The sequence below is a fragment of the Agarivorans sp. Alg241-V36 genome (genome assembly GCF_900537085.1).
Classification (GTDB): Bacteria; Pseudomonadota; Gammaproteobacteria; order Enterobacterales; family Celerinatantimonadaceae; genus Agarivorans.
The window spans coordinates 115,344-173,014 of sequence record NZ_UNRE01000007.1 but is presented as its reverse complement, the minus strand read 5'-3'; the positions used below and the strand labels follow the sequence as shown (position 1 = coordinate 173,014).

General features: G+C 45.2%; 56 protein-coding genes (2 of these 56 cut by a window edge). 44 read left to right on the top strand and 12 right to left on the bottom strand.

The annotated features are described in order from the left end of the window. Positions 1-377 carry the 5' end (the start) of a ketol-acid reductoisomerase gene (gene ilvC, locus G6R11_RS16765; RefSeq protein ID WP_163134221.1) on the bottom strand. The gene continues 1,105 nt to the left of window position 1, outside the view, so the window shows 377 of its 1,482 coding nt (coding positions 1-377); the start codon lies at positions 375-377; its stop codon lies beyond the left edge, outside the window. 211 nt (positions 378-588) lie between these two features. Here ilvC and ilvY point away from each other — a divergent pair, with 211 nt between their 5' ends. From ilvY to G6R11_RS16715, 10 genes are all read left to right on the top strand, one after another. Next, positions 589-1,470 (top strand): HTH-type transcriptional activator IlvY, encoded by an 882-nt coding sequence (gene ilvY, locus G6R11_RS16760; protein ID WP_163134220.1) that lies wholly within the window; start codon positions 589-591, stop codon positions 1,468-1,470. Between the two features lie 9 nt (positions 1,471-1,479). After that, complete coding sequence (gene ybaK / locus G6R11_RS16755) at positions 1,480-1,953, top strand: Cys-tRNA(Pro) deacylase (RefSeq protein WP_163134219.1); 474 nt, start codon at positions 1,480-1,482, stop codon at positions 1,951-1,953. A 28-nt stretch (positions 1,954-1,981) separates the two neighbouring features. Beyond that, a complete protein-coding gene (locus tag G6R11_RS16750; RefSeq protein WP_163134218.1) occupies positions 1,982-2,719 on the top strand; it encodes an ABC transporter substrate-binding protein in 738 nt (245 codons plus the stop codon). Between the two features lie 73 nt (positions 2,720-2,792). Next, on the top strand, positions 2,793-3,047 hold the full coding sequence (locus tag G6R11_RS16745; RefSeq protein WP_163134217.1) for an accessory factor UbiK family protein: 255 nt from the start codon (positions 2,793-2,795) through the stop codon (positions 3,045-3,047). A gap of 462 nt (positions 3,048-3,509) precedes the next feature. Then, on the top strand, positions 3,510-4,241 hold the full coding sequence (locus tag G6R11_RS16740) for a hypothetical protein (RefSeq protein ID WP_163134216.1): 732 nt from the start codon (positions 3,510-3,512) through the stop codon (positions 4,239-4,241). A 77-nt stretch (positions 4,242-4,318) separates the two neighbouring features. Continuing rightward, entirely contained in the window at positions 4,319-4,870 is a 552-nt protein-coding gene (locus G6R11_RS16735; RefSeq protein WP_163134215.1) for a carbohydrate binding domain-containing protein, read from the top strand. Between the two features lie 44 nt (positions 4,871-4,914). Next, on the top strand, positions 4,915-5,424 hold the full coding sequence (locus G6R11_RS16730; protein WP_163134214.1) for a carbohydrate binding domain-containing protein: 510 nt from the start codon (positions 4,915-4,917) through the stop codon (positions 5,422-5,424). A gap of 435 nt (positions 5,425-5,859) precedes the next feature. Further along, positions 5,860-6,612, top strand: a complete 753-nt coding sequence (locus G6R11_RS16725) for a hypothetical protein (protein ID WP_163134213.1) — start codon at positions 5,860-5,862, stop codon at positions 6,610-6,612. 63 nt (positions 6,613-6,675) lie between these two features. Then, positions 6,676-7,215 carry a carbohydrate binding domain-containing protein gene (locus tag G6R11_RS16720; RefSeq protein ID WP_163134212.1) on the top strand — a complete coding sequence of 180 codons (540 nt, stop codon included), beginning with the start codon at positions 6,676-6,678 and terminating at the stop codon, positions 7,213-7,215. A 31-nt stretch (positions 7,216-7,246) separates the two neighbouring features. After that, a complete protein-coding gene (locus tag G6R11_RS16715; RefSeq protein WP_163134211.1) occupies positions 7,247-7,756 on the top strand; it encodes a carbohydrate binding domain-containing protein in 510 nt (169 codons plus the stop codon). Between the two features lie 158 nt (positions 7,757-7,914). Here the strand turns inward: G6R11_RS16715 and G6R11_RS16710 are convergent, their stop codons facing one another. Continuing rightward, the gene (locus G6R11_RS16710) at positions 7,915-9,597 is read right to left on the bottom strand and encodes a PKD domain-containing protein (RefSeq protein WP_163134210.1); all 1,683 of its coding nucleotides are present in this window, start codon (positions 9,595-9,597) and stop codon (positions 7,915-7,917) included. A 465-nt stretch (positions 9,598-10,062) separates the two neighbouring features. On the opposite strand from G6R11_RS16710, the gene G6R11_RS16705 reads away from it, so the two are divergent. From G6R11_RS16705 to G6R11_RS16680, 6 genes are all read left to right on the top strand, one after another. After that, complete coding sequence (locus tag G6R11_RS16705; protein ID WP_163134209.1) at positions 10,063-12,144, top strand: glycoside hydrolase family 52 protein; 2,082 nt, start codon at positions 10,063-10,065, stop codon at positions 12,142-12,144. A 112-nt stretch (positions 12,145-12,256) separates the two neighbouring features. Continuing rightward, positions 12,257-13,360, top strand: coding sequence for a helix-turn-helix domain-containing protein (locus G6R11_RS16700; RefSeq protein WP_163134208.1), 1,104 nt, complete (start codon positions 12,257-12,259; stop codon positions 13,358-13,360). Between the two features lie 319 nt (positions 13,361-13,679). Then, a complete protein-coding gene (locus G6R11_RS16695) occupies positions 13,680-14,783 on the top strand; it encodes an ABC transporter ATP-binding protein (protein WP_163134207.1) in 1,104 nt (367 codons plus the stop codon). Between the two features lie 86 nt (positions 14,784-14,869). Continuing rightward, the gene (locus G6R11_RS16690; RefSeq protein WP_163134206.1) at positions 14,870-16,129 is read left to right on the top strand and encodes an ABC transporter substrate-binding protein; all 1,260 of its coding nucleotides are present in this window, start codon (positions 14,870-14,872) and stop codon (positions 16,127-16,129) included. 54 nt (positions 16,130-16,183) lie between these two features. Next, positions 16,184-17,176 (top strand): carbohydrate ABC transporter permease, encoded by a 993-nt coding sequence (locus G6R11_RS16685; RefSeq protein ID WP_163134205.1) that lies wholly within the window; start codon positions 16,184-16,186, stop codon positions 17,174-17,176. A gap of 9 nt (positions 17,177-17,185) precedes the next feature. Further along, positions 17,186-18,016, top strand: a complete 831-nt coding sequence (locus G6R11_RS16680; RefSeq protein ID WP_163134204.1) for a carbohydrate ABC transporter permease — start codon at positions 17,186-17,188, stop codon at positions 18,014-18,016. Positions 18,017-18,077: 61 nt separating this feature from the next. Here G6R11_RS16680 and G6R11_RS16675 read toward each other — a convergent pair whose 3' ends face one another. After that, positions 18,078-18,317, bottom strand: a complete 240-nt coding sequence (locus G6R11_RS16675) for a GlsB/YeaQ/YmgE family stress response membrane protein (protein WP_163134203.1) — start codon at positions 18,315-18,317, stop codon at positions 18,078-18,080. 193 nt (positions 18,318-18,510) lie between these two features. Between G6R11_RS16675 and G6R11_RS16670 the strand changes: the two genes are divergently transcribed. Together G6R11_RS16670 and G6R11_RS16665 are read left to right on the top strand one after the other, a co-directional pair. Continuing rightward, complete coding sequence (locus G6R11_RS16670) at positions 18,511-19,122, top strand: GNAT family N-acetyltransferase (protein WP_163134202.1); 612 nt, start codon at positions 18,511-18,513, stop codon at positions 19,120-19,122. A 16-nt stretch (positions 19,123-19,138) separates the two neighbouring features. Then, on the top strand, positions 19,139-19,762 hold the full coding sequence (locus G6R11_RS16665) for a DUF1349 domain-containing protein (protein ID WP_163134201.1): 624 nt from the start codon (positions 19,139-19,141) through the stop codon (positions 19,760-19,762). 5 nt (positions 19,763-19,767) lie between these two features. On the opposite strand, the gene G6R11_RS16660 is transcribed toward G6R11_RS16665, so the two are convergent. Then, positions 19,768-20,793, bottom strand: coding sequence for a LacI family DNA-binding transcriptional regulator (locus G6R11_RS16660; protein ID WP_163134200.1), 1,026 nt, complete (start codon positions 20,791-20,793; stop codon positions 19,768-19,770). A gap of 248 nt (positions 20,794-21,041) precedes the next feature. On the opposite strand from G6R11_RS16660, the gene G6R11_RS16655 reads away from it, so the two are divergent. From G6R11_RS16655 to G6R11_RS16640, 4 genes are all read left to right on the top strand, one after another. After that, entirely contained in the window at positions 21,042-22,388 is a 1,347-nt protein-coding gene (locus tag G6R11_RS16655) for a class II 3-deoxy-7-phosphoheptulonate synthase (protein WP_163134199.1), read from the top strand. Between the two features lie 124 nt (positions 22,389-22,512). After that, the gene (locus G6R11_RS16650; RefSeq protein WP_163134198.1) at positions 22,513-23,406 is read left to right on the top strand and encodes a DMT family transporter; all 894 of its coding nucleotides are present in this window, start codon (positions 22,513-22,515) and stop codon (positions 23,404-23,406) included. A gap of 162 nt (positions 23,407-23,568) precedes the next feature. After that, complete coding sequence (locus G6R11_RS16645; protein WP_163134197.1) at positions 23,569-24,099, top strand: hypothetical protein; 531 nt, start codon at positions 23,569-23,571, stop codon at positions 24,097-24,099. Between the two features lie 29 nt (positions 24,100-24,128). Beyond that, positions 24,129-24,674 carry a DUF2301 domain-containing membrane protein gene (locus tag G6R11_RS16640; RefSeq protein WP_163134196.1) on the top strand — a complete coding sequence of 182 codons (546 nt, stop codon included), beginning with the start codon at positions 24,129-24,131 and terminating at the stop codon, positions 24,672-24,674. Here the strand turns inward: G6R11_RS16640 and G6R11_RS16635 are convergent. Further along, positions 24,671-25,282: a LysE/ArgO family amino acid transporter gene (locus tag G6R11_RS16635; RefSeq protein ID WP_163134195.1), complete on the bottom strand. Its 612-nt coding sequence runs from the start codon at positions 25,280-25,282 to the stop codon at positions 24,671-24,673. The genes G6R11_RS16640 and G6R11_RS16635 overlap by 4 nt on opposite strands. 92 nt (positions 25,283-25,374) lie before the next feature. Between G6R11_RS16635 and G6R11_RS16630 the strand changes: the two genes are divergently transcribed. The 6 genes from G6R11_RS16630 to G6R11_RS16605 all read left to right on the top strand — a co-directional run bounded on the left by G6R11_RS16630 (position 25,375) and on the right by G6R11_RS16605 (position 32,658). Continuing rightward, complete coding sequence (locus G6R11_RS16630; protein WP_163134194.1) at positions 25,375-26,277, top strand: LysR family transcriptional regulator ArgP; 903 nt, start codon at positions 25,375-25,377, stop codon at positions 26,275-26,277. A 35-nt stretch (positions 26,278-26,312) separates the two neighbouring features. Beyond that, positions 26,313-27,458: a glycerate kinase gene (locus tag G6R11_RS16625; RefSeq protein WP_163134193.1), complete on the top strand. Its 1,146-nt coding sequence runs from the start codon at positions 26,313-26,315 to the stop codon at positions 27,456-27,458. A 51-nt stretch (positions 27,459-27,509) separates the two neighbouring features. Further along, positions 27,510-29,474: a DNA topoisomerase III gene (locus G6R11_RS16620; protein WP_163134192.1), complete on the top strand. Its 1,965-nt coding sequence runs from the start codon at positions 27,510-27,512 to the stop codon at positions 29,472-29,474. Positions 29,475-29,777: 303 nt separating this feature from the next. Continuing rightward, on the top strand, positions 29,778-30,764 hold the full coding sequence (locus G6R11_RS16615) for a TRAP transporter substrate-binding protein (RefSeq protein ID WP_163134191.1): 987 nt from the start codon (positions 29,778-29,780) through the stop codon (positions 30,762-30,764). Between the two features lie 71 nt (positions 30,765-30,835). Next, positions 30,836-31,354, top strand: a complete 519-nt coding sequence (locus G6R11_RS16610) for a TRAP transporter small permease (protein WP_163134190.1) — start codon at positions 30,836-30,838, stop codon at positions 31,352-31,354. A gap of 20 nt (positions 31,355-31,374) precedes the next feature. Beyond that, entirely contained in the window at positions 31,375-32,658 is a 1,284-nt protein-coding gene (locus tag G6R11_RS16605) for a TRAP transporter large permease (protein WP_163134189.1), read from the top strand. Between the two features lie 62 nt (positions 32,659-32,720). On the opposite strand, the gene G6R11_RS16600 is transcribed toward G6R11_RS16605, so the two are convergent. Further along, complete coding sequence (locus G6R11_RS16600; protein WP_163134188.1) at positions 32,721-34,286, bottom strand: AbgT family transporter; 1,566 nt, start codon at positions 34,284-34,286, stop codon at positions 32,721-32,723. Between the two features lie 362 nt (positions 34,287-34,648). On the opposite strand from G6R11_RS16600, the gene G6R11_RS16595 reads away from it, so the two are divergent. Both G6R11_RS16595 and G6R11_RS16590 read left to right on the top strand, forming a co-directional pair. Further along, positions 34,649-35,068, top strand: coding sequence for a 2TM domain-containing protein (locus G6R11_RS16595; RefSeq protein ID WP_163134187.1), 420 nt, complete (start codon positions 34,649-34,651; stop codon positions 35,066-35,068). 199 nt (positions 35,069-35,267) lie between these two features. Next, positions 35,268-36,392: a GGDEF domain-containing protein gene (locus tag G6R11_RS16590; protein ID WP_163134186.1), complete on the top strand. Its 1,125-nt coding sequence runs from the start codon at positions 35,268-35,270 to the stop codon at positions 36,390-36,392. Positions 36,393-36,400: 8 nt separating this feature from the next. On the opposite strand, the gene G6R11_RS16585 is transcribed toward G6R11_RS16590, so the two are convergent. Beyond that, entirely contained in the window at positions 36,401-37,768 is a 1,368-nt protein-coding gene (locus G6R11_RS16585; RefSeq protein WP_163134185.1) for a carboxylesterase, read from the bottom strand. A gap of 67 nt (positions 37,769-37,835) precedes the next feature. After that, the gene (locus tag G6R11_RS16580) at positions 37,836-38,585 is read right to left on the bottom strand and encodes a helix-turn-helix transcriptional regulator (protein WP_163134184.1); all 750 of its coding nucleotides are present in this window, start codon (positions 38,583-38,585) and stop codon (positions 37,836-37,838) included. A 113-nt stretch (positions 38,586-38,698) separates the two neighbouring features. Between G6R11_RS16580 and G6R11_RS16575 the strand changes: the two genes are divergently transcribed. The 5 genes from G6R11_RS16575 to G6R11_RS16555 all read left to right on the top strand — a co-directional run bounded on the left by G6R11_RS16575 (position 38,699) and on the right by G6R11_RS16555 (position 41,514). Next, positions 38,699-39,004: a hypothetical protein gene (locus tag G6R11_RS16575; protein ID WP_163134183.1), complete on the top strand. Its 306-nt coding sequence runs from the start codon at positions 38,699-38,701 to the stop codon at positions 39,002-39,004. A 36-nt stretch (positions 39,005-39,040) separates the two neighbouring features. Then, positions 39,041-39,424, top strand: a complete 384-nt coding sequence (locus G6R11_RS16570; protein ID WP_163134182.1) for a hypothetical protein — start codon at positions 39,041-39,043, stop codon at positions 39,422-39,424. Between the two features lie 34 nt (positions 39,425-39,458). After that, on the top strand, positions 39,459-40,262 hold the full coding sequence (locus tag G6R11_RS16565) for a DUF2145 domain-containing protein (RefSeq protein ID WP_163134181.1): 804 nt from the start codon (positions 39,459-39,461) through the stop codon (positions 40,260-40,262). A 126-nt stretch (positions 40,263-40,388) separates the two neighbouring features. Beyond that, entirely contained in the window at positions 40,389-40,838 is a 450-nt protein-coding gene (gene yiaA, locus G6R11_RS16560; protein WP_163134180.1) for an inner membrane protein YiaA, read from the top strand. Between the two features lie 148 nt (positions 40,839-40,986). Beyond that, a complete protein-coding gene (locus tag G6R11_RS16555) occupies positions 40,987-41,514 on the top strand; it encodes a DinB family protein (RefSeq protein ID WP_163134179.1) in 528 nt (175 codons plus the stop codon). Between the two features lie 62 nt (positions 41,515-41,576). Here the strand turns inward: G6R11_RS16555 and G6R11_RS16550 are convergent, their stop codons facing one another. Further along, complete coding sequence (locus G6R11_RS16550) at positions 41,577-43,844, bottom strand: glycoside hydrolase family 3 N-terminal domain-containing protein (RefSeq protein ID WP_240352495.1); 2,268 nt, start codon at positions 43,842-43,844, stop codon at positions 41,577-41,579. Between the two features lie 540 nt (positions 43,845-44,384). Between G6R11_RS16550 and G6R11_RS16545 the strand changes: the two genes are divergently transcribed. Next, positions 44,385-45,749: a DUF4397 domain-containing protein gene (locus tag G6R11_RS16545; RefSeq protein WP_163134178.1), complete on the top strand. Its 1,365-nt coding sequence runs from the start codon at positions 44,385-44,387 to the stop codon at positions 45,747-45,749. 70 nt (positions 45,750-45,819) lie between these two features. On the opposite strand, the gene G6R11_RS16540 is transcribed toward G6R11_RS16545, so the two are convergent. Beyond that, positions 45,820-46,077 carry a hypothetical protein gene (locus G6R11_RS16540; protein ID WP_163134177.1) on the bottom strand — a complete coding sequence of 86 codons (258 nt, stop codon included), beginning with the start codon at positions 46,075-46,077 and terminating at the stop codon, positions 45,820-45,822. A gap of 69 nt (positions 46,078-46,146) precedes the next feature. Between G6R11_RS16540 and G6R11_RS16535 the strand changes: the two genes are divergently transcribed. From G6R11_RS16535 to G6R11_RS16515, 5 genes are all read left to right on the top strand, one after another. Further along, the gene (locus tag G6R11_RS16535; protein WP_163134176.1) at positions 46,147-46,689 is read left to right on the top strand and encodes a DUF1993 domain-containing protein; all 543 of its coding nucleotides are present in this window, start codon (positions 46,147-46,149) and stop codon (positions 46,687-46,689) included. Between the two features lie 157 nt (positions 46,690-46,846). Beyond that, positions 46,847-47,284 carry a GNAT family N-acetyltransferase gene (locus tag G6R11_RS16530; protein ID WP_163134175.1) on the top strand — a complete coding sequence of 146 codons (438 nt, stop codon included), beginning with the start codon at positions 46,847-46,849 and terminating at the stop codon, positions 47,282-47,284. Positions 47,285-47,669: 385 nt separating this feature from the next. Continuing rightward, positions 47,670-48,074, top strand: a complete 405-nt coding sequence (locus G6R11_RS16525) for a GNAT family N-acetyltransferase (protein WP_163134174.1) — start codon at positions 47,670-47,672, stop codon at positions 48,072-48,074. 88 nt (positions 48,075-48,162) lie between these two features. Next, positions 48,163-48,627 carry a GNAT family N-acetyltransferase gene (locus tag G6R11_RS16520; protein WP_163134173.1) on the top strand — a complete coding sequence of 155 codons (465 nt, stop codon included), beginning with the start codon at positions 48,163-48,165 and terminating at the stop codon, positions 48,625-48,627. A 173-nt stretch (positions 48,628-48,800) separates the two neighbouring features. Then, complete coding sequence (locus tag G6R11_RS16515) at positions 48,801-51,050, top strand: multiheme c-type cytochrome (RefSeq protein WP_163134172.1); 2,250 nt, start codon at positions 48,801-48,803, stop codon at positions 51,048-51,050. 62 nt (positions 51,051-51,112) lie between these two features. Here G6R11_RS16515 and G6R11_RS16510 read toward each other — a convergent pair whose 3' ends face one another. After that, a complete protein-coding gene (locus G6R11_RS16510) occupies positions 51,113-52,816 on the bottom strand; it encodes a hypothetical protein (protein WP_163134171.1) in 1,704 nt (567 codons plus the stop codon). Between the two features lie 374 nt (positions 52,817-53,190). On the opposite strand from G6R11_RS16510, the gene G6R11_RS16505 reads away from it, so the two are divergent. After that, positions 53,191-55,605, top strand: coding sequence for a TIM-barrel domain-containing protein (locus G6R11_RS16505; protein WP_163134170.1), 2,415 nt, complete (start codon positions 53,191-53,193; stop codon positions 55,603-55,605). A 52-nt stretch (positions 55,606-55,657) separates the two neighbouring features. Here G6R11_RS16505 and G6R11_RS16500 read toward each other — a convergent pair whose 3' ends face one another. Then, positions 55,658-56,251 (bottom strand): GNAT family N-acetyltransferase, encoded by a 594-nt coding sequence (locus G6R11_RS16500; RefSeq protein ID WP_163134169.1) that lies wholly within the window; start codon positions 56,249-56,251, stop codon positions 55,658-55,660. A 233-nt stretch (positions 56,252-56,484) separates the two neighbouring features. Between G6R11_RS16500 and rlmF the strand changes: the two genes are divergently transcribed. Together rlmF and G6R11_RS16490 are read left to right on the top strand one after the other, a co-directional pair. Next, the gene (gene rlmF / locus G6R11_RS16495; RefSeq protein ID WP_163134168.1) at positions 56,485-57,444 is read left to right on the top strand and encodes a 23S rRNA (adenine(1618)-N(6))-methyltransferase RlmF; all 960 of its coding nucleotides are present in this window, start codon (positions 56,485-56,487) and stop codon (positions 57,442-57,444) included. An 80-nt stretch (positions 57,445-57,524) separates the two neighbouring features. After that, on the top strand, positions 57,525-57,671 hold the beginning of the coding sequence (locus G6R11_RS16490; protein ID WP_205472891.1) for a PA4780 family RIO1-like protein kinase. It continues 738 nt past the right edge of the window; only the first 147 of its 885 coding nucleotides appear in the window; it begins with the start codon at positions 57,525-57,527; its stop codon lies beyond the right edge, outside the window.

Below are 57,671 nucleotides of genomic sequence, written 5' to 3'. Positions count from 1 at the left end.
GAACCTTGCTTCATAAGTGGCATTACAGTTTCAACAACGTTGCTGTGCTGCTTGTCTGGAGTAAGGTTAAGTACCATATCCGCTTGAGGGATAAGCTCTTCGTAAGTACCTACTGTAAAACCGTTGTCGGTAGCTTGAACAAAAGAAGCACGCTTCTCTTTAATTGCTGCATCACGCAAAGCGTAAGAGATGTTTAGACCCGAATCACGCATGTTTAGACCTTGGTTTAGGCCTTGAGCGCCACAACCAACAACTACGATGTTCCAGTCTTTAATAAAGTTACAACCATCAGCAAATTCGCTGCGATCCATAAAACGACATTTACCTAATTGCTCTAGCTTTTGGCGTAGGCTTAGGGTGTTGAAATAATTAGCCATGTTCGACTCCGTAAAAATAGCGTTAATCAAATGATGATGGTGTTGTGTTTACGAGATCCCAGTACACCTCTTTGGGTGCGTTTCTTTATACCTGTCTCGTGATGGGCTCAATATAAACCGAAAGGTGCATTGCGTAAAATGATGTTTTTGGGATATTGTATTGCAGAAAGTGAAATAGTGATTTCAGTAAAGACAAACTAAGGAGGCTTCCGTGGATGTTCGAAACGTAGAGCTGTTTTTGCACTTAAGCCATAGCCTGCACTTTGCTAAAACTAGCCAGTCTATGCATGTGAGTGCGTCTACCTTGAGCCGGGTTATTCAAAGGCTGGAAGATGAGTTAGGCAGTGCCTTGTTTACCCGAGATAAACGCAGTGTGCACCTTACTCAAGCTGGGCAGCGCTTTCGCAGTTTTGCTGAAAACTGGTTAGAGCAATGGCGAACCCTGCAAATGGACTTGTCGTTGCAGTCTAGCGAGTTGGCTGGTGAGCTCACCTTATATTGCTCGGTTACCGCCAGTTATAGCCACTTGCCAGATATTTTGGATAAGTATCGCCTATCTTGCCCTAATGCCGACATAAAACTGGCTACGGGAGACGTTGCTATGGCCGTGGATAAGGTGGCAAATGGCGAGGTGGATATTGCCATTGCGGCGCGCCCCGAGCAGTTACCTCTAAACATGGCTTTTGCCAGTATTAGTAAAATTCCGCTATCTATTATTGGCCCAACGGTGTCGTGTAATGTGCGCAAACTGCTAGAGCGAAATCCTATTCCTTGGGATCAAGTACCGTTTATTTTGCCCGAACATGGGCCAGCACGAGCACGTATTGACCATTGGTTTAAAGCGATGCGTATTAAGCCAAATGTTTATGCCAAGGTAGCAGGCCATGAAGCGATTGTAAGCATGGTGGCCTTGGGCAGCGGAGTGGGTATTGCGCCCGAGGTGGTGGTAGACAACAGCCCAGTTCGCGAGCGAATTCAAAGTATCGCTGTAGGGGTAGAGCTAGAGCCTTTCGATTTAGGGATCTGTATGTTATCAAGAAGGTTACATGAACCTCTAATGCAACGATTTTGGCAAATAGCAGCGCGTAATTAAGGCAGTAGTATGACTCCCGCAGTACAACAACTTAAAAAAGCCAAACAGAGCTTTCAATTGCTTGAATACAAGAGTGACCCGCAGCAGGGAAATTTTGGCCAAGACAGCGCCGATAAGCTGGGTTTAGCCGAAGAGTTGGTATTCAAAACGCTAGTAGCCTGTGACGATAGCAACCCCAAAAATATGGTGGTGGCGGTAGTGCCGGTAAGTGGCCAGCTTGATCTAAAAGCACTGGCTAAAGCGGCTAAGATTAAGAAGATGCGAATGGCCGAAGTACCGGTAGCCGAGCGCACCACTGGCTACGTTAAAGGTGGCATTAGCCCATTTGGTCAAAAAAAACGACTGCCTACTTTTATCGACAGCAGCGCCGAACAGTTTGCCGAAATAGTAGTGAGTGCAGGTAAACGAGGACTCTCGCTGCAATTGGCGGCTAGCGTGCTGCAAAGCGTATTAGGTGCGCAGTTTGCTAAACTTAGCCAATAACAGGTTTATGTATAAGCTAAGGAACTTAATGCGGCTACTGTGCTGTTTGCTGTTGTTACTCACCGGAACTGTGCTGGCTACCGATTTGGCTCCGGCTAAATTCTCTACCAGCTTAGTAAAACCTTGGGGCTATAAAAGCAGCGAGTTACATGAGCAGGGCTTATTAGTTCAATTTACCCGCGCCCTCGCCAGTGAAGCAGAACTTCCGTTCAATAATGTGATGCGGCCTTATCCAAGGGTAATTAAAGAAATTAAATCTGGCACGGCTGATTTTGCGGTAATGTTCGCCAGCCCCAAGGCTGAACAGATTGCCGTGGATTTAGGCCAAGTGGTTACAATAAAGGTGGTTGCCGTTGCCAACGCGGGTGAACCAGTAATAGATGATATAAGTAAGTTAAAGGGTAAAAGGGTGGGGGTTATTCGGGGCGCGGCTTATGGCCCAGACATTGATGATAATCCCGACATTGAGCGCATCAGCTTTAACGATACCGCCCAAGGGATCCAAATGTTGTTGCTAGAGCGCATCGACGTGATGGTGGCAAGCAACTACTCAATCAATCATGCGCTGCAAGAGCTTTATCTTGAGCCCGAGCGGATTACCCCGATTTATCATCTTGCTACGCGCTACGGCAATTTGTATTGGTCACGCGCCTCTAATCAAATGGAACAAGCTAAGCGTTTACAACAAGCGCTCAGCCGGCTGCGAGAGCTGGGCGTATTGGATAATATTTTTGCTATTGATGCTGCGCTTGCCAAACAGCATTAATAGATAGTCAGTTTGCTGGCTTGAGCCAATAAAATAGCTTCTATACAATGAGGCCAAATCAAAGGAGATAAGCATGATTAACCCAGCCAAGATAGAAGAGATTGCTAAACAAGTTAGCGATATGGTGCCGCCTGGATTGAAAAATGCGGGCGATGAGTTTGAACGTAAGGTGAAGCAGGTGATTCAAGCTAAATTGAGTCAACTTGATGTGGTTAATCGCGAAGACTTCGATGTACAAACTCAAGTATTGTTACGTACCCGTGAAAAGCTAAGTACCTTAGAGCAAAAAGTCGCGGAATTAGAAGAAAAACTGAACGCAAAAGACTAAAAACACCTAAATGTAACTTGTTGATAAAGCAGAACTATTGGTTCTGCTTTTTTTGTTTATTGATTTCGTTTTGCTGTTATGAAAATTATTTCACAGTGTGAAAGTTGCGAAATATACCCTATCAAATACTGTGATTTTTAGTAAACACACTGTGAATTTATATGCTTACATTATTCAAGGGTTTTGATGATTAAATATTAATCCCTTTTACGTTTATGTATATCTTTTGAAACCAAAGTTAATTAAAAACAATCACTTATATTTCTGTCTAATTTGTTGATAGATATTTTATAAATTTCTCAATTTTGTTGATGTAATCATCGATATTGAATTTTATGCCGTGTTAGCGCTTACATTGTGATCATTATCGTTTTTTTGGCTGCTGGCCAACCCTAGGATAAATTCCATGGGCACAAGGAAATAAGTACCTGCCTGCCTTACCAATTTCACAGGGAGATGAGCATGAGTAAAAACGCAATATTTAAAATCACTATGTTAGCTGGCGCAGTTGCACTAGCCGGTTGTACCGAGTCTATTGAAGAGCCAGTTGATCCACCAGTAGAGCCGCCAGTGGGGGATGCGCTTGTTATTATTGATGACGGTATTCCTGCAACTAACTTCGGCATAATTGTGGGGTCAAATTCAGACAGCTACAACCGTCAGGGTCTAGCGAAAGGTGAGAGCTATGCTAAAACAAGCGCTCTTGAAGTGAGCCCAAGTGACAATGCAGGAAGCTACACTTGGAAAGTTGACACGTACTCATCAGGTGATGATGGTAGTGCTGAAGTTTACTTCATTGTTGGCAGCGATGCATCGCAAATGGATCTAACCGAATACCAGAACGGTGTAATGCTTATCGATCTGTCTGTATTGGTTGCAGCTGATAGCGCTACAACTGGTCATCAGCTGATTATGCAAACAAATACCGGTACAGACGACTATCTAAACCGCAGTGCTTTTTACTTTAACCAAACTCAGTTAGCTGATTTAGAAGCTGATGGTTGGACGACTATAGCAATAAAGATGAGCTGTTTCACTCCTCAAAATCCTACCTTTGATATCACCAAGGTTAACGATCTAATGCGCTTTGATATTCGTGGAAACGAAAGTGTCAGCTATGAAATAGGTAAAGTTGCCATTGAGAAAGAAGCTACAAGCATTCCGGCTGAAGCTGTTGAGTGGACTTGTAGTTAATCGCAGCTAAATTGAGCGCGCACAGTAGGATTGCCGTGCGCGTTTTTATGGATATATGGCTCATAAGGAATATGAAAATGAAAGGTTTTTATGTTTTTTTCACTGCCGTCTCGAGTTGTTTTTTAGTGGCCTGTGCCAATACAGAAAGCTCTGACAGCGCTGGTAAGGATGACCAGTTCGTTATTCCATTAATGGTCACCTATACCCTTAACAATGGCAAAGGCTGGGACAAAGTAAGTGCCGGTTTGCAAGGTTGGGGAGATGGTGTAGCTAATTTCAGCTTAGCGAATGAACAAGCCAATATTAAGGTTAAGAAGAAAGCGAGTAATCCTTGGCATATTCAAATAAAGCGTCCCGTAGCTTTATTGGAAGATATGAATTACGAGTTAAGTGTTGAGGCTTCTGCTAGTGAGCCAAGCAATATGGTGATTGCTGTTCAACAAAATTACGGTGAGTACATTACTTATTTTTATCGTACGGAATTGGTTGGCACCGATAGCAAACTGTATACCTACGAATTCACCATGCCTAATGACGAGAGGAAGGGAACTTTTTCTATTATGTTTGGCGAAGCTGACCCAGGGGTGAGCTACAGCCTAAGTAATATCAAACTGAATTCCACTTACTAGTCATTTTTTTTATTAGACAGCTTTTTACAGTACAGGAATAAATCATGACATTACTTAAATCCTTAGCATTAGCCGCCGGCTTATTTACCGTTGCAACAGGCGTAACAGCAGCAGGCTTAGATATAAGCTTGGATAGTGGGAATCGATGGGACCAGGTTAATGCTGGTGACGACGGATGGGGTGATGGCTCTGGCAGCTTTAGTTTTAATGGTGAAACGGCAACGGTAACCGTTAATGATAAAGCCAGTAACCCTTGGCATATTCAGTTAAAGCGCCCCCGAGTGAAGTTAGAGAAAGGGCAAACCTACAATATTTCTGCTGAAGTTACTGCCACTCAGAAAAGCCCTTTAACGATTATTGTGCAAAAAGACTCCGGCGATTATGCGACTTACTATGCTGAAGACTTATCGGTAAGTCCAAATGCACAAACATTTAATTTAACTTTTAAAGCTCCGAAGAGTGACTCTAAAGCAGCCTTCGCATTTTTTGTTGGTGGCGCGCAAACTGGAGTGACTTACAGCTTTAAAAACATTCGCCTAAAGAGTGCGGATTAGCTTTTAACAAAACTGCGGGCACCTTGCTAATAATCCCAAAAAGCAAACTCCGACAACTTAAGTAACAGCTTGATTAGCTACATGCTGTTACTTAGCTCGCAACTTTGTTTACTCCTCGCCACCTTCCTGCGAGGAGTTTTTTTATGAAACAGTTTTAGTCATCTAATAACAAAGGCTTACAGATTTATTTGCAGCCTGATTTTATTGTTTATTGGTGACCTTAACATAACTTCTATAAGTACTTGTTGAGTTTATTGCTCGACATTTTTTCGAATTATTTGACCCGCTTTGTATTATTTTATGATTCTTTATGAATCCCTTTTCATATAGCGCTTAGGCTGTTTTTTATTTTTTTTTTCCTCGTTAACATGGCTCTCGCTGGCTCAATTGGTGAATTCACTAATTGACCTTTAACAATTTCAAAGGGAAATGAATATGATTAAAAAAACAGTTTTTAAAGTAGCTATGTTAGCGGGTGCTGTTGCATTGGCTGGTTGCACGGATGCTATTGAAGAAACACCTGTAGCGCCACCAGTAGATGAGACGCCGGTAGAGCCACCTGTAAGTGATGCTTTAGTTATTCTTAATGATGGAACTGCAGCCACCAACTTCTCTGTTATGGTTGGCTCAAACTCAGATTCTTATAACCGCCAAGTATTGGCACGCGGTGAAAGCTACCCTAAAACGGATTCATTACAGGTAACGGCAAAAGAAACTGGCGGCGTTGCAACTTGGCAAGTTGATACCTTCTCGGCTGGCGAAGATGGCCCAGCTGAAGTGTACTTTATTGTGGGTAGCGCAGAGAACCAGCTAGATCTTAGCGAATACCAAAATGGATTGTTGTTAATTGACCTGTCGGTATTGGTAGCCACCACTAGCGAAACTTCTCACCAGATTTTCATGCAAACCAATACTGATGCCGGCGAAGATTACAAAAATCGCCAAGCCTTTTACTTTAGCCAAGCGCAATTAGCCGACCTTGAAGCCGACGGTTGGACAACTGTAGCGGTACCTATGAGCTGTTTCTCGATACAGGACGCCACCGGTGCGTTTGATATTACAAAAGTGAACGATTTAATGAGCTTTGATATTCGTGGTAACGAGAGCGTTAGCTACGAAATTGGAAAAGTGGCTTTTGAGAAAACAGTAACAGTGCCAGCAGGTGCTGTTGAGTGGTCTTGTGAGTAACTAATTGCTAGTTAACCACGCGAGCTAAAGTGCTAGCGTGGTTTAACAAAGAGGAATATGAAGATGAAAGGTTTTTATGTTTTTATTGCTGTTGTTAGCGCTGTATTTTTAGCGGCTTGTGCAAGTACCACCTCAGAGCCAGAGGTACAGATTTCTCCGTCAATCATGGTGACTTACACCCTCAATGATGGCAAAGGCTGGGAGAAAATAAGCGCAGGCCTAGAAGGCTGGGGAGATGGTGTTGCAGATTTTAGTCTAGCTAATGAACAGGCCAATGTTCGAATAAAGAAACAAGCCAGTAATCTTTGGCATATTCAGCTTAAACGCCCTTTGTATTTGTTTGAAGATACAAAGTACGAAATCTCTGTGGAGGCTTCGGCCAGTGAACCTAGCAACCTTAGTTTTACGGTACAGCAAGATGGCGGAGAGTATACAACTTACTTCCAACGCACTGAATTAGTTGGTGTAGAGAAAAAACTATATAGCTATGAATTCACCATGCCTAACGATGAGAAACATGCTGCTTTTGCGATTATGTTTGGTGAAGGGCGACCAGGTGTGAGTTATAGCCTTAACAATGTTAAGTTTAATTCAACTTATTAGAGCGTTGGGCACCCAACTAAAGGAACCAATTATGAATTTTCTAAAGCCTTTTATTTTGGCGTTTGGCTTTGTAACCGTGGCCACATCGGGCTACGCCGCAAGCCTAGACATTGTTTTAGATGGAGGTAAACGTTGGGAGCCAGTGAATGCCGGAACTGATGGTTGGGGCGATGGCTCTGGCCGTTTTAATTTTAGCGGCAATAGCGTGATTATTACCATTGAAGATAAAGCCAGTAACCCTTGGCAGATCCAATTAAAGCGTCCAAGAGTAAACCTGACAAAAGGGCAGGTTTATCAAATAGTGGCTGAAGTAAGTGCAAGCAAGCAAAGCCCACTGACTATTATGTTGCAAAAAGATTCGGGTGATTACGCAACATATTTTGCCAAAGATGTTGCGGTAAATAATACACCCAAAAAAATTGATATTAGTTTTACCGCCGACCACTCTGATCCTAAAGCGGCTTTTGCGTTTTTTGTTGGAGGAGCAGAGCCGGGCGTGAGTTATACGTTCAAGAACATTCGTTTAACGAGTGTGAATTAAGTTTGAACAAGCTGTAGGCGCCTTGCTCATAATCCCATAGCAAACTCCGACAACAACAACCGCTGTTAGTGTGACTCTATAAGTGGTTCAGCCTACAACTTTGTTTCCTCCCCGCCTCCTTCCTGCGGGGAGTTTTTTCTATTAGCGTTTGGTCATTTTTAGTTAGAGCTTACCGCTATGGTACGGGTAAAACTGTCTTGGTCGTTGGATTGATCCGTGACGGTTAAAGTGACTTGGTAGCGGCCTTCTGTAAAACTATGCGAAGGATTCACAAGGCTTGAAGTATTGCCATCGCCAAAGTCCCAATGCCAACTCACAACCTCACTGGTGCTGCGACTGTTGTCGCTAAACTGAATACCTTCCTCATTTGCTTGATAGCGATAGTGGCTTAATACACCTTCATCAAACAGTTTTATCTTCACTGTTTTAAAGGCTTGATTCACATCATCGGCAGCATAACCTGCCGCTAGTGCTTGTTGCTTGATACATTGGGCGGCGCTTTCAAGGCTTAAGCTTGGTTGCCAGCAATGTTTAGCGGCATTCACATAAATTTGGTAAGTTGGCGCAATTCCCCACTTATTTGCCAGAAGGTAGAAGGGGTAACTAAGCATGCCAATACGCAGGTAGTAGTTGTCTCCCGCATCCTCATAATCTAGATAGCTGGCAATAGCACCGCCTTCGGTTTCTATTTGGTCTAGCTGGCGGATATAACCAGCTGATTCTTTACCGTGAAGCCATACATCATCACTGCCGCTAAAGGCATGTTTCACCATCACGCCTGATATGTCAGCAAAGGCTTCATGAACAGTTTGCGCGTCCACACTAATGCTTTGCGCAAATCCATCAAGCGGGCTAATTCTATTTAATACCCCGTGGGCAACCTCATGGGCGATATGATCGAGAGTGGCCAAATTTAGGAATAGAGGTACCCCATCGCTAAAGTTGGCGTAAGCTCCATCCCAAAAGATGTATTGAGAAGATTGGCTCCCGTAATGCACCCTAATGCGTAATTTGGCTGCTAAAGGTGGTTCTTTGAGTTGTTCTAAGAAGGCTTGATAGACCACTGTTCCGTAGTACATTGCGTCATTAATGGCTGAGTAGGTCCATATTCCTTGGTCATCGGCCAAAGGTTTGTGAGTATTAACCGGCTTGTCGCTGCACAAAAACTCGTAGGCCGGGTAGGCTTGGTCGTTGGCTGTTAGCGCAGTTTGCTCGCCATCGTGGGCACGAGGGTCGGTTTGATTTTGCATATCAATCACGCTGACTAAGCCATTATCAAAAATGCATACTCCACCTTGATGATCAATGCGTTGCACTGCAATGTGGGGGCGATCTTCGCCATATTGCCAAGGGTTGAGGTAACTCCCCCCTGGTCCAGATAAGTGCGCATTACCTTTGAAGTCGTGAAACGGAACAAGCGTGCCTTGCTCTGAAAGGCCTTGTGCATTGGCTGGATGCAATACCAGCGCGTGGGTATTTTCTGGAATACTGCTTTGTGTAGGTAGCGCAATATTATAGGGATCACTTGCGCTGCTTTTAAACCATGCTTCGCCACTGGCTTGTCCATGTTCATCGGCCCAATAAACCCACACCGAATCTGCAGCTGCGTTAGGGCTTTCAGTTTGTTGCTCTAGTTCGAGGGCAACGTTGCCCGCTAAAAGATTGGTATCGGGATTAGTATCAAGGAGATAAGCATTGGTAATAATGTTTAGTGGCACTTGAGTCACTGGCTCTGGGGCCGAAGTTTCGCCTCCTCCTCCTCCGCCACAGGCAGTGAGTACTAATATACCCGCCAGGCTAGCAGTAGTTTTTATCGATAAAATTAGGGAGGTTGAGGGCATTGGCGAAGTATCCTTTTTAGCCTGTTGATGCGTCCGAGCAAGGTGAAGGCCTTCAATATACAGTACTGAAATAAATTTGATGATGGCTTATGAGGCTTTCTTGTAAGGCTTTGTCAGCTGCGCTTGGGGCTAGCTACTATTTAATAAGATTGTTTATCGAGTTAAGTAAAGCCGTTTACAGCGTTTGATTTGCCACATGTCTTTACGTTTTTTCAATCTGCTATTTCCTAATATCATAAAGCTTCAGCTTTTTATGACAGAACTCAAATCTTGCTGTTTATTTCTTTGAATCACTTATCTAGCTTGGGTAGATTAACTTCATGAAAGCGCTTACACATATTGACCGTTCTGTTAGCGCTAACAGTTTTTAATCATCTTGGTCGCTAAAATGCGCAGATTTCGCTAATTATGTAGAGTAATTGGTGAGGTTTAGCTTGCCAGCGCCTTAATTCCTTGGGAGTTATTATGGAACAAAATCAGCAGTTTTTTCATGCACACCACTCGCCTATGGGCGCGTTAGCGAGTTTTACAGTAGGGGAGTTTGGCGAGCATGGAGGAATGGGGCTGGAGTTAGGTGCGCCTTTTGCCGGTAACGTATTTGTAGGTTATCAAGACGGTGAAGGAGTAGTTAACGCGTTTCCATTTTATAAAGGCGCTAACGATCAAAGTGAACGGTATGTGCAAAAGGATGATACCTCTAGCCTAACGGAGCGCTTGTTTGACGATATCCAGCGTGATTATCGTTGGGCCAGTGATACTTTTGCCGCACCGGGTATTTCTTTTAAGGTGCTGAGCCCATTTTTTGAAGTGCCAGACCCAAGCTTGGCCGAGCACAAAAAGCTTAAGCAAGCCAGCTGTCCGGCGGTATACGTTGAGCTGAGCTTTAATAATACTTCTGAGCAAGACTGGACTGGCTTTTTTGCCCTGCAAGGTGACGAGTTACGCTGGAACAAACTATTAGATGGCGATGCCAATGGCATGGTAGGCGTTACTTGCCGTGATAACGTAGGCATAGCCACACAAAGCCCTGGCGCACGTGCTTTTAGTCACTTTTCAGTGCAAAGCGCCTTGAGCAAAATCGGCAATAATGATTGCTTTATGTTAGGCCCCACTGCCGGTGTAATGGTTGACGTGAAAGCCGGTGAAACAGTAACGCTACGTTTAGCGCTAGGCTTTTACTTAGGCGGAAATGTTACTTTTAACCGCGCTATGCAATATTACTACACCCAGCATTTTACTGGCTTAACTGATGTGCTTGCTTACGGTTTAGAGCACTTTGACAGTTATGCGGCCATAGCCGAAGCGTCAGACAAGCAGCTAGCTGCTAGCAAACTTAATAGCCATCAGCAGTTTTTGTTAGCCCATGCTACCCGCAGTTATTACGGATCGACTCAGTGGTTATTTGATGGCACCGAGCCAGTTTGGGTGGTTAATGAAGGCGAGTATTTGATGATGAATACCCTCGACCTTACCGTTGATATGCTGTTTTTTGAGATGCAGCAAAACCCGTGGACCGTGAAAAACACTTTAGAGCAGTTCCTCAAGCAATATAGTTTTTATGACGAGATCTTCGATCCGGCTAAGCCTGAGCAAAACCATAAGGGTGGTATCTCATTTACTCACGACATGGGTGTATCGAATAACTGGAGTCCAAAGGGCCATAGCTCCTACGAAGTAGCGGGTTTAGATCGTTTGTGTTTTAGTCATATGACTTACGAACAGTTAACCAACTGGGTATTGTGCTGCGGTGTATATATAAGCAAAACCAATGACCAAGACTTTGCCACTGAGCAGCGCGGTACTTTGATCGATTGTTTACAGTCTTTGCTTAACCGTGACCACCCAGAGGCCGAGCTGCGTGATGGCATTATGAGCTTTGAATCCGCTCGCACCGAGCAAGGCGGCGAGATTACCACCTACGATTCACTAGACCACAGTTTAGGCCAAGCGCGCGGTAATATTTACCTCGCAGGCAAGAGTTGGGCGGCGTATTTAGCCATTGCTAAAGTGTTGCGAGATCTTGGTGAAAGCGAGCAAGCAGAGATCGCCTTAGCCGCAGCTAAACGTTGTGCCGATAAGCTAAGCAACAGTTTTGATACGCAACTGGGTTATATTCCGGCGGTGCTTGATGGTCATTCTACCAGTGCTATTATTCCGGCCATTGAAGCCCTAGTTTACCCTTATGAAATGGGCTTACTAGAAGCGGTGTCAGAGCAAGGCCCCTATGCTGAATACATTAAAGTACTCAAAACTCACCTAAAATACATATTAAACGATGAGCATTGCTTGTACCCTGATGGGGCTTGGAAGCTGTCATCTACCGCCGATAACTCTTGGGTAAGTAAAATTTATTTAAACCAATATGTCGCGCGTAAAGTATTAAACATAGACCTAGCCAATAGTGTGGAAGCTGATGCAGCCCACCAACGCTGGCAAACGCTTGGAGCAAGCAAACATGCATGTTGTGATCAATTCAGTTCGGGCAAGCCAATTGGTAGTTTGTATTATCCGCGCTGTGTGACCAACATCCTATGGTTGAATGAATAATTAGTAGCACTGCAAATATTCTTGGCTTAGCGCTAGCCGCTAAGCCAAGTTACAGGTACTAATACTCCTACTACTGGAATTGGCCGCTGGTGTGGAGCAAAGGAGCCTTTAAATGCGTAAAGATAACGCTGTATTGTTATTATTGGATGTTAAACATCCCTATGACCGAGAGATATTGCAGGGCATTACGCATAACCCAAGTCCTATGGCTCGTTGGATGCAGCCAGAAGTAATGACCATTGCAGAAGCTAACTTAGTGAAGCTTGATCGCTTCTGTGGCGTAATCGCCGATTTTGATAAACCAGGCGTAGCTGCGTTCTGTGAAAAACTTTCATTGCCCTTAGTGGCTATTTCTGGTTCTCGCTTAAGCCTTCCTTCTCAAGCCCATTTAGCAAGAGTGAGCCCCGATAGTTTCGCCATTGTTGAACTCATCGTACAATCGTTCTTAGCCAAAGGCATTCGCCGAGTTGGCTTTTTCAGCGGAGTGCCTGCTTTTACAGCACCTTGGGTAAAAGAGCGGAAATTTGCTCTAGCCAAAATTGCCCTTAAATATCGCCTTGAATATGTTGAGCTAACGGTACCAGAATTGGTGACTCCTGAGAGCACCGTGGGCGTGGTGGCTGCTTCCGATACTCAGGCTCGACAGTTCGCCAGCCTATGCAACGATCAAAACATTAGTGTACCCGAGCACTATTCATTGATTGGTATCGATGCAGACACTACTGAAAGCGCTTTATCACCCATTTCATTATGCTCTGCTGTATTGCCTATCCGGCAAATTGGTGAGCAGGCCTTGGCGGTGCTACAAGAACAAATCGATGGTAAGCCAGCGCGTGAAGTTTTGGTGCCGGCTACCGAGTTGGTGAGTGGGGCATCTGCTGACAAGGTTACTCAAACTGATCCCTTGATCACCAAAGCACTGTTCTTTTTGAACAGTAACTTTCATAGGCGAATTAAAGTGGAGCAAGTTGTCGACTATTGTGCGGTATCTCGCAAAACCCTTGAAACAAGATTCAAACAGGTTCTTGGTAAAACGGTACATCAGCAATTACACCAAGTACGTATGGAATTTGCTAAGCAGCAGCTGACTTCAACCACTTCTTCAGTGGATGCCATCGCCGACGCGGCGGGCTTCTCCAACCAGCACTATTTATATTATTTGTTTCGGCAGGAGATGGAGATGACACCCAACCAATACAGACAAAAGTTTGCGTGAAACCGCTCTGACATAGTTTTTCACACTATGAAAGCCTTTCTTAAGACAAATAATTGAGTTTTCTTTTGCGACCGTTTCCCGCCAGTTCAGCGGTTTTAGCCAGTAAATATTATGTTTTATAGTTTAATTGTTGCTATTTGTCATGATACTGGCTTTTTTTATGACAGGCCTCAAATCTTAACCTTTATTCGTTTGAAGACCTTTTCAGCCTTAGCTAAAGTTGATTCCAAGAAAGCGCTTACATGAGATTTGAAACGGAGCGAATCTGTTGGCTCATATTAACGCCTCTCCACATTAAAACTTATGGAAATGAAACATCATGGCAGCAGTTACATTTAATAATTTGAAAAAACGTTTTGGTAAAACGGAAGTAGTGAAAAGCTTCGACTTGCACATTAATGATGGCGAGTTTGTAGTTTTGCTTGGCCCTTCTGGTTGTGGTAAATCAACAACGCTAAGAATGCTGGCTGGCTTGGAAGATATTTCAGATGGTGAAATTTTCATCGCCGATGAATTAGTTAACGACCTACACCCAATGGAACGTAACATCGCCATGGTGTTCCAAAGCTATGCGCTATACCCACACATGAGCGTTGAACAAAACATTGCCTTTGGTTTGAAAATGACCGGTGTTGCCAAAGAAGAAATTGCCAAGCGTGTTAAATACGCGGCAGACATGTTGGAGCTAACACCTTTACTACAACGTAAGCCTAAAGAGTTATCTGGTGGTCAACGTCAACGTGTGGCAATGGGCCGCGCAATGGTACGTACCCCGGAAGTATTCTTGTTCGATGAGCCTTTATCTAACCTAGATGCCAAACTTCGTGGCTCTATGCGTGCTGAGATTAAAACTCTGCACGACAAACTAGGCACTACTACTCTCTATGTAACCCACGACCAAGTGGAAGCCATGACGTTGGCGGATCGTATCGTAATTCTTAAAGACGGTTACATTGAGCAAGTGGGTACACCAAAAGAAATCTTTGAAGAGCCAGCCAACAAGTTTGTGGCCTCATTCATTGGTGCACCAGAAATGAATATGATCCCAGCAACTATTAAGAAAGCTGGCACAGTTTCTAGCTTGGTATTCTCCGACCAACACATCGACTTACCTGCGATGTACAGCGAAGACAACCAAGTATGTACCTTGGGCATTCGTCCAAGTGACCTGTATCTACATCAACGTTCTATTGAATCAGAAACCATTGGTAGCGTAAAAGCTGATGTTATCGGCGTCGAGCTTCTTGGTTCTACCTACCACGTGCAGTGTGAGCTGGATGGTGCACGTTTTATTGCAGAAGTAGCAATAGCTGACGACGTGAACGCTGATATGGAAGATAAAGTGGAGTTGTTCTTCGATATCTCGCGGATCCACTTGTTTAACAACGAAACCGGAAAGGCAATTTTGCCAAAAATGAACTAGTTACTCCCAGCGCTTGTAAAAGCGTAGGCGCACTAGCCAATTGCGACATTGAATAATAATAAAGTTCATGTACTTAGGAGAATAGGATGTTTAATAAAAAGAAACTTGGAACAGTAGCGTTAGCCCTAGGCACCACGCTGGCGTTAACCGCAACGTCAGCATGGGCAAAAACTACCCTAACAGTTGCTTCATTCCCAAGCTTTGACCAAGCGGTAAACTCAGCAATTCCGCTATACAAGAAGCTTCACCCAGAAGTAGAAATTAAATTGGTTTCTCTTGCATATGGTGACCACCACAATGCAATGACTACTGCTCTTGCGACTGGCGGTAACCTGCCTGACGTAATGGGTATTGAATATGGCTACATTGGCCGCTTTGCTGCTTCTGGTGGCTTAGAAGATCTGCGTGCCGCTCCTTACAGCGCAGAGCAATACGAAAAACTATTCTCTAAGTTCACTGTTCCACTAGCTACCGGTGGTAGTGGTACTTTGGCTGCTATCCCTGCCGATATTGGCCCGGGTGCATTGTTTTACCGTGAAGATATTTTAGAAAAAGCGGGCGTAACTAAAGAAGACCTAACTAAAGACTGGGATTCTTACATCGCTGCTGGTAAGAAAATTAAAGAAGCTACAGGCTCTTACCTAGTATCAAGTGCTACCGACATCAAAGACATTGTAATTCGCAGTGGCTTAAAAGATGGCCAAGGTATCTACTTTGATGCAGATAACAGCATCACAGTTGAGTCAGATCGCTTTAAAGAAGCTTTCCGTTTAGCTAAAGCTGTTCGTGAAGCGGGTATCGATGCTCAAGTTGGCGCATGGAGCTCTGAGTGGACTGAAGGTCTACGTCGCGGCACTATCGCTTCACAAATGATGGGTGCTTGGTTAGGCGGTCACTTAAATGGTTGGATTGCCCCAGACAGTAAAGGTCTATGGCGTTCATCTCACCTACCTGCTGGCGCATACGCGAGCTGGGGTGGTTCGTTCTACGGTATTCCTAAGAAAGCTAAAAACAAAGAAGCGGCTTGGGAGTTCATTAAGTTCATGACGCTAAACAAAGAAATGCAAATTGCTGCATTCCGTGATTTAGACGCTTTCCCTGCTCTTGTAGAAGCTCAAAACGATGATTTCGTTAATCAACCAATTGAGTACTTAGGCGGCCAAGTGGCTCGCGTTCAGTGGAAAGAAGCTGCTGACCGTATTCCAGCAATGGACGTACACAAGCATGACCCAGTTGCTGAGCAAATCGTAAACGATGCTTTAGAAGCTGTACTAGAGCGTGATGCTGACATTGACACTGTGTTAGCGGATGCTGCGAAACAAATCAAACGTCGCGCTAGACGTTAATATTAACACTGAGGGAGCTAGCCTCCCTCTCTTTCTTTTTGTCGGGAGTTAAAGATGTCTTCTGTCGAGTCTGCCGTAAGACCACCAGTAGTTAAAATTAGAAAGCGGACCCTAAAGCAGCGACTAAATGCTAGTGGCTACAAGTGGGCTCCTTACGTATTTGTCAGTCCATTCTTTGTTATTTTTGCTGTGTTTGGGTTATTTCCTCTACTGTTTTCTTTATTTCTATCGTTTCATTACTGGGAACCGGCCGCTGGTTTAGGCGCCATGGAATGGGTAGGTATCGAGAACTTTACCTTTACCTTAACCGATGATTGGTTCCAAACATCTGTTTACAACACTATTTGGATCGCCTTAGCTGCGGGTATTCCCCAGCACGTGGTGGCTATTCCATTAGCGTATTTCTTACATACCAGCTTTAAACGCAGCCGTAACACGGTAGTGGGTATGTACTTTTTGCCTTTCATTACCTCGTCGGTGGCGATTTCACTGGTATTCACTACCTTGTTCTCGCGTGACTTCGGCATGATTAACATGCTGTTCACCTCGGCGGGTAACTGGACAGTTGGCGACATTCAACCCCTGGCTTGGTTATTCCCAACTGCCAATATTGATTGGGCTCGTCCTGAATACACTAAAACCATGATTGCTTTCGTCGTGTTCTGGCGCTACGTGGGGTGGAACACCGTATTGTACTTATCTGCAATGCAAACCATTCCAAAAGATTTATACGAAGCCGCTACTGTAGATGGCGCTAAACGTTGGCAGCAATTCTGGTACATCACTGTGCCTATGCTTAAGCCGATGATGTTCTTCGCGGTAACCTTAACCATTATTGGTAACCTGCAGTTGTTTGAAGAACCGTTCATTATTACCGGTGGTACCGGTGGTATTGAGCAAGCAGGTAAAACTGCCGCAATGCACATGTACATTACCGCATTCGTAGAGGGTGACTTTGGTACTGCATCAGCTGTCTCTTGGATTCTGTTTGCTTTGATTGCCTTCCTCACCTGGGGTAACAACAAATTGCTCGGTGAGAAGAAGTAGGACCGAATTATGAATAAATTAACTAAAAGCCATATCATTGCTTATTTCATCGTGGGGATGGGCTCAATCATCATGTTGGCCCCGTTCTACTTCATGTTTGTATTTGCAACGCATACCAACTCGTCGATTTTGTCGGTGCCACCCCCAGTGTGGTTTGGTGGAGAGTTCGTTAACAACGTAGGCATTTTGTTAGACGCACTACCGTACTTTTGGCACAACATTGGTCTAAGTTTTTACGTAGCTCTAATTACTACGATATTGAACTTGTTCTTCTGTTCGTTGGCTGGCTACGCATTTGCGATGTTTGAGTTCAGAGGCCGTAACATCATGTTCATTTTGATTATGGGCACTATGTTATTACCACCGTTCTTAGGCATGATTCCAACCGCTTTGATTATGTCTAAGCTGGAATGGATGAACCAACCACGTGCGCTTTACATTCCAATGGCTTGTGGTGCAATGGGTATCTTTATGATGCGTCAGTTTATCTCAAGTGCGATTCCAAAAGAGCTGATCGAAGCAGCGCGTATGGATGGTTGTAACGAGTTTGCTATTTACTGGCGTGTAGTGGTGCCGCTAATTACACCAGCCTTTGGTACGCTTGGTCTGATTACCTTTATTGGTCAGTGGAACAACTTCATGGGCCCATTGGTTGTAATGAACGACATGAAGATGTTTACCGTGCCGCTAGCATTACGTGCTCTACAAGGTACTGGTCAGGTACCATGGGGTGCAATTTGTGCCGGTGCAGCTATTGCGGTAGTACCACTAATGATCTTGTTTGTGATGACTTCTCGTAAGTTGATTGACGGCCTAACAGCGGGTGCTGTTAAAGGTTAAACAAGTCTTAAGTAACCAAAAGCCAGCTGATTAGCTGGCTTTTTTGTTTTTGCTGGTTGGTTTATTTTTTCACAATACTAACGATGTAGAGCAATATCACTGCGCCCACTACTGCGGTAATCAGCGAACCCAACATGCTGGTACTGCCAAAGCCCAGTAGCCCAAATACAAAGCCGCCAATGACCGAGCCAACAATACCCACCACAATATTGCCTAGAACACCAAAACCGCCTCCTTTCATAATGTTGCCCGCTAGCCAACCTGCAACAGCGCCAATCAATAACCAAATAATAATGCCCATAATCATCCTTAGTATGTTGTAAAAATAGCGATAAGGTGGCCCATACTAGAGAGCGAATGAGCCGCGTTTATACGCTTAAGTGTAGTCAAAGCAGTAGTGACTAGGGGGCGAATTTAAAGCACTGTTTTTGCTTTCTATTCACTTTGTTGCGTATTAATCTGAGGATTATTAAATAAGCAATTGGGAGGGCGAAATGGATCAGCATTCTTATTTAATTGAGACTGAGCTAAGCGGCAAGGATGTGGTGCTTACGCCTTTGTTACGTAGTCACAGAGATGCTTTGTTAAGCGCCGAAGCCGACGGCAACTTGAGTGAGTTGTGGTATACCAGCGTTCCCAATGCCAGCAATATCGACAGCTATTTAGATAATGCCTTATTGCAAAAGCAGCAAGGGCTGGCTTTGCCTTTTGTAGTGCTGGATAAACACAGTAATAAATTGATTGGTGCCACCCGTTATTGCAATGCCGATGGGCTGAACAAACGTTTAGAAATTGGTTATACCTGGTATGGCAAAAGCTACCAGCGCTCGGCAGTGAATACTCAATGTAAATTGCTGTTGTTAAGCTATGCTTTTGAGCAACTTGGCTCTATCGCGGTAGAGTTTAGAACCCACTGGCACAATCAAGCTTCCCGAGCGGCCATTGCTCGTTTAGGTGCCAAGCAGGATGGGGTGCTGCGCAATCATAGTGTCGATGATCAAGGTTGCTACCGCGACACCGTAGTATTCTCAATTACTAATCATGAGTGGCCCACTGTGAAGCGCAGCTTGCAGCACAAACTGGCGCGTTATCCGTCACAGGTTTAGTTAGCGGGAGAGTGAGATGAAAGATTTTTCACAAGGACAATGGCTTAATCCACCTAAGCAATTTGTTTTAGATGAAAACCGGCTAGTGCTTGAGACTGAACCCAATACTGATTTTTGGCAGCGCTCTTATTATGGTTTTCGTAATGACAATGCGCCCGCCCTGCTGATTGAACGAGCGGATAACTTTAGTTTGAGTATCAAGGTCAGTTTTAACTATCAAGCTCAGTTTGATCAAGCTGGGGTGATTATTTACCTAAACGATGAAAACTGGTTTAAAGCATCGATTGAGTATGAAACGCCCAGCCTATCGCGCTTAGGTTCGGTGGTTACAAACTTAGGTTATTCTGATTGGGCAACTACCGATATCGCGACCCCGCAGCATATTTGGTATCGGCTAAGTCGTCGTGGTCCCGACTTTTTGATTGAGTACGCGAAAGATGGGGTTAACTACCAACAAATGCGGATTTTCCATTTACACCAGCTTGGAGAAACCGGCGCGGAGCAGAGTGATCCTCCTGCTGCCGCAAGTTGTTCTGTCAAAGTAGGTTTATATGCCTGTAGCCCTTTGCAATCATCGTTTAAGGCTCAGTTCGAGCACTTAAAAATTGGCGCTTGTGAGTGGCGCGCTCACCCACTGTAAAGCCTTTAGGAAGGGCGTTTAGGCTTTACCGGGCCGGTGCTCTGGCGTGAGACTAGTTGGGTGGGTAGCAGCACGCGCACTTGCTCTGGTGCTTGTTCTTTCATTTGCTGCATCAATAAACTCACCGATTGTTCGCCTAGCTCTAGGCAGTCTTGCGCCACGGTAGTAAGTGGTGGATTATAAAACTCGCTGTCTTCGTGGTTATCAAAACCTACCACAGAGATGTCTTCTGGCACCTTAATATGGCGTTCGTTCAAGGCTCTTAATACCCCTAAGCACATCTCGTCATTAGCCACCAAAATGGCAGTAAAGTCGTGGCCTTCATCTAACAAATCTAAAGTAGCTCGATATCCACTGCGGGCGTTCCATTTTCCATGGATTTTGTGCACCGGTTTAAGCCCCGCTTTTGCTAAAGTGTTCAGCCAACCGGTCTCTCGCCAATTAGCAACACAAGTATCTTCGGCGCCATTTATTAGGGCAATTTTACGGTGGCCTAAATCGATAAGGTGTTGCGCGGCGAGGCTTGCTCCGCCTACTTGATCGTGAGAAACCTGCAAAGCTTCGCTGGTTTTGTCAAAGTCGATGAAGATACACGGCGGTAAGTTTCCACGCTCCAAAATCTGCTCAATCATGGTGTGAGTGACCGAGGTATTTATAATCAAACCATCTACCTGCAAGGCTAAGAGCTCATCAATTGCTTGATTACAAGCGTCGGGATCCAACTCGTTCATGGTTGAAATAGATAGGGTAAAACCTTGTTTAGAAGCTTCTTTACGAATGCCCTCGGCAATTTTGGAAATAGCGTGCAATGAGATATCAATCGATACAAACCCTAAGGTGAGAGATTGTCGGCGAGCCAGTAGTTGGGCCATGCGATTTGGCAGGTATCCCGAGTCGGCAATTGCTTTCTCTACTTTAATGCGTGTCTTTTCAGCAACTTTGGGTGATTTCCTTACCACACGGGCTACCGTTTGGTGAGAAACTCCAGCTGCTTTGGCTACGTCTTTTAAGGTTGCTGATGCTTGTTTCATAGGTTTCATAGAGATTGTTATCTTGTTGATCATATTAACAAATATGCTTTGTTGCCCCTATGGGCTAAAAGCTAGATTTGCATAAAAATGTGAGCTATTTCAGTTGTTTTTTTTTGTTGTGATTTACGTTTTATTGTTGCGGCGAAGTAATAAAAAATTAGGCCTGCATAAAAAAACTAAAATTAGCGCTTTTCATGCGCTCTAGAATGCCTATTATGGGAGTTTTTAGAGCATTCTTGGAACGCAACATGACGCAATGGACACCCTCAAGCTGGAGAGACAAACCAGTAAAACAATTACCTACTTACCCTGATCAAGAAAAGCTTCAACAAACCGAGAAGTATTTGGCTGATCAGCCGCCGCTAGTTTTTGCTGGTGAAGCACGCGCTTTACGTGAAGACCTAGCCAAAGTAGCCAAGGGTGAAGCATTTTTACTACAAGGTGGTGATTGTGCTGAGAGTTTTGATGAGTTCCGTACTAGTCATATTCGCGATACCTTTAAAGCACTAATGCAGATGGCAGTAGTATTAACCTTTGGTGGTCAAAAACCAGTGGTTAAAATTGGTCGTATTGCTGGCCAGTTTGCTAAGCCTCGCAGTGAAGACATGGAAACCATTAATGGTGAAAGCTGGCCTTCTTACCGTGGTGACATCATCAACGCCATCGACTTTAATGAGAAAAGTCGTGTGCCAGATCCGCAGCGTATGATCGAGGCTTACAACCAATCTACGTCAACGCTAAACTTGTTGCGTGCTTTTGCTCAAGGCGGCTTAGCAGATTTAAACCAAGTTCATAAGTGGAACTTAGACTTCATTAAGAAGAGCCCGCTGGGTGAGCGTTACGAAGCCTTAGCAGGCAGCATTGAAGAATCACTGGCCTTTATGAGCGCTTGTGGCATTAACCCCGCTACTGCGCCTCAGCTGCGTGAAACTAACTTATATACTTCTCACGAAGCCTTGTTGCTTCCTTACGAGCAAGCTTTAACTCGCTGTGACAGTTTAACCGGCAAGTGGTATGACTGTTCGGCACACATGTTATGGATTGGCGATCGTACTCGTCAGATTGACCATGCACACATCGAGTTCCTACGTGGCGTAGAAAATGCGATTGGCTTAAAAGCCGGTCCAACTACCGATCCTGAAGAGCTGTTGCGCATTATCGACATCATTAACCCGAACAACGAAGCGGGCCGTTTAAACCTAATCGTACGTATGGGCGCAGATAAAGTTGCTGATCACTTACCTAACTTGATTAAGGCGGTTGAGCGCGAAGGTAAAAACGTGGTGTGGAGTTCAGATCCAATGCACGGCAATACCATTAAAGCGCCAAATGGTTACAAAACGCGCCGCGTAGACGACGTACTTCGCGAAGTTCAGCAGTTCTTCCAAATTCATAAAGCCGAAGGCACCTACGCCGGTGGTGTTCACTTTGAAATGACTGGCCGTAACGTGACCGAGTGTGTTGGTGGAGCTTTCCAAATCACCGAGCATGATTTAGCCCAGCGCTACCATACTTACTGTGACCCACGCTTAAACGCTGACCAAGCATTGGAACTTGCCTTCCTCATTGCTGATCACATTAAAGCAGCACGCTAAGCAAGTTTACAGTTGATTAAAGCCGCCTTCGGGTGGCTTTTTTTGTGGCTAAACCATTATCGGGTCGCTTGTTGTTTTAGTTTATTGCACACTGCATTTTTCTCTCATGGATTAGGAACCGAAAATGGAATTAGCTAGCATTATCCGCTTGTTACTGTTGTCGGCAATTTGGGGCAGTTCGTTTTTGTTTATGCGCATTGCTGCCCCGGTACTTGGCCCGGCAATGCTAATAGAATTGCGGGTAGGTTTTGCTGCTTTGTTTTTATTGATGGTGGGGTATTTCTTAAAAAAGAAGCTCCACCTTAAGCAGCATTGGCGGCACTATTTTATCTTGGGCTTTTTTAATTCTGCCTTGCCGTTTTTATTGTTGGCCTATGCGGCGCAAACCTTGTCGGCTTCATTACTGTCTATTCTTAATGCCACCGCCCCGATCTGGGGGGCTATAATCTCGGCCCTATGGCTGCGCCAAGCGCTGCCCAGCAAAAAGGTGCTAGGTTTAGCTATTGGCGTGGTGGGGGTTGCCATATTGGTTGGCTTTGACAATGCCAGCATTGAACCAGGGGCTAAGTTGGCCATTGCGGCCTCGATTGGTGCGGCGGTCTGTTATGGCATTGCCAGTAGCTATGCACATTCGGCTAAATCGGTAGAGCCTTTTGCTAATGCCCATGGCGGCATGTGGGCCTCCACCATTTTGGTGCTGCCAGCGCTATTGTTTTTTCCGGTGCATGAAACACCAAGCAGCAACTTGTTGCTATCGGTGGTGTTTTTAGGGGTGGTTTGTAGTGGTGTGGCTTACTTGCTTTACTACCGTTTAATTAGCGATGTAGGGGCTTCTTCGGCGCTTACCGTCACCTTTCTTATCCCCATTTTTGGCATTTTCTGGGGCAGTGTATTTCTGCAAGAAAGCATTGGCTGGAGCACCGTAGTGGGCACCATGATTATTTTGCTTGGCACCGCCTTAGTCACGGGCTTCTCTCCTCGACAAGTGTTTGCGGCGCGTAAGTCTAAATCGAAGTAAGTAGCTGATTGAGGACTAAACTAGAAATAAATCAAAGCCATAACCATACTTAATTTCAAGTTTCAGCTAGAAAGACAAAGGGCTTGAAGCGGGTCTACTAGGCTGATATCGCTATCGAAACAAGTAGTGATTGGTCACTTGTTACAAATTAGGGAGAAAGTTATGGCTTGGTCAATCACACGCACCCAGCTGCTGGTTTCTATTGGCTTACTGTTTAATGTGGTGGCAGCTTTGATGACCAACTTTTACATCGACCGAGTGAGTCAAGATGCCCACAAGTTAGTGCAGCAACAAAGCGCCAACGATAATTTGATTCGACAAACCTGGTTGCAGATAGACGCCCTAGAGCGCAAACGCGAGCTTATTCTTAGCTTGCTCACCAGCGCCGCCCACAACCAGCAAAGCATTCCTGCTCCGGTGCAAGCATTGCTGCGAAACGACCTTAAATATTGGTTAGACATGGCTGCGCTGCCACGTCTCGACTTGGATAATCTTCCGCAATTAGACCAGCAAATTGCCAAGGTGCAAGAGCAGCAACGCAATCGAATAGATAACTGGTACTTACAAAACCTAGACTTAATGGACGATTACACCGAGCAAATGGGTTGGATCTCTAGCCTACGTAACCTCGCTTTATTTCTACAAATTATTGGTTTGGCACTAATTTTAGCCAGAGACTTAAGCAGGCATTAATCAAATGAACAACCTTAAGGAAGCAAAGCGTGGCTAATCCTGAACACCAAGAGCAGCTAGATAGCGTAGATAAAATCAGTGTTGGCTTATACCGCTTAGGCTGGTTTTTGCTTTGCACTAGCTTTGGCTGTGCCGCTTATAGTGCCTTAATTGGTGGCGCCACTTGGCAGCCATTATGGCTGTTGGCCGCCGCCATTGGCTTACAAGCCTATAATTTGCACCTATATAGCAAAGCCATTCGTTACTTAATGCAAGGCGCTGCTTGGTTAGGTATGTGGCTGGCAATGGCGTTTTATCTGTGGCATTGGCCGATGCTGGCTCATGCGGCTTTAGCGTGCTTTTACTTTGTGGCTAGCGGCTTGGCTTTTAAAGAAAGCTTTTGTTTTCAGCTGGGGTGGCTACGTTGGTTAGGTGCCCTGTTGGTGCTTGATTACCTATTACGTTTTAGCCCTTGGTTAAGCTTGCGCGGTGCGGTGTTGTTGAGCATTAGCGCCTTAGTTATTTATATCGCTTACCAAAAATTCCGTCAGCCAATGCATTACGATATTGGTAAGCGTGATAATTATCAGATTTAAGTAAACACAAACTTCAACAAGTAAATCGCCAGTCCAAACATCATCAAACCAATTAGGCTGTCGATGATTTGCTGGGCGCGAGGCTTGGCTAACCAAGGGGCAAGTTTAGCGCCGAGCAGCGCTAAACCAAAGAACCACAGAAACGAAGCGCTCACTCCGCCAGCGACAAACATTGGTCGCTCTTCTAGGCTAATGTTGGCAGCAAAACCACCCAAGATAACGATGGTGTCGATATACACATGTGGATTTAAAAAGGTAAAGGCGCAACAGGCCAATACAATGGCTTTCAGCTCATGTTTCGCTTCACCTTGCTCTAAGCTACTTTCGCCCTTCCAAGCACGCTGCAAACATTGAAAGCCATACATCATCATAAAGCCCGCACCCAAAATGCTGATGCTGTAAAGCAGCCAAGGGTAAGCGCTAAACAACTGAGCGCCGCCCCATACGCCCAAGCACATGAAAAACACATCGGCGATTGAGCAAAGGCCAGCCACAAGTAGGTGATGGCGGCGACGGATCCCTTGGTTCAATACAAAGGCATTTTGCATACCAATGGGCATAATTAAAGTTGCCATTAGGCTGAGGCCGGTGAAGTAACTTGCAATCATTAAGGTAGGCTCTTTAGAAACAATGGCAGGACTATACCCAGAAGATCTGCTTTAATAAAACTAATAAATTTAATACTGAATAAGTTTTACTAATGAAGCTGAGCGAGATTGATTACAAATTATTGAAAGCCTTAGACTGTGTGCTGAGTGAGCAAAGTTTTGAGCGTGCCGCCCAGCGTTTGCACTTAACTCAGTCGGCGGTGTCGCAGCGAATAAAAGCGCTGGAAAGCCAAGTGGGTCAACCTTTGTTAATTCGCTCTCAGCCCTTAATGCCAACTGACTTAGGCCAGCAATTGCTGGGTCATTACCAGCGTGTAGTGCAGTTAGAAACCGAATTAGTCAATCAGTTAAATGTTGATGAAACCCGGGTGCAGGCGCTGCCATTGGCGGTTAATGCCGACAGCTTGGCCAGCTGGTTGATCCCAGCGCTTAGCCCTACTTTGCAGCAGCAGCGGGTAGAAATGAATCTTTACGTGGAAGATGAATCTCGTACTTGGCAGCGGATGCGCAGTGGCGAAGTGCTGGCTTGCGTAACGAGCCATGCAACGCCGGTGGCTGGCAGTGATAGTCACTTTTTGGGATACATGGAATATTTATGTGTAGCGACCCCTGATTTTGTGCAGCGATTTTTTCCCAATGGGGTTAATCGTGACAGTTTAAGTGGTGCACCGGGAATGTCTTTTGATCAGCACGATGATATGCATATTCAATTTTTGTTAGAGCATTTTTCTTTAAGTCCCGGCCAGTACCCTTGTCACACAGTACGCTCTTCTGAAGCCTTTATGGAGCTGGCGTTAGCCAGCGGCGCCTATAGTTTGAATTCTCGCCTGCAAGTGGCCAAACACCTTGATGATGGTAGTTTAATAAACCTTACGCCAAGCTTGCAGGTTAGGGTGCCTTTGTACTGGCATCACTGGCAATTAGCAGGTAAGTTAATGAAACAACTGAGTGAGCAGATCCGCAGTTATACCCAAGATTGTCTGCCGCAACAGTAACTTGCAGCCAGCCTAAAGTTTGAAAAGGAAAGCCGATGAAGATAGTAATTGCGCCCGATTCATTTAAAGAAAGCCTTAGCGCCATGGAAGCCGCTGAGATGATAGAGCAAGGCTTTCTGCAGATTTTCCCAGACGCTGAATATTGCAAAGTGCCCTTAGCCGATGGTGGCGAAGGAACGGTGCAAGCCATGGTAGATGCTACCAATGGGCAAATTATGCCAGTACTGGCAGCAGGGCCGCGAGGCAATCAAGTAGAAGCATTTTTTGGAGTATTGGGTGACAAGCAAACCGCCGTAATTGAAATGGCTGCTGCATCGGGTTTGCACTTAGTAGACCCAGCCCTGCGAGACCCGCGTAAAACCTCTAGCTATGGCACGGGTGAGCTAATTAGCGCCGCCTTAGACGCCGGCGCAACTAAGCTAATTATTGGCTTAGGTGGCAGTGCTACCAACGATGCTGGTGTAGGTATGTTGCAAGCGCTAGGGGCGCAGTTTTATGACAAATTCAACAAGCCCTTAAAACGCGGTGGCGCCGAGTTAATTGACTTAGAAAGCATTGATATCTCGGGCTTAGATCCACGCCTTGCAGAAGTGGATATTGAAGTAGCCTGTGATGTAGATAATCCCCTGTGTGGCGAGCAAGGGGCAAGTGCGGTATTTGGCCCACAAAAGGGCGCAACGCCTGAGATGATCCGCCAGCTTGACGCCGCCTTAGGGCGTTTTTCCTCCGTTGTTTTTAGCCAGTTTGGTATCGACATCATGCATGTGGCTGGCAGCGGTGCGGCTGGTGGCATGGGCGCCGCTTTACTGGCATTTATGCAGGCTGAACTGCGCCCAGGAGTGCAAATTGTTACCGACGCAGTGGATTTAGCTGCAAGCTTGGAAGGTGCCGACTTACTGATTACTGGTGAAGGACGCATTGATAGCCAAACCATTGCCGGTAAAACCCCCTATGGCGCTGCGCAAATTGCCATGCAGTTCGATGTACCGGTTATAGCTTTGGCTGGCGCTATGTTGCCGGGTTATGAAGTGGTGCATGAGCACGGCATTGATGCGGTGTTCTCGGTGGTGCCTGGCCCATGCGATCTCGCTCATGCCTTAAGCGAAGCTGAACAAAACCTGTACGTATCAGCTAAAAATGTGGCCGCCACCCTTAAACTTAGCCAACAAGTATTTGGCTAAGCCTGAAAAAGCGCTACAATAACTGTATAAATTAACAGTTGTTGTAGCTCATTGCGTTTATATATTGCCGAAAAACCCAGCCTTGCCCGCGCGATTGCTGCGGTATTGCCTAAACCTCAACAAAAGCATAATGGTTACATTCAACTAGCTAACGGCGATTGCGTAACTTGGTGCATCGGCCATTTGCTTGAGCAGGCCGAACCTGAGCACTACGACGCCAAATTTAAGCAATGGCGCTTAGAGCATTTACCGATTTTTCCCGAGCAATGGCAGTGGAAAGCAAAATCTAAAACAGCCTCGCAACTTAAAGCGATTAAAAGCTTAGTAAAACAAGCAAGCAGCCTAGTGCACGCTGGGGATCCCGACCGAGAAGGGCAGTTGTTAGTGGATTTGGTGATAGAGCACTGCAAGCCCAAAGTCGCGCTCAAGCAGCATTGCCAGCGTTTACTGATTAGCGATTTAAACCCGGCAGCGGTGAGCCGCGCATTACAACAATTAAAAACCAATCAAGAGTTTGCTGCCTTATCTACCTCGGCGCTGGCTCGTTCTCGTGCCGATTGGTTATACGGCATTAATCTTACTCGCGCCTACACCTTAAAAGGCCAGCAACAAGGTTATTCTGGCGTTTTGTCGGTGGGGCGGGTGCAGACACCGATTTTGGGTTTGGTGGTAAGGCGCGATCAAGAAATCGCTGAGTTTGTCAGCCGCCCTTATTACCAAGTAGAAGTGCAGCTGCAAACCGAATTGGCAGAGGGATTTAGCGCGCTGTGGCAACCTAGCGAAGCTTGCGAACCTTATCAAGATGAAGAAGGGCGAGTGTTGAGCCGACCTTTGGCGGAACACGTGGTTAAGCGAGTAAACCAGCAAGCTGGTGAGGTGAAATCACTTAAACAGCAAGATAAGCAACAAGCGCCGCCGCTGCCCTATAATTTATCAAGCCTGCAAATTGATGCGGCTAAACGCTTTGCCTATAGCGCAAAGCAGGTCTTGGATATTTGCCAAAACTTGTATGAGCGACATACTCTCATCACCTATCCACGCTCCGATAGCCGCTATTTGCCCAAGCAACATCATGCAGAAGCGCCCAAGGTAGTGGCCGCTATTCAAGCCAATAGCCACAGTTTGACCAAGGCCTGTGAAGATGCGGATTTAAGCAAGCGCAGTAAGGCCTGGAATGACGCGAAGGTAGACGCCCACCATGCGATTATTCCCACCGAAAAACACTACGATGCAGCTAAACTAGGCCAAGCAGAGCGTAATGTTTATGAATTGATTGCTCGACAATACTTGCTACAGTTTTACCCGCATTATCAATATGCCCACACCGAAGCGATGATTGTGATTGCTGATGGCTTGTTTAAAGCCACTGCCAATCAGATTAAAGACTTGGGTTGGAAGGTACTATTTCCGCAAAAGAAATCGGCGGAAGACTTAGCTACCTTACCGCCGCTGCAGCAAGGACAGGCCTTGCAGTGTATAGACGCAAGAGTGTTAGACAAACAAACCCAACCACCTAAAGCTTTTACCGATGCCAGCTTGCTGGCGGCCATGACAGGTATTGCTAAATATGTGCAAGACCCTAGTTTAAAAGCGGTGCTAAAAGATACCGATGGTTTAGGCACCGAAGCAACGCGTGCTGGCATTATCGAGCTACTCTTTAAACGTGGATTTTTACTGCGCCAAGCGAAACAAATCCATGCCAGTGATAGTGGCAAAGCCCTTATTAATGCGCTGCCTGCACTTTGCACTTGGCCAGATATGACCGCGCATTGGGAAACTCAACTCAATGCCATTAGCCAAAAAGCACAGAGCTATCAGGGCTTTATGCATGATATGCAAGGCCAGTTGTGTCAGCTAGTTGAGCAAAGCGCCAGTGTTAATGCTCAAGCCTTTGCCGGATTAGCCAAACCTGCCGGTAAAAAGCCTTACCGCAAAAAGCGCAGTAGCGCTAAAGGCAGTGCTAAGGCTTATAAAAAAGGTTCTGGTAGCAGAACTAAAGCTAAATCTGCCACTTAGGCACCAGCAGCATTAGTGGACTGTTGAGCTCAACCTTACTCCTAGCTCATAGCCTTACATCATAAAGTAGTACCAATCTGTGGTGTGGCTCTTGTTTCAATTAATACTCATCTACGCCTTTAGTCTATTTGATGCTTTGCTAGCATTTATTTGATAAATAGTTGCCGTCTAGCTTGTCTAAAAAACGATCATTAGCAATATTGTATTACTAGTGATTGGCCGAGGCCGATCTTTGCTGCTCGCCCAGCTGTGCCGATGTTTGGATTGCGCGTGCGTTAAAAATGGATGAATGGGAGATGGAACATGAAACTGCGTAACAAAGCGTTAATTTCGACAAGTTTATTAACCGTGGCCTTAGGGCTTAGCGCAAGCTTACAAGCAACCGAGTGGAAAGGCTGGAATATTCATAAAGCAGGTTACCCTAATACCGTAGGCATGGATAAGTTTGCAGAGCTGGTGGAGCAAAAATCAAACGGCGACTTCAGTATAAAAATGTATCACGCCGGTGTATTAGGCAACCAACCTGATGCCATTGAGCAAGTGCGAATTGGCGGTTTGGAAATTGGCAACTTTAGCCTAGGCCCAATTGGTCCAATCGTGAAAGAAGCCAATGTGCTTTCCTTGCCCTTTGTATTTGATGATGTGGCGCATATGCACAAAGCCATGGACGGTGAAGTGGGTGACAAAATTAATGCTGCCATGGAGCAAAAAGGCTTAATTAGTCTTGCGTGGTACGACGCCGGCGCCCGCTCATTCTACAATTCTAAAAAGCCGATTACTCAGCCTGCCGATGTGGCAGGGATGAAAGTGCGAGTTATGAATAACGATCTGTACTCTGGCATGGTTTCGGCCTTAGGGGGTAACCCTTCACCGATTGCTTACGCAGAGGTGTATCAATCACTGAAAACTGGGGTGGTAGACGGTGCAGAGAATGGCTGGCCTGAATATGAGTCGATGGGACACTTTGAAGTAGCGGGTTACTATTCTTTATCGCAGCACCTGATTATTCCACAGTGCTTGTGTGTTAATGCTAGTGCCTTCCGTAAGCTACCAGAGGCGCAGCAGCAAATGCTAAAAGAAGCCGCCCAAGAATCTGCCCAAGTGCAACGAGATTTATGGGCTGAGCGTGAAGCCTTTAGCCGCGACAAGGTGGTTAAAGCGGGCGTTAAGCTAAATGAAATCAGTGAAAAAGAACCTTTCCAAGTAGCTATGCAGCCGGTGTACGACAAGTACTTGGGCGAAAACCCAGAGCTTAAGCCATTGGTTATGCTCATTAAAAGCACCAAGTAACCACGTTCTGGTTGCCGCTCTTAGTTAAGTTTTAGCTAAGGGCGGCATTTTCTATTGTTGTAGAGGTGTTTATGTTTGAGCAGCCTGATGGTGTAGAGCGCTCGCGCTATGATCGCTTTTTAGACTTACTCAGTCAGTTGAGTTTATGGGTGGCAGGCGTTGCCTTGGTGGTGCTTACTGTAACCTTTGGCTGGTTAGTGTTTGGCCGCTATGTGCTTAACTCTACGCCGACTTGGGTAGAGCAGTTGTCACTGCTGCTGGTGGTGCTGATAGCCTTTCTTGGTGCTTCTGTGGGCATTCATAAAAATACCCATTTGGGCGTGTCTTTTTTTTACGACCGAAGTCCTTTCTGGTTACAACAAATCTTCCAACTTATTTCTCAGCTTTCTTTGGCCATATTTGGCTGCGTAATGATGATAAATAGCTATCAACTGATGCTGTTTAAGTGGGGCTCAGACATCCCACTCTTAGGGATCCCAGAAGGTGTGCGCGCGATTCCAATTATGCTCTGTGGCGGCTTGGTGTTGCTCTATTCAATTGGTCATTTAATTCATCTATTTCAACGGGTAAGAACTGCTCTTACACACTAGGGCAACTAAAGGATTAGTTCATGGGTTTAGTTATTTTAATGGCAGTGTTTGTTATCGGCGTGATTATAGGAACGCCGGTGGCTTTTGCTTTAGGCATTGCAGCAGTATCTGCCTTTGCCTATGAAGGCTTACCGCTACTAATTGCCTTTCAGCGAATTACCGCGGGTATTAGTGTGTTTTCTCTAATGGCCATTCCATTTTTCATTTTTGCCGGTGAGCTGATGTTTCACGGCGGCATTGCCATGCGTTTAGTGCGATTTGCCTCTTCTGCAGTTGGTGCAGTGCGTGGTGGTTTGGGTGTAGTAAATGTGATGTCTTCGATGCTGTTTGGCGGGATCTCTGGTTCTGCTGTGGCCGATATTTCTGCCTTGGGCTCGATTCTTATTCCGGTGATGAAAAAGAAAGGCTACGACGAAGATTACGCGGTGAACGTTACAGTAACTTCTTCGATAGCCGGCATTATGATCCCGCCTAGCCATAATATGATTTTGTATGCAGTGGCTGCGGGTGGCGGCATATCGATTTCTCAGTTGTTTTTAGCCGGGGTGGTGCCGGGCGTACTGATGTGTGTTTGCTTGGCGATTACGGCTTATATTGTTGCAGTGAAAAGAGATTACTCGGCGGAGGCTTTCCCTGGTTTTGTAGTGTTATTTACTCACTTTATCGTGGCCTTACCGGGCTTGCTTACAGCAGTAATTATTGTTGGGGGAGTATTATCGGGGGTATTCACCGTTACTGAGTCTGGCGCGTTTGGCACCTTGTATGCCTTGGTTGTTACCGTTGTGGTGTACCGCCAGTTAACCTGGGATAAGTTTAAAACTGCGGTGATTAACTCTGTTAAAACCACCTCTATGGTGATGGTGCTGATTGCCTGCGCCGCAGCCTTTGCCTACATGCTGACCTATTTTCAAGTTCCCACTAAGATGATTGATTTTTTGAGTGGCATCTCGGATAACCCCATTGTCATCATTTTGCTGATTAACCTGATGTTACTGCTGCTAGGTATGGTGATGGACATGGCAGCTTTAATCCTTATTTGTACGCCGATCTTTTTGCCTGTGGCGCAATCGCTGGGCATTGATCCGCTGCAATTTGGCATGATTTTAATGATGAATTTAGGGCTGGGTTTATGCACTCCGCCAGTGGGGGCATGTTTATTTGTGGGATGTGCAGTGGGTAAGGTTCCGATGGAATCGGCAGTAAAATCGATATGGCCGTTTTATATCGCTATTTTGGTTGCCTTAGTGCTCACTACATTTGTTCCCCAAGTCTCCTTGGCTTTGCCTATGTGGCTGGCAGGCTAAGCTGGCAAGTGCCATAAAAAACGCGCCTTTCGGCGCGTTTTTAGTTTTGAGTTTCTTTATGCTTACATCGCTGCTGGGTATACGTAGCTTGCGCCAAGCCCTAGCGGTAAACCTAGTGCCCAATAAGCCAGTAGGAATAATGTCCAGAAAATGGCTAGAGCAATTGAGTACGGCAGCATGGTGGCCACTAAGGTGCCGATGCCGGTGCCTTTCACGTATTTCTGACAGTACACAACCACTAATGGGAAGTAAGGCATTAATGGGGTGATGATGTTAGAGCTTGAATCACCCACGCGGTAAGCCGCTTGTACTAAGTCTGGTGAGATATTCATTTGCATTAGCATTGGCACCAGTACTGGTGAGATTAATGCCCACTTAGCCGATGATGAACCCACCGCCAAGTTTATCAATACCACTAATACAATCATGCCTACAATGGTGGCGGGTGCGCCCATGCCAATGGCTTGTAAGAAGTTAGCGCCTTTCACCGCCATCAGCACGCCAATGTTAGATTGGCCAAAGGCCCATACAAACATTGAGCAGAAGAATGCCATAACAATGTAGTGGCCCATGGTTTCCATGGTTTTAGACATGGCAGCCACTACGTCGTCAGAATTTTTGAAGCTACCGTTCAAGTAGCCAAATACTACGCCAGGAATCACAAAGAAGATGAAGATAAGTGGCACGATGATTTGCATCATTGGTGCGCTAAAGCTAGTGAGTGAGCCATTTGCGTCACGCAGGCTTGAACCTTCGCCCCATGCGGCTGCAACCAGCAAGCCGATTAAGGCTAGCATTACTAAACTAGCAACTCGAAACGCAAAGGTTTCTTTTTTGCTCGTAGAGTGCATGTCTGACGCGACTTCTAAGTCTTCAGATATCGGACTATTTTTTTGTAAGCGTGGCTCAACAATTTTATCGGTGATATACCAAATGGTAGCCACAATAGGTAAACAAGACGCCGAAGCAAAGAACCAGTTGTTTAGCGGGTTAACCATCATTTTTGGATCTGATAACTGGGCAGAGCTTTGAGTAAAGCTTTGTAGTAACGGATCTAAACCAGAGGGGATGAAGTTAGCACAAAAACCACCAGATACACCGGCAAAGGCCGCGGTGATACCGGCAATAGGGTGACGCCCCATGGCATGGAAGATAACCCCGGCTAGTGGAATAACCACTACGTAGCCTGCGTCGGTAGCAACACTAGAAATAACGCCAATCAATACTACCGCAGGGGTAATCATTTTGGCTGGCGTTACTTTTAACATCGCTTTTAAGGCTGCATTAATGTAGCCAGAGCGCTCTGCCACGCCAACACCTAACACTGCAACTAGAACCACTCCTAATGGAGCGAAGCCAGTGAAGATTTTAACCATGCTGGTCATCCAAGTGGTAAGCCACTCGGCGCTCAGTAGGTTGTTGATGACGATGGTTTCGCTACTGCGTGGGTCGATTTCGCTGAAACTTACAAAGGATAGGCCGGCTGAAAGCAGCCATACAAAAAACATTAATCCAAGGAATAGCATTGCTGGATCGGGCAATTTGTTACCAACACGTTCAATGGTGTCTAAGAAGCGTGCAATGCCACCCTTAGTTTGGGCTGGCTCGTTGGTAGTGGTAGAACTCATATATACCTCTAGGTTTTCTAAACTCTCCGGTTTAGTTTGTTTCGTTGTGATTAATCACCTAAAGTGACCAAAAAATAGACTTATCAAATCAGCATAGTGAATGAGGCTTCATGATGCATTGATTTAAGTTAATAAATCCTATTTTATAGGATTTTTCAGGTTAATGCTTTGCTCAATTGTTTTTGGCTGTTTTTATATCTTGTTTAAGCGTCAAGCTTGCTGATTACAAAGGCACTCTGTTACTGGTGTTCATCGTAAAATATCACCTTCTATCGGCTATATCTGCACTTAATCGTAGGCTGTTACGCTTTGCCATTTCTGACCTTATGCTTTATCTAAGTCATACAGCTTAGGACAAAAACATGAACAAAAGCTATTCACCGCAGCAACTTGAGCAAATTATCTCGCTGGGTTTACGTGAGCAACAAAACCAGCAAAACCATGTGAGTGAGGCTGAGTTGTATGATATTGCTCAGCAATCGGGTTTGGACGCCCAGCAAACCGACGCGGCACTCAAGCAATGGCAGCATCAACAGCAGCAACAGCAAGCTCAATCAAAAAAGTTGTTAGCCTTTAAAATTCATGCAAGTAGCTATTTATCTATCTGCTGCATGTTGTTTTTGATTGATTGGCTAACCGGAGGGCCATGGTGGTTTTTCTGGCCGATTTTAGGCATGGGCATTGGGCTACTTAGTCATGGTTTAGGCCTACTAAAGCTGTGGCGAAAACTTGTTCAACCCAAGCAATTGGCAGGATTATCGTTTAAAAGGTGTCGCTTTTAAGCGACGCTGCAGGGAAAAAGTGAGTGTTTACAATCAAATTTGATATTTTTTCTTATTTATTGACTTGTTTGTGTTCAGACTGGTCGGTGTTTCAGTTAAGCTCCGGAGCTAATTTTTAACTGCTTGGCGTCAGCTAAGCAGAAAACTCACAGATTGCTAAAGTAATAAAGCGCAAGAATGAGTTGCCGGAGTGAATGGATTGTTCGAAAGATTAAAAAAAACCGGCTTGTTACAGCCTTACAGCAAGCAACAGCACCAGCTCTTACAAGAGTTAGCTTTGCCACAAAGTTTGCGCTTGGCCTATGTGATGAGTGTGGTGTACTTACTGCTCAGCATTTCTCATGTGTTTGTTATTGAGGTGCCATTCGAGCGTTGGACTCTCGCCGGGATTGCGTTGAGCTCAAGTTTGGCGCTTTACGCTAGTGGGCGATATTTACCACGCTTGATTCAACCTTCAACTACCGTTTTACACTTAGTGGTTGTGGTGCTAATGCTGCTTAACTCGCTAAGCCACATGGTACTAACCAACGACCTCATCCAAAGTAGCACCCTAATGCTGGTGATAGTGGCTTTGGGCGGCTTTATGGTAGAGCGCACCTTGTTGCTCATGGCGCTATTAGTGGCCGCCGCGATATGGGCCAGCTTAGTTATGCGGATGCAAGCTGATATGGATGCTGTGCTGCATTTTGCCTTTGGCTTGGGCATGAGCACGATTGTATCGCTTATTCTATTTAGTCATCGAGTGGGAGTGTTCACCCAGTTAATAGAGCAACGTAAACAGTTAAAACACATTGCTAATGTTGATCAATTAAGTCTGTGTTTACGCCGACATGCCTTTGATGAACAAGCCGAGGCTTTATTGGCGGAAAGTGGCCAACGGGCTTTTTCTGTTTTGTATTGCGACTTAGATTATTTTAAGTTGCTCAACGATAGCATGGGTCACGCAGTGGGTGACCGAGCCTTACAACGCTTTGGTAAATTGCTGAATACTCTAGCAAAACCACATCAATTGGTGGTTGGGCGCATGGGAGGTGAAGAGTTTGTACTTGCTGGCTGCATTAGCGAAGAGCAAGCGAGCCTATTAGCAGAGCAAATCGTTCAGCAATTAGAAGACATGATGATTGCTCACCCTGAATCGCTGAGCTCTATGTACCTAACTTGTAGCGTGGGCGTGGCTAGTTCAGCCATCGACCATAACTTCTCGTCGCTGTGTAAGTATGCCGACAAGGCCTTGTATATTGCTAAGCGCAGTGGTCGTAATCAGCGCCAGGTTCACAATCATTACCAACTTCCTGAAGGTATGAAAATGCCCGCTGACGCTTAGCGGCGGCGTTACTGCATAAACTTATCGATGCTGCGCAGCATTTGTTGGTAGTAAGGGTTGTAACTTAGACGTTGTAAGTGCGGATATTGGGCTAAGTTTTGCTCGGTTTTTTCTCCTTTCACCACCTTCTTGCCTTGTTTACATTGCTGGTAACTTGGCAGATCTGCTAAGTAATGGCTGCAATTTCGATAGTGACCATTCTCCCCATAATGTGGGTTGCTAGGCGCGTTAATGGTGGCTGTATGGGCAACATCTTTTACTGCTGAGCAAGAGGCGGTGGTGCAGCTCGGAAACTCTATCATTACCTGCTTGTTTAGCTCTTCTGGAATACTGCTTTGCTCTCCATAATAAACCAGGTGATTGGCCGACTTGGCGGCACCAGTTTGTTTGCTTTGCCATTGTCCTAATAGTTCTAGGGTAGCTGCGGTACTAATGGTTTGGTCGTGTTCACTGGCAACAATGAGTAATGGAATACCTGGCAGGCTATCGGCTTTAGCTAAACCTTTGTTCATACGTTTCATTAAGCCATGAACTTGGGCTCCCGCGTTGTAAGGAAAAGACTCATATTTAGCAAAATCTACATCGCCTTCTTTGTCTAACCAAGTGCTTAACCAACTTACATATTTGGCCATCCATGCTACGCCGCTACTTGCTTGTGAGGCAGGAGACCATAACATGACACCTTTAATCGCTGCGGGACTTTCTTGCGCTTCAATTAGATGGTTAAGGATTAAGGCCCCACCGGTAGAAAAACCACCTAAATAGACTTGCTGATAGTCTTGGCTGGTGCGAGTAATCGCGTAGTCGGCAGCTTGCTGCCATTGCTTATAGCTTACATTAACGAGATCTGAAGGTGCGGTGCCATGGCCAGGAAGCAACAAGGTTCTCACGTCGTAACCTTGTTGGTAAAAGTGCCAAGCTAGATCGTGAAAGTGATAAGGCGAATCGGTTAGACCGTGAATCAACAACACCGCTTTATCGTTGTTGTCATGACGTAATTCAAAGGGTGCGAGGAGCTGAACCACTTTGGCGGTACCCAGCCACTGTTGCTGCTTGGCGAGTAATTGGTAGCTTTGGCTCGATAGCGGGCAGCTCATCATGGCGCGCGGGTTGCGCTGGGCAATCAGCTTTTGTGCATAATCTAAATAGGCTTGATAGCTTTGATCCGGTGAATAAGAGAATTGACTCACTTTGCTAGGCAGTGCCTGACGATAAGGCGCTTGCTCGATATATTGTTCTATCAGCTCATGTTGAGTATTAATGTTTACGCAGTTTTCCGTGGCCGTTTGAGCCACGCTCAGTGAGCTAATGCTCAAACTGACAAGCCCGAGTAATAAACCACTAGGTTTGCGAAAAAGGTCGGTTAAACAAAGCATTACTCATCCTTAAATTGTGGTTCACCTTGGGTGATAGTGTTAAACAGTGTATGTCTATGTGGTGGCTTTAACTAGCCTTATTAGCATCCCGCGCCAGCTTTTCAAATATTGAAATCTCCCACGGGCGTAGCGCTAAGAGCATTCCGGTATGACGACGTTTATCGAGCGGTAACGAGGCGTCTTGCTGGTTTAGGGTGGCTGCTTCTTTGGTTAGCTGGTTCAGCTTGCGCAAAATGATTTCAATAGAGCTTTGTGAGTAATGGCCACGCAAATAAAAGCGAAAGCTATCGTCGCCGTTAAAGCGAGAGTTCATGAATTCGGCCAAGACGATTTTTTCCATAAAGCGCTCCAATGGCCCGTTAGGTAACCAACGAAAATCCTGAGCGATAAGCAGCTTATAGGCGTTATTGGGCAGCAACTGAATCATATTCAATTTGTCGAGCCGAGCCATTAAACGAATGCATTCATGCTCGCTTAAGTCATAACGCTGGATGATTTCTTCAAAGGTCCACGAGTCTCGAACACATACTGCCACTAAAAACAATTTGTGGTCGTCGATCAGTTCTTGCTCTTGTTCACGGGTTAAATGGGTGAGCTTTTCTTTTTCTTGATCGGCTAGCAAGAACAGGTCAATAAGGTTTAGCTCCACGATATGACACATTTCTTCTAAACGCTCTAAGGAAAAGCTATTGGTAGAGAACATGCGTTTTACATTAGCTTCGCTCATATTTAGCCGTTGAGCGACATCTTTGTAGGTTAAACCTTGCTGTCGAAAAACTTGCTTTAGGGTGTCGCGGATCTGCTTTAACTGGCTCATGGTATACAAATACTATACTTAGTGTTTATTCATAATAAACATATTACAGCGGCGTTTACACAGAAATTCCCGGACTTTATGGTTAATGCGAACTTAACCAACAGGGAATTATTATGAAACTATGGACATCACTTTTAATCAGCTCAATTGCCCTTACTAGCCTAAATGCCGCTGCTGTTGGCTCTCTCGAAAACTTAAGTCAATCCACCAAATATTCTGCTTTAGCCGCTTCAACTGGTTTGGCTGGAAGTGGTCAATTAGCGCTTAGCGTAGTGACTACACCAGTGATGTTAGTAAGTGGAGGTGTAGCAGAAGTAAGCCGTGGCGTTGCCAGCGGTACTCAACATATTGCAGAAGAAGCCAGCGTGCCAGTTCCCTTTGAGATTGGCGAGCAAGTCATTATTGGCGCGGCGCAATAGCCCTCTCCCAAATCATAACTTTAAAGGAATTTAACAATGAAACTATGGAAATCGATACTAATCACTACTTTTGCTCTAAGTAGTTTAAATGCGGCAGCGACCGAATCGGGGCAGAATTTTAATCAATCAGCCAAACATTCAGCTCTAGCTGGTTCCACAGGACTAAAGGGCAGTGGTCAAGTGGCCGTAGCTGCGGTAACCATGCCAATAATGGTGGTAGGGAGTACTGCAGCTGTAGCTGGCAGTACTGGAGTTTCTGTCGCTGGAGATCTTAGTGGTCCAATTGCTCTGCCAATCGCAGCGCCCTTGGCTTCTGTTGCTGCGGTAGGCAGTGGGGCAACGATTAGTGCTGCTGCAGCAGCTGACTCTGCTGGTGCTCCTGTCCCCCTAGAAATTGGTGAGTTCATTCTTATCCGTTAATTCACTTTAGCCATTGTTAAAAAGGAATTTTACTATGAAAGCGATTAAATTATTAATTCTAGCCTCTGCTATTTTATTTAATGTGGGCAGTTACGCTGGCAGCGCGCCAGCTGAAGAAGCCAAGCATCAACCTGAAGCCATTGCCAAATTTTCTAAAGAAGTAGAAAAGTATGCGGCTAAACACCGTGCCAACGTATTCATTATTGGGCGAGTTGGTCGCCCGCAGGAAGATTTACCTAAAGGTGTACAGTTCACTCACACCGCCTTGGCTGTGTACTCAAACATTACCCTCGACTCTGGCGAGACTGCCAAAGGGTATGCTATCTATAACCTCTATCAAAATCAGGGAGATTTAGGTCACAGCAGCTTGGTGACTGATTATCCGGTGGACTTTTTTTGGGGAGCCGACAGCTTAAAAGCCGGTATTATTATTCCTAATAAAGAGGTGCAAGCTGGCTTATTAACGCTGATAAACAATGGCGGTAATCATCTGGTGCATAACCCTAATTATTCAGTATTGGCTAACCCCTTTGACGGACAGTTTCAAAACTGTACCGAGCACACCTTAGATATGCTAAATGCCAGTATCTTTGATACTACCAACCGTGAAGAGCTTAAGTGGTTGGCTAAGTCAGACTTTAACCCTCAACCGATTAAAATAAACCGTTTTAAGCTGTTTATGGGCGGATTGTTTTTAGATGAAGTTACCACCAAAGATCACCCTGGAAAGCCACAAACGGCCACCTTTACTAGCATTGCGCGCTACTTAGAAGAGAAGCAAATGTTGGAGCACTCGGTGGTGTTATACCAGCACGATGCTTACAAACCCCTGTTGTAATTAATTGACCAAGATCTTAATAAATTCAATATGGGAGTGAATATGAGCCAAGTAGAAAAAGAACTAGGGTATATTAATCAACTAGATAGCAATTCTAAGCCGTTAAACTTAAGGAACAAGAACGATATGAAACAGCAAACTTTACCAAAACCAACTTCAGCCTTTATTGGTGCCTCTTGGGCGGCCTTGTTACTCGGCGCGGGCGCTTATCTGATAGGTTTGTGGAATGCTGATATGCAGCTAAATGAAAAGGGTTACTACTTCACTTTATTATTGTTTGGGTTGTTTTCTTCAGTGTCTTTACAGAAATCGGTACGTGACAAATTGGAAGGTATTAAAGTTACCGCTATTTATTATGGTTTGAGCTGGTTCTCCCTAGTAGCTGCCGTCGCCTTGTTAACCATTGGTTTGTTCAATGCCACTTTGGCACTAAGTGAAAAAGGCTTTTATGCCATGGCTTATGCCCTATGTTTATTTGCTGCCATTGCCGTTCAAAAGAATACCCGTGACATGGCCTATTTTGCTGATGATGAACCAAATAAGGCTATTGACGCTGAGTTAGAAGAGGAACTATAGACTTGAGTTGCCGCTTGTAAGCGCTGTTAACACTGAAATGCATGGTTTACAGCGCCTTACTAGCTCACTATCGTTTGATTAAAATCTATCTCAACTAAGCGTTCGACGTACTGTTGTTAGTGAACGGCAGCAACAATAAGGAATAACAATGAGCACTGCTTTTACCTTAATGGCGCAATATAACCAAGTAATGAATCAACAGCTTTATGCTTGCGCAACTCAATTGAGTGAGCAAGAGCTAAAACAAGATAGACAAGCATTTTTCGGTTCTATTTTTGCCACGCTAAACCACATTTTAGTGGGTGATACTTTGTGGTTACAGCGCTTTGCCAGACTTGCTGGTGGCTTTAACTGTTTGCAGTCCGTATCGGCATTAACCCGACCTAAGGCCTTGGATGAAATCCTCTATCAAGACTTGGCCAGTTTAAAAGTAGCGCGCTTTAAGATGGATGAAGTGATCATTAGATTTGCTGAAGAGCTTACATCGAGCCACTTGCAGCAAGCTTTAAGCTATAAAAACAGTAAAGGAGAAGCGCAGAACAAGCCCTTCGAGTTGTTAGTGTTGCACTTTTTTAATCATCAAACCCATCACCGTGGTCAAATCTCAACTTTATTGAATCAATGCGGGATTGACCTTGGCGTAACAGATTTATTATTGCAGATCCCAGATGCATAAAAGCCTCTTAAGCTAGCTTAAGAGGCTTTATATTGGCTCAGTTTGTAATCACTGACTTTGCTTTAAGCTACCTTAAAGTCGGCTGAGAGCAAATCTTCTGCTTTAGAAGATGGCCCAACAAATACTTTAAATGCACCCGGCTCTACAACTTTTTGTAGTTGCGCGTTGATTAGGGCTAAGTCTGCAAAGGGCACGCTAAATTCAACCTTTTGCGTTTCACCTGGGGCTAATTCTACTCGCTCAAAACCTCGTAGCTGCAGCACTGGAACAGTGACTGAAGCAGCGCAGTCATGAATATATAACTGCGCAACCTCGACACCTGAGCGTTGGCTAATATTGCTGATATTTACCGACACCTTTAGTGCCTCGCCTTGGCTTAAGTCGCTGTTGGCAGCTAAACAAGGGGTGTCAACGGTGAGCTCACTGTAGCTAAACTCACTGTAGCTAATGCCTTCGCCAAAACTAAATAAAGGCAGTAAGGGCATATCGATGTAACGTTCTTGATTGTTGGTGCGCTCTGATAAACGAGCGTGCCAACCTTCATATTTGTTGTAGTAAACCGGAGATTGGCCCACATGCTGCGGGAAGCTAATAGTTAACTTACCGCTAGGATTGAGTTCGCCAAATAACAGTTCGCTAAGGGCTTGGCCACCTTTTGCTCCTGGGTTAAAGGCACAAACAATCGCATCGGCATGTTGTTTCACCCAGCCAATGGTAAGCGGCTTAGATGCCATAAATACCACGATTAAAGGTTTTCCAGTGGCTTTTAGGGCTTCTAACATTGCTTGTTGTTGGCCACTTAAATCCAAGTCGGCGCGGTCATGAAACTCACCATGTTGGCTGAGTGTATCGCCAACACAGGCTACGATGATGTCACTATTGTCGGCAGCGCTTACCGCACTGGCTATTTCCTCAAATTCGGCTTCGGCTGGTGCTGCACCGCGAACGTAGTTTAATTCACAACGTCCGGCATCAGCAGCGGCTTGTAAACCTTGGCGCAAAGTAATGGCGTCTTTTTGGTGGTAGCTATCATCTGCAGCACCTGCTTGCATAGAACCAAATGACCAGTCGCCTAGCTGTGCAACCACATCATCGGCGTTAGCGCCACATAACAAGATCTTAGGTTTAGAGCTATCTGACAGCGGTAAAATGCCGTTATTTTGTAATAAAGTTAGCGATTGGCGGCTGGCTTCTAGTGCTGCTTGCCAGTGATCTGCATTACCTAATATTTGGTCTTTTTTGCTTAGGTCGGTATAGCGGTAGTCTTCAAATAAGCCTAGTTCAAACTTGTACTTTAGGATGCGCGATACTGCGTCGTCGATTAAGGCTATATCTAGCTCGCCATCTTTCACTAAGTCGATGGTATGTTGATAGAATGACGGGGTTGTCATGATCATGTCATTGCCAGATTCGACAGCAATTTTTGCAGCATGGCGCAAGTCTTCGGCTACTCGCTGTTTGTCGTGCAATGAACCAATGTTGTCCCAGTCGGTAACGATGAAACCGTCCATTCCCCATTGGTTTTTAGGCACTTCGCGCAGTAACCAGCTATTGGCGCTACATGGCACACCATCTATAGCTTGGTAACCCACCATAAGGGTGGCAACTTTGGCTTCTTTTACCGCTTTCTCAAAAGGCGGCAAGAACAGCGAAAGCAGTTTGCGAGGAGAAACTTCAGCCTCGTAAGCATCGCGGCCACCGGTTGCTTCGCCATAGGCTACATAGTGCTTGGCACAAGCTAAAATTGTATCGTTTGAGGCTAAGTTATCACCTTGGTAACCATAAACAGCAGCGGCGGCAAGCTCTCCAATCAACCATGGATCTTCACCAAAAGTTTCGTTAATTCGTCCCCAGCGGCTATCACGACCTACACATAATACTGGTGAAAATGTCCAATGCAGGCCACAAGCGCGGGTTTCAATCGCAGTAACGCGAGCCATGCTTTGGCTTAGTTGTTTGCTCCAAGCACAAGACAATGCCAGTTGGGTAGGAAACACCGTACCGCTGTTTTCGAAGCAATGGCCATGAATAGCATCAATACCAAAAATAAGAGGAATGCCAAGGCGAGTTTTAGCGGCACGTTGTTGCAGTTCTTCTACCATGGTGCCGGTACAGTGCAGGTAGCTTCCTACATTCCAGTTTTCAAGCTTGTCGAGATTTTCAGGCATGTTAGCTGGCAGTTGGAGCATTTGGCCTACTTTTTCTTCCACGCTCATTAGCGACAACAGGTTTTCTACTCGCTCGGCTACGCTGAGCGAAGGATTAGTATACGGCAGCGACATGCGGCTGGTCCTCTGGTTAACGATGGGTTTACGAATACCCCAAGTCATTATTTAGCTGTTTAGCCAACAAAGACCCAGAGTATTCATACTATGCAGCTTATATTAGTGAAATTGACTCTTTATTCATCTGAAAGTAAGCGGTTTCATGAGAGTTGCTTCTGCTTTTGAGGGCTAGCTAACATTCACAGTCTATTGAGGCTGTATTTCATTAAAACAATAACTAATTAGATAATGAGAGCAGAAACAAATTGGTCTACAAAAAAGAGCATTGAGAGGCTTTGTTTTGGCTTAAATAAACAAGGTAGAAAGCTAAGTTTGAATGCTGATTTTCGTATTAGAGTTAATAATCAATAATAAATATTAACATTTTTACTACATTTGGTGGGTGATTTTTTTTTGCCAGTTGATGTTGATAAAAATTGTTTAATTTCAATGTCTTATTTTATTTTTCTTTTGCGTGTTTAAAACCTTCTGTGTTTAACGATTTCTACTTTCACCGAAAAAACCTCAGTTTTTCTTGTGATCTTATTTTATTAGCTTGGCGTTTTTAAGGCTGATACCACTACAGAGATATTCAAGGAAAAGAACATGAAACTTGCTAAATCAGGTCTACTACTAAGCTCTGCCGTATTACTCGCAGCCTGCGGTAGTGACGACGACACTCCAACCCTAGTCGATAATTCAATGTCCTCAGTTCGAGTAACCCACGCTAGCGCAGATGCCCCAATGGTAGAAGTTAAAGCAAACGGCGAGACTTTTGCTGGGTTAAACATGGTGGATTACCGCCAGGGTAGCGCTTGGGTGCCGGTTGCATCTGGTAGTTATGATATTAGCGTTGACGCCATTTTGCCTGGCGATAATGCTGAAGTGATAGCTGCGAATTTAGAGTTTTCTCCAGACATGCAGTACGACATTATCGCGCTTAACTACGCTGCTTCTATTGAGCCAGTAGTGTTAAGTCGTAGCAGCGGTGCGGTTGATGCCGGCAGCGTTCGCATTGACGTTTTGCACGGTCATCCAGATGTAGGTGGAGTCGATATTTACCTATCAACAATGGCAGATATTACGGGTGTCGAAGCAGCTATAACTAACTTAGAATTCAAAATGGACAGCGCTGACCTACCGGTAACAGTTCCTGCCGATACTTACCGAATTAGAATTACCGGAACTGGCAGTAAAACCGTGGTTTTTGATAGCGGCGAAGTAGCTTTAGCGGGTGGCAGCGACCTAATGCTAACCGCAGTGCCTAGTACTGACATGGGCTTCGAATCACCAGTAAACCTGTTGCTAGCCGACGGCAGTGCAGTATCGATTGTGAGAGATATGGGTGAAACCAGCCATGTACGTGTTGTTCATGCTGTTGACGATGCACCGGCGGTAGATGTGTTAGCCAGTGGTACACCTGTTACTGGATTCACGGACATTGAGTTTAAAGATTTTCAGACCGGTGACTTACCAGCAGATAGCTATGACCTAAGTGTTGCTGCTAGTGCCGACAATAGCTTAGTGGTAATTGATGCCCCTGGAGTGATGTTAGAAGCGGGTGCTGAAACCAGTATTTACGCGGTGGGTAAACTAAACGCAGTGGCTGATAACACCATTGAACCACTAGTTATTAGCGAAGACTTACGCTCGGTAGCGCTTTACTCAAAGGTTCGCGTAGTACACGCAAGCCCAACAGCGGGTGGACTGGGTTTAGTTGATATCCATGCTTCTGCTGACGGTAACTTTAGCGCAGACACTGTAGTACTTGCTGGGGTAGATTTTAAAGATAATGCAGTACTAAACGTACCTGGCGGCACTTACACCTTTGCGGTAATACTAGCTAGTGACATGACTTACACTCCGGCGATTGAAACCATGGCCACGATTGAGAATGGCGGAGTTTATTCAGCAGTAGCCACCGATGACTTTACTGATTTAGTGCTAAACGTAGATACAATGGCACCTTAGAAAACAATGTAATTAAGCAATAAAAAAGGCCGAAAGGCCTTTTTTTATTTTAGCTCGTAATCGAAAGCGACTATTTAACTCGGGTGATTGTGACTTGGTGAGAATGCTGAGGTACCTCTATTAAAGCCCCGCGCTTGAGTTCTTCTATCTGGTTTATGTGACGCTCCGAAAATCCACGCTGTTGCCAGTTCTTAGCCACTAAATCCGCTTCGCTGAGTGGATAAATATCTTGATGGCTTAAGCTATCGTGACGCGAAATAATCCATACTCGCTGTTGCTCTACAGTGAGCTTTGCTAGCGCCTGCTTCACTTTATTCCAAACTAACAAGCTTAGTTTCACCTTGATTAATCATTTCCAAACCCGTTATAACATAGGCTTAGTTTAAGGACGAACAGCATGACAGATCTCAAACCTAATACGCTTTACCAATTATCGGTACCTGTGTTTTCACGCTATTTACATCAATTGGATGAATTGCTTAGTGAAATGCAATTTTTTGCCAAGCAGCAGGGCCTAAGCGAAGCTAAGTTATTGGCAGCAAAGCTGGCTGACGACATGTTTCCCTTAGGCCAGCAAATAAGCACGGCCATTGGTTTTAGCTTGCGAACTTGCTTGCCTTTAGCGGGGAAAGACATCGATACTTTTAGCCCAGATAGTATTTCTTATGCGAGTCTACAGCAGCAATTACAGCGCAGCCTAAAGTGCTTGCAGCTACTAAGTGAGGAGCAGTTTGAGCAAGGTTGTCCGGCTAAGATAGTGACCCAAGCGGGGTTTGCTGATTTGTCGCTTAGCCCAAGCGAATACTTGCAACAATATATGTTGCCGAACTTCTTTTTTCACTATGCGATGACTTATGCGATTTTACGCCAGCAAGGCATGCCTTTGAGCAAGCAGAATTTTGATGGCTATCATCAGTACCCTAAAGGTTTTAGCTTTTAAAACAATCACTTCAAAAAAAGATGAGTGATTTAGTAAGTGACTAATGATTATTTCGTAAAGCTCAAGAAATACGCCTTAAAGCCTTGTGTTAGCGTAATACAATCGGTAGATTATTTTAGGTAAAGACGCGCAAGAGCAATCAGGGGGACATTCGTCAATGCATCCAGATTATTTTATAAGTACTAACCAAGCTGAGTTAGATATCTCACTGATTCATAGTGTATTAACTAAGTCCTACTGGGCTAAAGGTATCCCTCGCGCTACGGTTGAACAGTCTATCGAAAACTCATTGTGTTTTGCTGTTTATAACTATCAAAAGCAGCAAGTTGGTTTTGCTCGAGTAATCAGCGATTACAGCACTTTTGCCTATTTAGCTGATATTTTTGTTTTAGAAGAGCACCAAGGTAAGGGTTTGGCTAAGGCATTAATGCATCGCATTATGGCCCATCCCAAGTTACAGGGAATTCGCCGCTTTAAGTTAGCCACTCAAGATGCGCATGGCCTTTATCAGCAGTTTGGTTTTACCGAATTAGCCCATCCGGAAATACATATGGAGCGCTGGCAGCCAAACTTTTACTTACTTCCTCAAAGTTAATAAGCCTTGTGCTGAAATCGCCAGCTGTGGCGATTTGTTTATAACATCCACTTTTACGCTGCGTTCTGCAGCGTTTTTGTTTCTTGTAGTTGGTTTATTGTTTTTGACCTAATGCGCTTAGCTACATTGAATCGCCTTAAACGGCCGCTGTTCGCAAATGTAAATCACACTTTTACCATAAGTTAGTATCTGATTCAGCTTGGCTAATCTTCTTCTACATGCTGTAAAACCTTAGCTTATAGGGGCTTAGAATAATTGTTACCATATTGTTATAAATACCACTGGCAAAGTTACCAAACGTTACCCTGGGGGGCTTGAGGCTTCGCTTATAGCTGACTAAATTTACGCCAATCAATGTGGAGCGGGTTAATCAGGGAAGGTGAACATGCAGCGGGGATACTATGTGGCTACCAATAAAGAACAGTTAGACTTAGCACTTATTCATGAAGTGTTGGTGAGCTCTTACTGGGCGAAGGGCATTTCTAAAGGGGCGGTAAAAACCTCGATTGATAATTCTATGTGTTTTGCCGCTTTCGACCTTAAACAGCAGCAAGTGGCTTTTGCCAGAGTGGTCTCTGATTATTCAACCGTTGCCTATTTAGCCGACATTTTTGTGTTGGAGGAGCATCGAGGCAAAGGCTTAGCCAAGGCCATGATGCATCGCATTATGGCTCACCCAAAATTACAGAATGTACGCCGTTTTAAACTTGCCACTAAAGACGCTCATGAGCTGTATCGCGGTTTTGGCTTTAATCAAATTTCTGACCCAAATCTTTATATGGAGCGCTAACACGTCTCGGCTTACTGGCTTAATTCTCATTGAAATTACTGTTGATTTACTCAATGCTAGGAGCTGATGAGGTAGTTGGGAGTGAAAAGTGAAAATTAGTTTAAACAATGTAAGCGGCGAGCAGGTTATCGCGCTGTTGGAAGAGCACCACCAAGATATGCTTCGCCATTCTCCAGTTGAGAGTGTTCATGCATTAGATGTGAGCGGTTTGCAGGCCGAGGGCGTGAAATTTTGGTGTGCTTGGTTAGGCGATGAGCTAGCAGGGTGTGGCGCCTTAAAGCACCTTAATGCCAAACATGCAGAGCTTAAATCTATGCGTACCGCTAGTAAGCATTTACGTAAAGGTGTTGCTGCCGGGCTGCTAAAGCATATTCTTAAAGACGCCCAAGGAAGTGGTTATCAGCAAGTGAGCTTAGAAACCGGCTCCATGGCCGCTTTTGCTCCAGCTTGGGCGCTGTATCAATCCTATGGTTTTGAATTTTGTGGCCCTTTTGCCAACTACCAGTTAGACCCCTACAGCAAATTTATGAGCAAAAGCTTGGCTCCCATCTAGCCTTAAGACCCTTCAAGTTATTTGTTGTTTAGCCCTTTTGATTGCTGCCATTTATTCAAGACTTGCTACACTTTTAATCATGCCTTGCTAGATAGTTGATTTGTTGAGTATTTTTAGCTTGGCACTAGCAAGGTTTCTGAGTAGTTAAACTATAGCGCTGGAGAAGGATAGGCATGAGGCAAGGGCTGTTTGGGCTTGTATTTGTTTGGCTAAGTATCAGTTTAGGTTTATCGGCCGCTGAATATGTCGGCACCAATAATTGTATCCAGTGCCACCAAGCGCAATATCAACAATGGCAGGGCTCTCATCATGACATGGCAATGCGTCATGCTGATGAACAATCGGTACAGGGCAATTTCGCTAATGCCAGCCTTGAGTTTGCCGGTAAAGCCAATCGCTTCTTTCGTAAAGGCTCCGAGTACTGGGTCAACATCGAGGGGCCCAACGGTGAGTTCGCCGACTACCAAATAAGCTACACCTTTGGCTTTGAACCACTGCAGCAATACATGGTGGAATTTGCCGATGGGCGAGTGCAGCTCATTCCCTTTGCTTGGGATTCTAGAAGCCAGCAACAAGGTGGCCAGCGTTGGTTTCATCTATATCCCAATCAGCAAAAAACTGATGAGTTTTATTGGACCAATGCCGGACAAAATTGGAACTATATGTGTGCAGACTGTCATTCAACTCAGCTGCAAAAAGCTTATGACAGTGGCAGCAATACCTACAACACCACTTGGTTTGAAATAAACGTTGGCTGCGAAGCCTGCCACGGCCCCGCCAGTGATCATATTAAGTGGACTCAAAGTGAAAACAAACAAGCGGCACTAGCCAATTTAGGCCAATACAGTGGTTTTTATCGTACTCTTCAAGCGGCCGCGAGTGAATGGACTTACCAGCCGGGCCAATCAACATTAAGCGCTGCCAGCCATCAACAAAGCCAGCAACTTAAGGTCTGCGCGCAGTGCCACAGCCGGCGTTTGCAAATAAGCGAAAGCAATGACCACGTGGCCGGTAATTTGCTCGATCGCTACCAAGCTAGTTTGATTACTGCAGAGCTCTACCATGACGATGGGCAGATATACGATGAGGTGTATGTTTGGGGCTCATTTCAGCAGTCAAAAATGAAGCATGCGGGAGTAAGCTGCAGCAATTGCCATAATGTGCATTCAGGGCAAATAAAAATGGAAGAGCCAGCGCTGTGTGCTCAGTGCCATGTAGCGTCTGAATACACTCCTGAAAAACATAGTTTTCACCCAGCGGACAGTGAAGGTGCTAAGTGCACCTCTTGTCATATGCCGACTACTACTTACATGCAGGTTGACCCGCGACGAGATCATAGTTTTCAAGTTCCTCGGCCTGATTTGAGTCAGGCGATTGGCACTCCAAATGTGTGTACTTCCTGCCATCAAGATAAAGACAATAGTTGGGCACTGCAATGGCAGCGACAATGGTTTCCCAAATCAAACTACTTAGATAATAATCATTTCTCTGAAGCCTTTTTTGCCGCAGACCAAGGCTTACCTTCTGCTGAACAAGCCTTGGCTTACGTGGCACAAAACCCCTTAGAGAGCAGTATTATTCGCGCTTCTGCTCTAGAGCGGCTGGCGCAGTTTCCTGGTCGTAATAGTGTGATTGCCACAGCGCGAGCCGTAAGCAGTGAGCAAGAGCTGATTCGTTTAGGGGCGGTAAGTAGTGCTCGGAATTACCCTATTGCAGAACGCTGGCGCTTATTGTCACCTCTATTGGAAGACTCGGTCCTAGCAGTGAGAAGTGAAACAGCAGCTAGCTTGGTTAAAGGCTGGGCAAGTTTAACTGAGCGGCAGCAACAGCAATTAAGGCCAGCACTTAAGGAATACCAAAATATTCAGTTACTCAATGCCGACCGCGCTTTTGCTTTGGTAAATTTAGCCGGTGTTTATTTTGCTACTGGCGAGTTTAATGAGGCGGAAGCTAGCTATTTACAAGCAATTAAAATAGAGCCCTACTTTGCCAACAGTTACGTTAACTTAGCCGATTTATATCGCCATTTAGGCAATGAAACGGCCGCATTTAATGTGCTTAAGCAAGGGCGTTTAGCCCAGCCCGCAAGCGCAGCAATCCCCTACAGCACAGGTTTAAGTTTACTCAGACAAAAACAGGCACAGTTAGCGGTGGACTATTTTTCGCAAGCCACAGAACTTGAGCCAAGCAATGCCCATTATTGGTATGTATACGGCTTATCCTTAGAAGCTTTTGATTTGGCCAAAGCGCAGCAAGCATTAAACACGGCCTACGATACCGGACGTAATCCGCAACATTTATATGCTTTATGTGAAATGAAGGTAAGGCATAAAGATAGTAAGGCGCAGCTATGTATTTTGCAGTTACAGGCGGTGGTGCCTGCTGAAGTGGTGCAGCGTTTGAAACGGCAGTTAAATCAATAGATTAACTAACAACTGGTGGGTAAGTAAAAGGCGCTGTTAAGCGCCTTTTTATATTCTACAAGCTACTGTTTGGTGTAGGTTGTAATAAAGCTTTGCTTGCCATCTCTATTGAACGCAGTAGAGGTTAATACACCGCGATCCCAGTTTTGGCCGGCTGCAACATAGGTCCATTGCTCAATTTTAGGTTCTTGACACAGTTGCCCCTCAATTACTTCGTCGTCATCACACCAACGTACTGAAGAATTTAGCTGAGCTAGCGTCGCTTTAGTTGATTGGCCAGCATTTACGCCAAACCACCAAAAGGCCATATTGGCTAACTCTGCATAGGAAACCGTTTCGTCCATATCTTCAAGTATGCAATCGCCGCCTTGTTGAGTATGTAGTTCTTTACCTACCACGCGAACATCGCTTGCGCCAAACTGATAGTTGATTTGACCGGTTAGTTCACAGTCTTCAATGCTAGTTTCGGCTAACCAGTTACCAGTGAAGTCGATGTAACGCTCACCATTATCTACATTTGGGTTTACTAGATAGCTGTAAGAAGTGTATGCACTTTTTCTTAGCTGGTTTCCGTCACCATCTCGGGTGACTTCAATGGTTTGGTCGGTGTAAATGCCAGTGGCGCTGTCGTAACTGGTGCTAAAGGTTTGTTGCTGAAACTCGCCGTCTTCTTCAAGGTTGTTTTCGCCAATTGCGGTTAAACTGGCTTGGCTACAGTCTTGCTCATTCATACACTGGAACAAGCCGCCAAATTCAGCAACTTCTGCATAATCTATTGTTTCGTCTTGATCGCTGATGAGGTTAGGATCTTTAACAATCAGCTGGAAACCTTGTTCAATAGCAAAGTCTTCGGCTGAATAAGTATCAGAGTCAGTGTTAAAGCACTCAGGAATATTGTTCACTACACTGAACTCACCGCCATTGAGTTCACAAGCTATAAACTCTTTTGCCCACTGCGAGCTGTAGCGTTGATCAGAGGCGCCAGCTTTAATCACTAAGCCATCTGCCGAAAGGTGCAACAGTTCTGAACTTATGCCGAAGCTGGCATTTTTAAAGGCTTCATCAGGAATGGTGCGGTCCATGTGCACATTTTTATATTCGTTTGAATTGTTGCCGTATTGGCTAGTTAGCACCACCTCTGATAAACGCAAATACTCGCCGCTGCCTTTACTAAAGGCATCAATGATATCGGTATCGCCACGTTCAATACCGGCTAATGAGTCATTTAAATGCTCGGCGGCTTCTTCTTCTGTTACCCACTCACTGGCTTCGACTTCTTCAAGCAAGGCATCTGCGGTATTAAGGTTATTTAACTTCACTTGTTTTAGCGCGGTTAGGGTGGCGCTGTCTTCTTGAGGTTTAGCAATATCGTCTGGAATAACAATGCTACCGGTACTGGCATCATCTAAAGATTGCAGTATGCGCGCTAGGTTCATTGCTGAACCCGTATCGGCAGTTACTTCGAAGGGCGACACCACACTACGGTAAGAGCTATTACCAATGAACATGCCGTCTTCACCACCTAAGTAAAACGACACTACATCGCCAGACTCTACCGCAAAGTTACCCAGTTCATCGGTGTAACCACTTAAGCCACTAGGTGAAGCTTTGTAAAACAAACCTTCTACGGCAGCGTCTATAAAGGTACCTGTTACCGGTGTTGTCGTAGGGGGAAGTTCATTGTCATTGTCACTGCTGCTTCCTCCGCAAGCACTTAAGGTTAAGGTTACCAAGGCACTGCTACCTAGTACTGCAAACTTATTCATAATGTCTCTCAATCCTTTACATTTTTATGACAGTAATTACTGGCACTCCAAGTTTGAGAATGTGTTTTATTTGGCTCTTAAAGTAAAACTATATTTTTATCAACAAGCTCTGTAAAAGGTGCCTAAGATGTGAACTGTTCGAGTTATTATTCTATATGTTTCAATATGATAAAATATTATGCTGTTTTAGCGAGAGCTGACATCTCATCATTAATTGCTAGATATAGTGTGGTTTATCGCTTGATTGCTGTTGGCTAAATATATAGGGCCTTAGTCGCTTCACAGTTTTACAAGTAATTGATTAATTGAGTTATTAAGACCTTTGATTACTGATAAGGTCTGCTAGATATTTAGTCTTTATTGAAGGAAGCAATATGAAGACGAACTTAGCTAATGCTGCGAATACCTTGCTGGTGTTGCTGCTAGTTTCAGCAACCGTTCCTGTGCACGCCTCCCAAGCGATTTGGCAAACCAAAGTCCTCGATGAGCATACGCTGATCCTTACTGCTGGAGATGCCAGTTTTACTCAGTTTGAGCCTAGTATGATGCTGGCTGCGTCTCAGCTTGAAAGCCAAAGCTTAACGCCTGTTAGCGATCTTATATCTAGCCCTTGGTATTCACTGCGCCTAACAGACAATAGCCGTTGTATATCGCTGACAGATGCTGCCCATGCCAAGCAGCCTCTGAGCGAGATGTGTATAGACTCTATTGCTAAGCAGCGTTGGAGTTTGCGCTTAAGCAAGGGCGGTATTCAGCAAGTGTACGGCCTAGGCCAGCAGCATAATACCCTAGGAAACGCTGACGGAGATTGGCTAGGACAAAAACGCCTGCCTGGCAGTCGCATGGGTAATGCCATGGTTTATCAGGGCGAAGGGGCTGTTGGCAATACCCAAATTCCAATCATGTATTTGCTGGGCGAGGGCAAACAAAATATAGCTTTGTTTTTTGATCACGTTCGGCCCCTGGTATTCGACTTTACCAAACAGCCTTATCAAATTCAGGGCAAGGGTAAGCGAGCCCGCATTATTGTTATAGCCGGAGAAAACCTCGCCGATTTGCGTTCGCGTTACCTGTCGTTAACGGGCAAACCGCCGGTTCCACCTAAAGCGATGTTTGGCCTGTGGTTGTCAGAGTATGGCTTTGATAACTGGCAAGAGCTCGACAGTAAGTTAGCTAGCCTGCACAAAGCGCAGTTTCCGCTTTCTGGTGTGGTATTGGATCTGCAATGGTTTGGCGGCATAAAAGAAAAGTCTACTCATACGCAAATGGGCTCACTGACTTGGGATCAGAAAAACTTCCCCAATCATCAACAAAAAATCGCCCAATTAAAGCAAGCTGGCATAGCGGTGATGACCATCGAAGAGCCCTATATTGGCGGCGCACTAAACGAGTATCAGTCACTGGCGCATGCTGGAGCATTGGCGCGTAGTTGCGAGCCGCCGTGTATGACACCAGCCAAAATTCACGATAACCCTTGGTGGGGTAAGGGCGGCATGTTGGACTTCTCCAGTGAAAAAGGCGCAGCCTTTTGGCATGACTACCGCCGCGAAGCGCTGATTGATGACGGCATTATTGCCCATTGGACTGACTTGGGCGAACCCGAGATCTTCCACCGCAAAGCTTGGTACGCCGGGGTAAATATTGATGGTGAACTTAAGCATGACCATCAAAGTGTGCACAACCTATATAACTTGTTGTGGAGCCGCAGTATCTATCAAGGGTATTTGCGCAATCAGCGCCAGCAGCGGCCTTTTATCATGAGCCGTTCAGGCACGGCTGGCAGCCAAGCTTATGGGGTGGCAATGTGGTCGGGCGATATTGGCGTTCCGCTAGCTAACTTGCGTAGTCATTTTAATGCGCAAATGCATATGAGCTTGTCGGGCATTGATTATTTTGGCTCAGACATTGGCGGTTTTCATGGTACTCCGTGGGATGAGCAATATACCCAATGGTTCGCCGCTGCTTTGTTTACCGATTTACCGGTGCGCCCGCATACGCAAAATTTATGTAACTGCAAAGAAACTGCGCCAGACCGAATCGGCGACACTGCCAGCAACCTGTTTAATGCTAAGCAGCGTTACGCCTTTAATCCTTACTATTACACTCTCGCTCACCAAGCTTGGCGTGAAGGAAAAGCGGTGGTTGCACCTTTAGTTTATGCTTACCAGCAAGATCCCAAAGCAAGAAGTAATGGCTCAATGAAGCTAGTGGGTGATGCCTTACTGGTGGCATTGGTCGCCGAAGATAAAGCGCGCAGCACGCAAACCTATTTACCACAAGGCTTGTGGTATGACTACCGCAGTAAACAGATGATCAGCAGCCGCGGCCAGTCGTTCAAGCAAGCACTCTATATTGATGAGATTTATCGTTTGCCGTTGTTTGTTAAAGCCGGCAAGGTCATTCCTCGAGCCAGTGACAGCAACACAATGGATTTACTGGTGGTGCTCGGTGAACAAGGCGAAGCTAACGGTGAGTTAATTGAGGACGATGGCGAGACCATTGCTTATCAACAGCAGCAGCTTCAACACACGGTGTTTGAGGTGCAAACGGTTAAGCAAAAACTAAGTATTCAAATAAAACCAGCTAAAGGCAGTTTCTCAAGTGGGCCGGAGAATAAAAGGTATCAGCTTGAAGTTGCCAACCTACCCATAAACAAAGCCATTCAAAGCATCTATTTTAATGGCAAAGCGCATACCCAATGGCAACAGCAGGGGCATAGCTTAATGCTAGGCGAGCAAGATATAAATGTGCAGCAGGGGGGCGAGTGGATGGTGGAGTTTGCCGAATAGTCTAAGAAACGCGCTGCCTAGTTAGGCAGTGCGTTTTTGCTTTAGCGCTTAATTAGCCTTGAGCAGGGCGTAACATAAACCAGTAAGGGAAGTTCTCGCTTTTAGATAGCACTTTAAAGCCACGGCGCTCAAAGGTGAGCACTACTTTTTCGCTAGACGCCACCACATAACAAGCTTTGTTATCGGCATCGGCTAAGTCGGTTACTTGCTTGATTAAAGCGCCAGCTAAGCCTTTACCACCTGCTGAAGGGGCAACACCTAAGCCCCACAACCAATAGCAATCTTGATTTAGCGGGCCGCTTAGCATTTGCTCAGAGATGTCTTTAGCGAGCTCAAGCTTTCCTTCACCCATCATGCGAGCAACAATCGCCCAAGCTTCCATCTTTTGCATTACGTCAGGCTGATGTTTCCCCGGTGGCACCATAATTACGCAGCCTTCACATTCAGCAGTGGTATATACGATACCCTGTTTCATGCCCCATTCACCCAGCGCAAAACGCCAGTAGCTATCGTGGGCGTAGTCGGCCATTTCATCGCTTCGAAGTGCTGCTTGCATTGCTTCGTTGTTGGCATAAGCGTCAATGAACATCTTGCTCAGGGCGGGAATATCCTCGAACTTAGCAGTAATTAAAGTGGGGCTAGACATCGTAAGATCCTTCTTATGAGTAATACACTAGAGTAGTCAGGCTAGCTGAAATTAATATCCGAGACAATAGGGTAGCTTGTGCAGTGAGAAGCAAACTAACAACAGCTCTAGCTTGACTCCGGGTTATCGTTTACTCACAAAAGAATTGTTTTACCCAAGATCCCTACAAGCCTTTACTCAAGCTTCTCTTTATAATGGGTGAGTTTTCAGCAAGACTAAGGCTTTGCAGCTTAATGACCGTTCCAAAAAACGCCCGTGCAAATACCAAGAACCAATTGCACCCGCGAAATAAACATCGCCAACGTTATGACTTTGCCGCGCTTATCGCCTCATGCCCGGAGTTAAAGCGCTTTGTAGCCAATAACCAATATGGTGATGCCTCGGTAGACTTTTTTGACCCCGAAGCGGTGCGCTGTTTAAACAAGGCGCTACTGCAGCACTTTTATGGGGTAAAAGGCTGGACCATTCCTAAACATAATCTTTGCCCGCCTATTCCTGGCCGAGTTGACTACATTCATTATTTGGCTGATTTACTGGCGAAATCGCAGGGCGGCAGCTTGCCCAATGGTAGTTCGGTGCGCTGTTTAGATGTGGGAGTTGGCGCAAATTGTGTTTATCCGCTGGTGGGAGCCAGTGAATATGGGTGGTCTTTTGTCGGCAGCGATATTGAGGCAGCTTCCTTACAATCTGCAGATCACATCTTAGCGCTTAACCCTCAGCTGCAATCCCATATTTCCTTGCGTTTACAAAGCAACAAAAAAGCTATTTTTAAAGGGGTGGTGCAAGCAGAAGAGCGCTTTGAGCTGAGTATGTCTAATCCACCGTTTCATCGCTCTGCGGCCGAGGCTCAAAAGGGTAGCCAACGTAAGCAAAGTAACTTAAAAGCCAATGCTAAAAACAAACAGCGCTTAAATTTTGGTGGCCAAAGTAACGAGCTGTGGTGTCCCGGCGGTGAGTTAAGTTTCATTAAAAACATGGTGGCAGAAAGCCAGCAGTTCGCTCAACAGGTATTATGGTTTACTAGCTTGGTGTCTAAAGAAGCTAACTTGAGGAGCATTTACCAAGTGCTCAAGCAAGCCAAAGTGGCGCAATATCATACCGTTAAAATGGGACAAGGTAATAAGGTTAGTCGTTTTGTAGCTTGGAGCTTTCAAAGCCCAGAGCAACAAAAGCAGTGGCTAGCTTCCTTGTAGCGTATAATTTGGTGTTGAGTTTGGTATCCAAAGCGTAAAACAAGCCGATATACACGACTAATTTTTGATAATTGAGATAAATGAAAACACCTAAAAGAATTCAGCCCCTAGTTGATGACGGCTTAGTTGACGAAGTGAAAAGCCAGCTGATGAGTGGTAAAGAAGCCTCGGTTTACGTGGTGCGTTGCGGTGACGAAATCCGCTGCGCCAAAGTGTATAAAGAGGCT

Coding starts and splice junctions, on each gene's coding strand:
- ybaK (WP_163134219.1), top strand. CDS start 1,480: ATGACTCCCGCAGTACAACAACTTAAAAAAGCCAAACAGAGCTTTCAA.
- G6R11_RS16750 (WP_163134218.1), top strand. CDS start 1,982: ATGCGGCTACTGTGCTGTTTGCTGTTGTTACTCACCGGAACTGTGCTG.
- G6R11_RS16745 (WP_163134217.1), top strand. CDS start 2,793: ATGATTAACCCAGCCAAGATAGAAGAGATTGCTAAACAAGTTAGCGAT.
- G6R11_RS16740 (WP_163134216.1), top strand. CDS start 3,510: ATGAGTAAAAACGCAATATTTAAAATCACTATGTTAGCTGGCGCAGTT.
- G6R11_RS16735 (WP_163134215.1), top strand. CDS start 4,319: ATGAAAGGTTTTTATGTTTTTTTCACTGCCGTCTCGAGTTGTTTTTTA.
- G6R11_RS16730 (WP_163134214.1), top strand. CDS start 4,915: ATGACATTACTTAAATCCTTAGCATTAGCCGCCGGCTTATTTACCGTT.
- G6R11_RS16725 (WP_163134213.1), top strand. CDS start 5,860: ATGATTAAAAAAACAGTTTTTAAAGTAGCTATGTTAGCGGGTGCTGTT.
- G6R11_RS16720 (WP_163134212.1), top strand. CDS start 6,676: ATGAAAGGTTTTTATGTTTTTATTGCTGTTGTTAGCGCTGTATTTTTA.
- G6R11_RS16715 (WP_163134211.1), top strand. CDS start 7,247: ATGAATTTTCTAAAGCCTTTTATTTTGGCGTTTGGCTTTGTAACCGTG.
- G6R11_RS16710 (WP_163134210.1), bottom strand. CDS start 9,597: ATGCCCTCAACCTCCCTAATTTTATCGATAAAAACTACTGCTAGCCTG.
- G6R11_RS16705 (WP_163134209.1), top strand. CDS start 10,063: ATGGAACAAAATCAGCAGTTTTTTCATGCACACCACTCGCCTATGGGC.
- G6R11_RS16700 (WP_163134208.1), top strand. CDS start 12,257: ATGCGTAAAGATAACGCTGTATTGTTATTATTGGATGTTAAACATCCC.
- G6R11_RS16695 (WP_163134207.1), top strand. CDS start 13,680: ATGGCAGCAGTTACATTTAATAATTTGAAAAAACGTTTTGGTAAAACG.
- G6R11_RS16690 (WP_163134206.1), top strand. CDS start 14,870: ATGTTTAATAAAAAGAAACTTGGAACAGTAGCGTTAGCCCTAGGCACC.
- G6R11_RS16685 (WP_163134205.1), top strand. CDS start 16,184: ATGTCTTCTGTCGAGTCTGCCGTAAGACCACCAGTAGTTAAAATTAGA.
- G6R11_RS16680 (WP_163134204.1), top strand. CDS start 17,186: ATGAATAAATTAACTAAAAGCCATATCATTGCTTATTTCATCGTGGGG.
- G6R11_RS16675 (WP_163134203.1), bottom strand. CDS start 18,317: ATGGGCATTATTATTTGGTTATTGATTGGCGCTGTTGCAGGTTGGCTA.
- G6R11_RS16670 (WP_163134202.1), top strand. CDS start 18,511: ATGGATCAGCATTCTTATTTAATTGAGACTGAGCTAAGCGGCAAGGAT.
- G6R11_RS16665 (WP_163134201.1), top strand. CDS start 19,139: ATGAAAGATTTTTCACAAGGACAATGGCTTAATCCACCTAAGCAATTT.
- G6R11_RS16660 (WP_163134200.1), bottom strand. CDS start 20,793: ATGAAACAAGCATCAGCAACCTTAAAAGACGTAGCCAAAGCAGCTGGA.
- G6R11_RS16655 (WP_163134199.1), top strand. CDS start 21,042: ATGACGCAATGGACACCCTCAAGCTGGAGAGACAAACCAGTAAAACAA.
- G6R11_RS16650 (WP_163134198.1), top strand. CDS start 22,513: ATGGAATTAGCTAGCATTATCCGCTTGTTACTGTTGTCGGCAATTTGG.
- G6R11_RS16645 (WP_163134197.1), top strand. CDS start 23,569: ATGGCTTGGTCAATCACACGCACCCAGCTGCTGGTTTCTATTGGCTTA.
- G6R11_RS16635 (WP_163134195.1), bottom strand. CDS start 25,282: ATGATTGCAAGTTACTTCACCGGCCTCAGCCTAATGGCAACTTTAATT.
- G6R11_RS16630 (WP_163134194.1), top strand. CDS start 25,375: ATGAAGCTGAGCGAGATTGATTACAAATTATTGAAAGCCTTAGACTGT.
- G6R11_RS16625 (WP_163134193.1), top strand. CDS start 26,313: ATGAAGATAGTAATTGCGCCCGATTCATTTAAAGAAAGCCTTAGCGCC.
- G6R11_RS16615 (WP_163134191.1), top strand. CDS start 29,778: ATGAAACTGCGTAACAAAGCGTTAATTTCGACAAGTTTATTAACCGTG.
- G6R11_RS16610 (WP_163134190.1), top strand. CDS start 30,836: ATGTTTGAGCAGCCTGATGGTGTAGAGCGCTCGCGCTATGATCGCTTT.
- G6R11_RS16605 (WP_163134189.1), top strand. CDS start 31,375: ATGGGTTTAGTTATTTTAATGGCAGTGTTTGTTATCGGCGTGATTATA.
- G6R11_RS16600 (WP_163134188.1), bottom strand. CDS start 34,286: ATGAGTTCTACCACTACCAACGAGCCAGCCCAAACTAAGGGTGGCATT.
- G6R11_RS16595 (WP_163134187.1), top strand. CDS start 34,649: ATGAACAAAAGCTATTCACCGCAGCAACTTGAGCAAATTATCTCGCTG.
- G6R11_RS16585 (WP_163134185.1), bottom strand. CDS start 37,768: ATGCTTTGTTTAACCGACCTTTTTCGCAAACCTAGTGGTTTATTACTC.
- G6R11_RS16580 (WP_163134184.1), bottom strand. CDS start 38,585: ATGAGCCAGTTAAAGCAGATCCGCGACACCCTAAAGCAAGTTTTTCGA.
- G6R11_RS16575 (WP_163134183.1), top strand. CDS start 38,699: ATGAAACTATGGACATCACTTTTAATCAGCTCAATTGCCCTTACTAGC.
- G6R11_RS16570 (WP_163134182.1), top strand. CDS start 39,041: ATGAAACTATGGAAATCGATACTAATCACTACTTTTGCTCTAAGTAGT.
- G6R11_RS16565 (WP_163134181.1), top strand. CDS start 39,459: ATGAAAGCGATTAAATTATTAATTCTAGCCTCTGCTATTTTATTTAAT.
- yiaA (WP_163134180.1), top strand. CDS start 40,389: ATGAAACAGCAAACTTTACCAAAACCAACTTCAGCCTTTATTGGTGCC.
- G6R11_RS16555 (WP_163134179.1), top strand. CDS start 40,987: ATGAGCACTGCTTTTACCTTAATGGCGCAATATAACCAAGTAATGAAT.
- G6R11_RS16550 (WP_240352495.1), bottom strand. CDS start 43,844: ATGACTTGGGGTATTCGTAAACCCATCGTTAACCAGAGGACCAGCCGC.
- G6R11_RS16545 (WP_163134178.1), top strand. CDS start 44,385: ATGAAACTTGCTAAATCAGGTCTACTACTAAGCTCTGCCGTATTACTC.
- G6R11_RS16535 (WP_163134176.1), top strand. CDS start 46,147: ATGACAGATCTCAAACCTAATACGCTTTACCAATTATCGGTACCTGTG.
- G6R11_RS16530 (WP_163134175.1), top strand. CDS start 46,847: ATGCATCCAGATTATTTTATAAGTACTAACCAAGCTGAGTTAGATATC.
- G6R11_RS16525 (WP_163134174.1), top strand. CDS start 47,670: ATGCAGCGGGGATACTATGTGGCTACCAATAAAGAACAGTTAGACTTA.
- G6R11_RS16515 (WP_163134172.1), top strand. CDS start 48,801: ATGAGGCAAGGGCTGTTTGGGCTTGTATTTGTTTGGCTAAGTATCAGT.
- G6R11_RS16510 (WP_163134171.1), bottom strand. CDS start 52,816: ATGAATAAGTTTGCAGTACTAGGTAGCAGTGCCTTGGTAACCTTAACC.
- G6R11_RS16505 (WP_163134170.1), top strand. CDS start 53,191: ATGAAGACGAACTTAGCTAATGCTGCGAATACCTTGCTGGTGTTGCTG.
- G6R11_RS16500 (WP_163134169.1), bottom strand. CDS start 56,251: ATGTCTAGCCCCACTTTAATTACTGCTAAGTTCGAGGATATTCCCGCC.
- rlmF (WP_163134168.1), top strand. CDS start 56,485: ATGACCGTTCCAAAAAACGCCCGTGCAAATACCAAGAACCAATTGCAC.